Origin of the sequence: Luteimonas suaedae, assembly GCF_008312895.1 — a bacterium.
GTDB lineage: Bacteria > Pseudomonadota > Gammaproteobacteria > Xanthomonadales > Xanthomonadaceae > Luteimonas > Luteimonas suaedae.
The window spans coordinates 739,710-797,380 of sequence record NZ_VSSP01000001.1; the positions used below are offsets into that span (position 1 = coordinate 739,710).

Annotated in this window: 47 protein-coding genes (2 of these 47 cut by a window edge); 21 read left to right on the forward strand and 26 right to left on the reverse strand. The window is 69.4% G+C overall.

Annotation, left to right across the window (positions count from 1 at the left end):
• From lpdA to pilH, 5 genes are all read left to right on the forward strand, one after another.
• Window positions 1–1,186: the 3' portion of a dihydrolipoyl dehydrogenase gene (gene lpdA / locus FXO19_RS03210; protein ID WP_149193590.1), read on the forward strand. It extends 251 nt beyond the left edge of the window; the window shows 1,186 of its 1,437 coding nt (coding positions 252–1,437); its start codon lies off the left edge, out of view; its stop codon occupies window positions 1,184–1,186.
• 141 nt (window positions 1,187–1,327) lie between these two features.
• Window positions 1,328–1,921, forward strand: coding sequence for an LOG family protein (locus tag FXO19_RS03215; RefSeq protein ID WP_149193591.1), 594 nt, complete (start codon window positions 1,328–1,330; stop codon window positions 1,919–1,921).
• A gap of 164 nt (window positions 1,922–2,085) precedes the next feature.
• Window positions 2,086–2,379 (forward strand): GIY-YIG nuclease family protein, encoded by a 294-nt coding sequence (locus FXO19_RS03220; protein ID WP_149193592.1) that lies wholly within the window; start codon window positions 2,086–2,088, stop codon window positions 2,377–2,379.
• A gap of 424 nt (window positions 2,380–2,803) precedes the next feature.
• Complete coding sequence (locus tag FXO19_RS03225; protein ID WP_149193827.1) at window positions 2,804–3,802, forward strand: YhdH/YhfP family quinone oxidoreductase; 999 nt, start codon at window positions 2,804–2,806, stop codon at window positions 3,800–3,802.
• 156 nt (window positions 3,803–3,958) lie between these two features.
• Window positions 3,959–4,366, forward strand: coding sequence for a twitching motility response regulator PilH (gene pilH / locus FXO19_RS03230; RefSeq protein ID WP_149193593.1), 408 nt, complete (start codon window positions 3,959–3,961; stop codon window positions 4,364–4,366).
• Window positions 4,367–4,424: 58 nt separating this feature from the next.
• Here the strand turns inward: pilH and FXO19_RS03235 are convergent, their stop codons facing one another.
• Window positions 4,425–5,333 carry a DnaJ C-terminal domain-containing protein gene (locus FXO19_RS03235; protein ID WP_149193594.1) on the reverse strand — a complete coding sequence of 303 codons (909 nt, stop codon included), beginning with the start codon at window positions 5,331–5,333 and terminating at the stop codon, window positions 4,425–4,427.
• 172 nt (window positions 5,334–5,505) lie between these two features.
• A complete protein-coding gene (locus tag FXO19_RS03240; protein WP_149193595.1) occupies window positions 5,506–5,976 on the reverse strand; it encodes an Hsp20/alpha crystallin family protein in 471 nt (156 codons plus the stop codon).
• Window positions 5,977–6,122: 146 nt separating this feature from the next.
• Between FXO19_RS03240 and FXO19_RS03245 the strand changes: the two genes are divergently transcribed.
• Window positions 6,123–6,602, forward strand: coding sequence for a peroxiredoxin (locus tag FXO19_RS03245; RefSeq protein ID WP_149193596.1), 480 nt, complete (start codon window positions 6,123–6,125; stop codon window positions 6,600–6,602).
• A gap of 29 nt (window positions 6,603–6,631) precedes the next feature.
• On the opposite strand, the gene FXO19_RS03250 is transcribed toward FXO19_RS03245, so the two are convergent.
• Complete coding sequence (locus tag FXO19_RS03250; RefSeq protein WP_149193597.1) at window positions 6,632–9,271, reverse strand: vitamin K epoxide reductase family protein; 2,640 nt, start codon at window positions 9,269–9,271, stop codon at window positions 6,632–6,634.
• Between the two features lie 9 nt (window positions 9,272–9,280).
• Window positions 9,281–9,505, reverse strand: a complete 225-nt coding sequence (locus FXO19_RS03255; protein ID WP_149193598.1) for a hypothetical protein — start codon at window positions 9,503–9,505, stop codon at window positions 9,281–9,283.
• Window positions 9,506–9,785: 280 nt separating this feature from the next.
• Between FXO19_RS03255 and FXO19_RS03260 the strand changes: the two genes are divergently transcribed.
• The 6 genes from FXO19_RS03260 to FXO19_RS03285 all read left to right on the forward strand — a co-directional run bounded on the left by FXO19_RS03260 (window position 9,786) and on the right by FXO19_RS03285 (window position 13,759).
• On the forward strand, window positions 9,786–10,100 hold the full coding sequence (locus FXO19_RS03260) for a BufA1 family periplasmic bufferin-type metallophore (protein WP_149193599.1): 315 nt from the start codon (window positions 9,786–9,788) through the stop codon (window positions 10,098–10,100).
• A gap of 29 nt (window positions 10,101–10,129) precedes the next feature.
• On the forward strand, window positions 10,130–11,032 hold the full coding sequence (gene bufB, locus FXO19_RS03265) for an MNIO family bufferin maturase (protein WP_149193600.1): 903 nt from the start codon (window positions 10,130–10,132) through the stop codon (window positions 11,030–11,032).
• Complete coding sequence (locus FXO19_RS19385) at window positions 11,029–11,868, forward strand: HvfC/BufC N-terminal domain-containing protein (protein ID WP_149193601.1); 840 nt, start codon at window positions 11,029–11,031, stop codon at window positions 11,866–11,868. Before bufB ends, FXO19_RS19385 begins: the two co-directional genes overlap by 4 nt.
• Window position 11,869: 1 nt before the next feature.
• Window positions 11,870–12,400 (forward strand): DoxX family protein, encoded by a 531-nt coding sequence (locus FXO19_RS03275; protein WP_149193602.1) that lies wholly within the window; start codon window positions 11,870–11,872, stop codon window positions 12,398–12,400.
• Window positions 12,401–12,570: 170 nt separating this feature from the next.
• The gene (locus tag FXO19_RS03280) at window positions 12,571–13,107 is read left to right on the forward strand and encodes an RNA polymerase sigma factor (protein ID WP_187775603.1); all 537 of its coding nucleotides are present in this window, start codon (window positions 12,571–12,573) and stop codon (window positions 13,105–13,107) included.
• Window positions 13,100–13,759, forward strand: coding sequence for a DUF1109 domain-containing protein (locus tag FXO19_RS03285; protein WP_149193604.1), 660 nt, complete (start codon window positions 13,100–13,102; stop codon window positions 13,757–13,759). The genes FXO19_RS03280 and FXO19_RS03285 overlap by 8 nt, the downstream gene beginning before the upstream one ends.
• Before the next feature lie 67 nt (window positions 13,760–13,826).
• Here FXO19_RS03285 and FXO19_RS03290 read toward each other — a convergent pair whose 3' ends face one another.
• From FXO19_RS03290 to smc, 13 genes are all read right to left on the reverse strand, one after another.
• Window positions 13,827–16,988, reverse strand: coding sequence for an efflux RND transporter permease subunit (locus FXO19_RS03290; RefSeq protein WP_149193605.1), 3,162 nt, complete (start codon window positions 16,986–16,988; stop codon window positions 13,827–13,829).
• Window positions 16,985–18,490 (reverse strand): efflux RND transporter periplasmic adaptor subunit, encoded by a 1,506-nt coding sequence (locus tag FXO19_RS03295; RefSeq protein WP_149193606.1) that lies wholly within the window; start codon window positions 18,488–18,490, stop codon window positions 16,985–16,987. Before FXO19_RS03295 ends, FXO19_RS03290 begins: the two co-directional genes overlap by 4 nt.
• Window positions 18,487–19,788 carry a TolC family protein gene (locus FXO19_RS03300; RefSeq protein ID WP_255516268.1) on the reverse strand — a complete coding sequence of 434 codons (1,302 nt, stop codon included), beginning with the start codon at window positions 19,786–19,788 and terminating at the stop codon, window positions 18,487–18,489. Before FXO19_RS03300 ends, FXO19_RS03295 begins: the two co-directional genes overlap by 4 nt.
• A 72-nt stretch (window positions 19,789–19,860) precedes the next feature.
• Complete coding sequence (locus tag FXO19_RS03305) at window positions 19,861–20,241, reverse strand: hypothetical protein (protein ID WP_149193607.1); 381 nt, start codon at window positions 20,239–20,241, stop codon at window positions 19,861–19,863.
• Window positions 20,242–20,514: 273 nt separating this feature from the next.
• Complete coding sequence (gene pbpC, locus FXO19_RS03310; protein WP_149193829.1) at window positions 20,515–22,893, reverse strand: penicillin-binding protein 1C; 2,379 nt, start codon at window positions 22,891–22,893, stop codon at window positions 20,515–20,517.
• A gap of 78 nt (window positions 22,894–22,971) precedes the next feature.
• A complete protein-coding gene (locus FXO19_RS03315) occupies window positions 22,972–27,840 on the reverse strand; it encodes an alpha-2-macroglobulin family protein (protein ID WP_425481439.1) in 4,869 nt (1,622 codons plus the stop codon).
• 151 nt (window positions 27,841–27,991) lie between these two features.
• The gene (gyrA, locus tag FXO19_RS03320; RefSeq protein WP_149193609.1) at window positions 27,992–30,598 is read right to left on the reverse strand and encodes a DNA gyrase subunit A; all 2,607 of its coding nucleotides are present in this window, start codon (window positions 30,596–30,598) and stop codon (window positions 27,992–27,994) included.
• Between the two features lie 412 nt (window positions 30,599–31,010).
• Entirely contained in the window at window positions 31,011–32,069 is a 1,059-nt protein-coding gene (gene mtnA / locus FXO19_RS03325) for an S-methyl-5-thioribose-1-phosphate isomerase (RefSeq protein ID WP_149193610.1), read from the reverse strand.
• 311 nt (window positions 32,070–32,380) lie between these two features.
• A complete protein-coding gene (locus FXO19_RS03330; protein WP_187775604.1) occupies window positions 32,381–32,944 on the reverse strand; it encodes a DUF3011 domain-containing protein in 564 nt (187 codons plus the stop codon).
• A 100-nt stretch (window positions 32,945–33,044) separates the two neighbouring features.
• Entirely contained in the window at window positions 33,045–34,031 is a 987-nt protein-coding gene (gene epmA, locus FXO19_RS03335) for an EF-P lysine aminoacylase EpmA (protein WP_149193612.1), read from the reverse strand.
• 16 nt (window positions 34,032–34,047) lie between these two features.
• On the reverse strand, window positions 34,048–36,390 hold the full coding sequence (gene ligA / locus FXO19_RS03340) for an NAD-dependent DNA ligase LigA (RefSeq protein ID WP_149193613.1): 2,343 nt from the start codon (window positions 36,388–36,390) through the stop codon (window positions 34,048–34,050).
• An 855-nt stretch (window positions 36,391–37,245) separates the two neighbouring features.
• Window positions 37,246–37,992: a cell division protein ZipA gene (gene zipA, locus FXO19_RS03345; RefSeq protein ID WP_149193614.1), complete on the reverse strand. Its 747-nt coding sequence runs from the start codon at window positions 37,990–37,992 to the stop codon at window positions 37,246–37,248.
• 64 nt (window positions 37,993–38,056) lie between these two features.
• Entirely contained in the window at window positions 38,057–41,560 is a 3,504-nt protein-coding gene (gene smc / locus FXO19_RS03350; RefSeq protein ID WP_149193615.1) for a chromosome segregation protein SMC, read from the reverse strand.
• A 338-nt stretch (window positions 41,561–41,898) separates the two neighbouring features.
• On the opposite strand from smc, the gene FXO19_RS03355 reads away from it, so the two are divergent.
• From FXO19_RS03355 to FXO19_RS03365, 3 genes are all read left to right on the forward strand, one after another.
• Window positions 41,899–43,776: an ABC transporter ATP-binding protein gene (locus tag FXO19_RS03355; RefSeq protein WP_149193616.1), complete on the forward strand. Its 1,878-nt coding sequence runs from the start codon at window positions 41,899–41,901 to the stop codon at window positions 43,774–43,776.
• Window positions 43,777–43,963: 187 nt separating this feature from the next.
• Window positions 43,964–44,557 (forward strand): TlpA family protein disulfide reductase, encoded by a 594-nt coding sequence (locus FXO19_RS03360; RefSeq protein WP_149193617.1) that lies wholly within the window; start codon window positions 43,964–43,966, stop codon window positions 44,555–44,557.
• Window positions 44,554–44,754, forward strand: a complete 201-nt coding sequence (locus FXO19_RS03365; protein WP_149193618.1) for a hypothetical protein — start codon at window positions 44,554–44,556, stop codon at window positions 44,752–44,754. Before FXO19_RS03360 ends, FXO19_RS03365 begins: the two co-directional genes overlap by 4 nt.
• 45 nt (window positions 44,755–44,799) lie before the next feature.
• On the opposite strand, the gene FXO19_RS03370 is transcribed toward FXO19_RS03365, so the two are convergent.
• Window positions 44,800–45,345, reverse strand: coding sequence for a DUF488 domain-containing protein (locus FXO19_RS03370; RefSeq protein ID WP_149193619.1), 546 nt, complete (start codon window positions 45,343–45,345; stop codon window positions 44,800–44,802).
• A 111-nt stretch (window positions 45,346–45,456) separates the two neighbouring features.
• Here FXO19_RS03370 and FXO19_RS03375 point away from each other — a divergent pair, with 111 nt between their 5' ends.
• Window positions 45,457–46,251, forward strand: a complete 795-nt coding sequence (locus FXO19_RS03375; RefSeq protein WP_149193620.1) for a ferredoxin--NADP reductase — start codon at window positions 45,457–45,459, stop codon at window positions 46,249–46,251.
• Between the two features lie 103 nt (window positions 46,252–46,354).
• Window positions 46,355–46,777 (forward strand): universal stress protein, encoded by a 423-nt coding sequence (locus tag FXO19_RS03380; RefSeq protein ID WP_149193621.1) that lies wholly within the window; start codon window positions 46,355–46,357, stop codon window positions 46,775–46,777.
• Window positions 46,778–46,896: 119 nt separating this feature from the next.
• On the opposite strand, the gene FXO19_RS03385 is transcribed toward FXO19_RS03380, so the two are convergent.
• Window positions 46,897–47,382 carry a glutathione peroxidase gene (locus tag FXO19_RS03385; protein WP_149193622.1) on the reverse strand — a complete coding sequence of 162 codons (486 nt, stop codon included), beginning with the start codon at window positions 47,380–47,382 and terminating at the stop codon, window positions 46,897–46,899.
• A 243-nt stretch (window positions 47,383–47,625) separates the two neighbouring features.
• Between FXO19_RS03385 and FXO19_RS03390 the strand changes: the two genes are divergently transcribed.
• From FXO19_RS03390 to FXO19_RS03400, 3 genes are all read left to right on the forward strand, one after another.
• Window positions 47,626–48,231 (forward strand): hypothetical protein, encoded by a 606-nt coding sequence (locus FXO19_RS03390; protein WP_223115409.1) that lies wholly within the window; start codon window positions 47,626–47,628, stop codon window positions 48,229–48,231.
• A 275-nt stretch (window positions 48,232–48,506) separates the two neighbouring features.
• Window positions 48,507–50,738 (forward strand): M3 family metallopeptidase, encoded by a 2,232-nt coding sequence (locus FXO19_RS03395; protein WP_149193623.1) that lies wholly within the window; start codon window positions 48,507–48,509, stop codon window positions 50,736–50,738.
• A 130-nt stretch (window positions 50,739–50,868) separates the two neighbouring features.
• On the forward strand, window positions 50,869–51,402 hold the full coding sequence (locus tag FXO19_RS03400) for a hypothetical protein (RefSeq protein WP_149193624.1): 534 nt from the start codon (window positions 50,869–50,871) through the stop codon (window positions 51,400–51,402).
• A 91-nt stretch (window positions 51,403–51,493) separates the two neighbouring features.
• On the opposite strand, the gene FXO19_RS03405 is transcribed toward FXO19_RS03400, so the two are convergent.
• The 6 genes from FXO19_RS03405 to FXO19_RS19095 all read right to left on the reverse strand — a co-directional run bounded on the left by FXO19_RS03405 (window position 51,494) and on the right by FXO19_RS19095 (window position 56,897).
• Window positions 51,494–52,807, reverse strand: a complete 1,314-nt coding sequence (locus FXO19_RS03405) for a glycerophosphodiester phosphodiesterase family protein (RefSeq protein ID WP_149193625.1) — start codon at window positions 52,805–52,807, stop codon at window positions 51,494–51,496.
• Window positions 52,808–53,143: 336 nt separating this feature from the next.
• Window positions 53,144–54,265 carry a cyclopropane fatty acyl phospholipid synthase gene (gene cfa / locus FXO19_RS03410; protein ID WP_149193626.1) on the reverse strand — a complete coding sequence of 374 codons (1,122 nt, stop codon included), beginning with the start codon at window positions 54,263–54,265 and terminating at the stop codon, window positions 53,144–53,146.
• Window positions 54,266–54,326: 61 nt separating this feature from the next.
• Window positions 54,327–55,163, reverse strand: coding sequence for a DUF3298 and DUF4163 domain-containing protein (locus FXO19_RS03415; RefSeq protein WP_149193627.1), 837 nt, complete (start codon window positions 55,161–55,163; stop codon window positions 54,327–54,329).
• Window positions 55,164–55,295: 132 nt separating this feature from the next.
• Window positions 55,296–55,505 carry a cold-shock protein gene (locus tag FXO19_RS03420; protein ID WP_149193628.1) on the reverse strand — a complete coding sequence of 70 codons (210 nt, stop codon included), beginning with the start codon at window positions 55,503–55,505 and terminating at the stop codon, window positions 55,296–55,298.
• 264 nt (window positions 55,506–55,769) lie between these two features.
• Entirely contained in the window at window positions 55,770–56,060 is a 291-nt protein-coding gene (locus FXO19_RS03425; protein ID WP_255516269.1) for a GNAT family N-acetyltransferase, read from the reverse strand.
• 3 nt (window positions 56,061–56,063) lie between these two features.
• Entirely contained in the window at window positions 56,064–56,897 is an 834-nt protein-coding gene (locus FXO19_RS19095; protein ID WP_187775605.1) for a hypothetical protein, read from the reverse strand.
• A 221-nt stretch (window positions 56,898–57,118) separates the two neighbouring features.
• On the opposite strand from FXO19_RS19095, the gene FXO19_RS19100 reads away from it, so the two are divergent.
• Window positions 57,119–57,295: a hypothetical protein gene (locus FXO19_RS19100; RefSeq protein ID WP_187775606.1), complete on the forward strand. Its 177-nt coding sequence runs from the start codon at window positions 57,119–57,121 to the stop codon at window positions 57,293–57,295.
• Between the two features lie 28 nt (window positions 57,296–57,323).
• Here the strand turns inward: FXO19_RS19100 and FXO19_RS03440 are convergent, their stop codons facing one another.
• Window positions 57,324–57,671, reverse strand: partial view of a rhomboid family intramembrane serine protease gene (locus FXO19_RS03440; RefSeq protein WP_149193631.1) — the 3' portion only. 276 nt of this gene lie beyond the right edge of the window; only the last 348 of its 624 coding nucleotides appear in the window; its start codon lies off the right edge, out of view — the gene reads right to left on this strand; the stop codon is at window positions 57,324–57,326.

Genomic DNA, 57,671 nt, shown 5'->3' on the forward strand with positions numbered 1-57,671 from the left:
CAAGATCGACGTCGGCGCCATGGTCGGGCGCAAGGACAAGATCGTGAAGCAGTTCACTGGCGGCATCGCGATGCTGTTCAAGGCCAACAAAGTGACGCCGTACTACGGCTTCGCCACGCTGCATCCGGACCGCGTGGTCAAGGTGAAGCAACACGACGACAGCGAGGCCGAGCTCAAGGCGACCAATGTGATCATCGCCGCGGGTTCCGACTCGATCGAACTGCCGTTCGCGAAGTTCGACGGCGAGAACATCGTCGACAACGTCGGCGCGCTCGACTTCACCGAGGTGCCCGCGCGCCTGGGCGTGATCGGCGCCGGCGTGATCGGGCTGGAACTGGGCAGCGTGTGGCGCCGTCTGGGCGCCGAGGTCACCGTGCTCGAGGCCTTGCCCGATTTTCTCGCCGCCGCCGACGCTGATATCGCCAAGATCGCCGCCAAGGAATTCAAGAAGCAGGGCCTGGACATCAAGCTGGGCGCCAAGGTCGGCAAGACCGAGGTCAAGAAGAAGGGCAAGAAGACCGAAGTCCACGTCACCTTCGAGGACAAGGACGGCGAGCAGAGCCTGGTCTTCGACAAGCTGCTGGTCTCGGTGGGCCGCAAGGCCGCGAGCAAGGGCCTGCTGGCCAACGGCACCGGCGTGAAGCTCGACGACCGCGGCCGCATCGAGGTGGACGAACACTGCCACACCGGCGTCGACGGCGTCTGGGCGATCGGCGACTGCGTACGCGGACCGATGCTGGCGCACAAGGGCTTCGAGGAGGGCATCGCCGTGGCCGAGCTGATCGCCGGTCTGCCCGGCCACGTCAACCTCGAGACCGTGCCGTGGGTGATCTACACCGAGCCGGAAGTCGCCTGGGTCGGCCGCACCGAGCAGCAGCTCAAGGACGAGGACGTCCCGTACAAAGTCGGCACCTTCCCGTTCGCGGCGCTTGGCCGCGCGGTGGCGATGGGCGAGCCGGCGGGCATGGTCAAGGTCATCGCGCACGCGGAGACCGACCGCGTGCTCGGCCTGCACCTGGTCGGCGCCAACGTCTCGGAGCTGGTGCACGAGGGCGTGCTGACGATGGAATTCAAGGGCTCGGCCGACGACCTGGCGCGCATCTGCCATGCGCACCCGACCATGTCCGAAGCGATCCACGATGCTGCGATGGCGCTGGACAAGCGGGCGATTCATAAGACGAACTGAAGCCGTGATTCGGGATTGGTGATTCGTGATTCGTGAAAGCGGCGCATCACTCCCGAACGCCTTTGGAGTTGCTGAACGCCGGGCATAAGCTCGGCGTTCGCTTTTGCGAATCACCAATCACGAATCACCAATCACCATCCAATGAAAAGCCTCTGCGTCTACTGTGGTTCCAACGCCGGCAGCGAACCGGTCTACACCGAGCGCGCCATCGCACTGGGGACGCGCCTGGCGGAGGACGGCATCCGTCTGGTCTACGGTGGCGGCAACATCGGCCTGATGGGCACCGTCGCCGATGCCGTGCTCGAGGCCGGCGGTGAGGTGACGGGCGTGATCCCGCAGCAGTTGGTCGACTGGGAGGTCGCGCATCGCGGCGTCACCCAACTGGAGATCGTCGGCTCGATGCACGAGCGCAAGTCGCGCATGTTCGATCTGGCCGACGGCTTCGTCGCCCTGCCCGGCGGCTTCGGCACGCTGGAAGAGATCGTGGAGATGCTGACCTGGCGCCAGCTGGGCATCGGCCGCAAGCCCTGTGCGTTCCTGGACATCGCCGGTTTCTGGTCGCCGCTGATCGCGATGATGGACCGCATGGTCGAGCAGCGTTTCCTGCACCCGGACCAGCGCGCCGACCTGTGGACCGGCGACGATATCGACGCCCTGCTCGCCTGGATGCGCGGCTATGAGCCGGCGCAGGCGTCGAAATGGCTGGACGAGAAGCGCCGCCGGGCGCTGCGCTGAGCGATCCCGCCGCACGGCGGCGGACGTTGCGCCAATCCGCGCTCTGCCCCGTCATCCCGGCGCAGGCCGGGATCCAGGCCCGCGCGTTGTCAGCACCCGCAAGCTGCGCGAGACTCTGCGAACGGCTGGAAGCCGGCTTGTCCCATGGACGATAGGACACCCTCATGGGGGAAAGGACTCCCTGCGTTTACATTCTCGCGAGCCGACGCAACGGCACGCTCTACATCGGTGTAACGTCCGATCTGCCGGCGCGAATCTGGCAGCACAAGCACGATCTCGTTGCGGGTTTCACGCAGCGCCATCGCGTGCACGTACTGGTTTGGTACGAACCCCACCCAACCATGGAGTCGGCGATCCGTAGGGAGAAGGCGCTCAAGGAGTGGAAGCGTGCGTGGAAGCTGCGATTGATCGAGTCGGCGAATCCGCAGTGGCGGGATCTTTATCCGGAGATCGCTTAGGCAACCATCGCAGCTCGTCACGAAGTCTGTCGGGCTCTCGCATGCGCCTCGACTGACGCAGCGTCGGCTCTCTGGATCCCGGCCTTCGCCGGGATGACGGATCTGGAACCATCACGGTTCGTCGTGAAGCCCGTCAGGCTCTCGCATGCGCCTCGACTGACGCAGCGTCGGCTTTCTGGATCCCGGCCTTCGCCGGGATGACGGATCTGGAACCGTCGCGGTTCGTCGTGAAGCCTGTCGGGCTTTCGCGTGCACCTCGACTGACGCAGCATCAGCTTTCTGGATCCCGGCCTTCGCCGGGATGACGGATCTGGAACCATCGCGGTTCGTCGTGAAGCCTGTCGGGCTTTCGCGTGCACCTCGACTGACGCAGAATCGGCTTTCTGGATCCCGGCCTTCGCCGGGATGACGGATTCGAAACATGATGGCCTCTATTCCATCCACCTTCCGCGCCTTTCGCATCCACAATGACGACGCCGGCTATCGCAGCGGCATCGAGGACGTTTCGCTGGACGAGCTCGCACCCGGCGAAGTCGTGATCAAGGCCGCGTATTCCTCGGTCAACTACAAGGATGCCCTCGCCGGCACCGGGCAGGGCAAGATCCTGCGGCGCTTCCCGCTGGTCGGCGGCATCGATGTCGCCGGCCATGTCGTCGCCTCGAGCGACAAGGCGTTCAAGGAAGGCGATGCCGTACTGGTCACCGGCTGCGGCCTGAGCGAGACCCGCGACGGCGGCTACTCCGAATACGTCCGCCTCGAGTCGCGCTGGGTGATTCCACTGCCGGACGGGCTCGACCTGCGCGAGAGCATGATCGTGGGCACCGCCGGCTTCACCGCAGCGCTGGCACTGCTGCGCATGAGCGAGAACCGGCAGACGCCGGACCTCGGCCCGCTGGCGGTGACCGGCGCCACCGGCGGCGTCGGTTCGCTGGCGGTCGACATCTTCAGCAGCGCCGGCTACCAGGTACATGCGATCAGCGGCAAGCCGGAACACGCTGGCTACCTGCGGGCGATTGGCGCCGATGCGGTGCTTGGTCGCGATGCGCTGGCGACCGCGCGGCCGATGGAATCGGTGCGCTTCGGCGGCGGCCTCGACAACGTCGGCGGCCCCATGCTGACCAGCCTGCTCGCGCAGACCGCGCCCTACGGCAACGTCGCCAGCGCCGGGCTCGCGGCCAGCCACGACCTGCCGGCCACGGTGATGCCGTTCATCATCCGCGGCGTCTCGCTGCTCGGCGTCGCCTCGGCCGGCACCGCGCGCGGGATCCGCGACGAGGTCTGGCGCCGGCTCGCGTCCGACTGGAAGCCGTGCCACCTCGACCGCATCTGCACCCGCGAGGCGCCGCTCGAGCAACTGCCCGAGGTGTTCGCGCGCATGCTGGCCGGGGACTCGCTCGGGCGGACGCTGGTCACAATCGGCTGAGACGCGACGGCGCCGTCGCCACGATCCGCTTCAATTCCGTGACGCAGGCGGTTGATTCGTCTGGGCGGGACCCGCACCGTACGGACGCGGGCGGTACTGTCGCTTGCGGGCGCCGGCACCGCAGTTACAATCCTCACGTTGAATCCGGGGAATACCATGGCGCGCATCCTGATCGTCGACGACTCGCCTTCGCAACTGGCCGGCATCCGCCGGATCGTGGAAAAGCTCGGCCATGAAGCGCTGCCGGCCGAAGACGGCCAGGCCGGCGTCGACGCCGCCAAGCGCGAACTCCCGGACCTGATCCTGATGGACGTGGTGATGCCGAACCTCAACGGGTTCCAGGCGACCCGCGCGATCACCCGCGAGCCCAGCACCCGGCACATCCCGGTCGTGCTGGTCACCACCAAGGACCAGGAAACCGACCGCATCTGGGGTATGCGCCAGGGTGCGCGCGGCTATCTCACCAAGCCCTTCAGCGAGAGCGAGCTGTCGGACGTGATCGCCAGCATCCTCACCGCCGGCGACGCCGGTTCCGCCAAGCCGCAAGCGCCCGTCGCGGGCTGAACCACGGCGGTTGGATCGCACCGGCCGATCACGTCGGCGGGACCCCACATCGGTCGAATCACGCCCGTCGCCAACCGGCGCCGAAGGCGTCCTGCAGGTCGCGATAGGCCTTGCGCTGCGCCTCGTTCTCCGCGCGCGGCGCCAGCACCTCGAGTTCCACGATCTGGTCCCCGGCCGCGGCGCCGCGCGCACCAGGCAGGCCGCGGCCGCGCAGGCGCAGTTTGCGCCCGGCCTCGGAATCGGGCGGGATCTTCAGCTCCACCGGCCCACCGAGCGTCGGCACGCTGACGGTCGCTCCGAGCGCCGCCTCCCAGGGCGCCACCGGCAGGACGTGGACGATATTGACGCCGTCGACCTCGAAATTCGGATGCGCGGCATATTCGATCTCCAGCAGCAGATCGCCCTGGCCGCCGGCCCCCTGCCCCTTGAGGCGGATCAGCTGGCCCGGCCGCACGCCTTTCGGGATCCGCACCTCCAGCGCCTTGTCATTGACCGCGATGCGGATGGCGCGGCCTTCGTACACCGCCTCCAGCGGCACTGCCAGACGCGCGCGACTGTCTCCGCGCGGCTGTCCGTGGCCGGCACGCGGACCGCCCCCGCCCCGGCGATGGCCGAACAACTCCTCGAAGAAATCGCTGAAACCGCCGCCGGCGCCGCCACCGGCAAAGATCTCGTCGAAGTCGGCACCGCCGCCGGGCCCGCCCTGGCCGAAGCCGCCCTGCGGCGGCTGCACCTCGTCGCCGGGACGATAGCCGCGGGCGCGCAGCTGATCGTAGGCACTGCGCTTCTGCGGATCGCGCAGTGCCTCGTAAGCCTCGTTGACCGCCTTGAACCGCTCCTCGGCGCCCGGTTCCTTGCTGACGTCGGGATGGTATTTGCGCGCCTGGCGGCGATAGGCGGTCTTGATTTCCGCGTCGCCCGCACTCGGCTCGACGCCGAGGATGTCGTAGTAGTCCTTGAACTGCATGCTTCACCTTGCGCCTGGATCGGGGCCGTGGCCGGAGGGTGCGCCGACCAACGCCGGCGCCCGACGACCTTCGCCGCCGGGCCCGAGGATCCCACAAACGTCACGGCCTGCAAGCACGCCTGCAGGCCGTGACAGGACAAGCGGCCGGATCTGGAGCCGTGCTGCGGCGTCGTTACTGCCGCACGCTGCTGCCCGGCCCGACCTGGATGCGCCGCGGGGTGGTTTCCGGACGCTTGGGAATGCTGATCTCCAGCACCCCGTTGTGGCCGTTGGCGGTGATGCCTTCCGGATCGGCGCTGTCGGGCAGCGCGAAGCGGCGGTGGAAGCTGCCGGTGCGGCGCTCGACCCGCGAGAAGCGAGCGTTTTCCCCGTCGGTTTCGGAGCTGCGCTCACCGCGGATGCTGAGGATGCCCTTGTCCATTAGCACCTCGACCTGCTGCGGATCGACGCCCGGCAGGTCGGCAAAGATCACGAAGCGGCCATCCTCCTCCTTGATGTCCACACGCGGCATCCATTGGCTGGTGACGACGGACGATTCGTCCTGTCCGTCCTCGTTGTTGAAGAACTGGTTGAAAACCTGGCGGATCTCGTCCTGCATCGAGGACTGGATCGGCCACTGCGGGTGGCGGACCGAATGTCTCATCGAAATGTCTCCGTTTGCTGTGATACGGCCGTCGCGGCCGGATGCCCCTCAGCTAGGTCCGCCGGCACCGCCTTTCAAGGGCATTTGCCGCCGCCGTAACGCGGAAACGCTAGACTGCGTTCAGTCAACCCTCACAGGACACCTGCATGCCCATCCAGCCCGGCGATCCGATCCCCGAAGTCGTGCTCAAGCACATCGATGACGGCATCCAGACCATCGACACCCCGACCCTGTTCGACGACAAGAAGGTGGTGCTGTTCGCCGTTCCCGGCGCCTTCACCCCGACCTGCTCGGAGCGGCACCTGCCGGGTTTCGTCAAGCATTTCGACGAATTCCGTGCCCGCGGGATCGACGTCGCCTGCATGGCGGTCAACGACCCGTTCGTGATGAAGGCCTGGGGCGACAGCCTGGACGTGCCCGAAGGCATGCTGATGCTGTCGGACGGCAACGGCGACCTGGCCCGCGCGCTGGGGCTGGAAATGGACGCCAGCGCCTATGGCATGGGCACCCGCGCCAAGCGCTTCGCGCTGTACGCCGAGAGCGGCGTGGTGAAGCAGCTGTTCGTCGAGGCCCCGGGCGAGTTCAAGGTCTCGAGCGCGGAGCACGTGCTGGCGAACCTGGAGTAACGCCGGCAACACCGGGCCGTCCGGGAGCGTCAGACGACATACCGGTCCCATCCGCCGTAGTGCTCCCTGCTGCGCTTGCCGCGCGGCAGGCTCAGGGCGACCACGGCCAGGCCGATGACCACGCCGGCCCACGCCGCGGCCGTGCCGGCGCCCTCCAGCACCCAGGGCGCGATCACCAGCCACAGCCCGAGGGCCACGTTGACGAAGCGCAGCGCGCGCCCGACCTCGGCCATCGCCATCACCGCCACGGTGACGATCAGCGCACCGACCAGGTGGTCGCTGTCGGCCATCGGCGGGCGGGTGTCGAAGATCAACCGGGTGAACATCAGCGCCGCGCCGAGCAGCGCGCTGGCGACCAGCGTCCACGGCACGGTGATGCCGCGGGCGGCCGACGCGTACGACGCCGCCAGCGGCGCATCGAATCCGGGCATGTCGTCGCGGCCGCCGCCGGGTTGCGCGCCACCCCGGAAGAACGTGCGCCAGAACGAGCCGCCGCGACGATGGTCCTGCACCAGGTACTGGCCCATCGCCACCAGTTCGTCGAGGCTGTAGGGAATCATGATGAGCATCGCCAGTGCAGTGACCAGGCACAGCGTGCACCAGGTGCCGATCACGATCGGCTGGATGACGATGAAGTAGATGCTGACCACGCCCAGCGGCACCACCACAAAGCCGAACATCGCCACCATCCACGGCATCGTGCGCCAGCGCCGGCGGTCGCCCATGGCGCCCATCAGGATCTCGAACATGTAGGTCACCGCGCCGAGTCCGGCATCGGCAATCGGCCAGGCCTTGGAGACGTCCGAGGTGATGATGTCCTCGGTGCCGTTGAGCCCGCGGCCGCCGGCGAAGAACGGCTCCCAGGCGGTGTCGATGTGGCCCATCTGGTAGGCGGCCAGGTGGCGCGAGAGCAGCAGCCCGACCACGCCCAGCGCAATGATCGGCACCCGCTGCAGATAGGTCGATGGCGAATAGGTCCAGCCCGGCGGCAGGTCCGAATCGTCCATCATCCCTTCCATGCGCATGCCGGGCATCATCGGCACCAGGATCGCGAACGCGACCACCAGCCCCCCGACCAGGGTGTTGTTGGCATAGCTCGCCGCATCCGGCGCCCAGAACAGCAGCGGTGCGAACAGCAGCCACACGCCGACCGCCGCGCTGCCCCATTGCGCCCAGGAGAAACGCGGCGATAGCGACAGCGTCGCGAACAGCATGATCAACAGGCCGCTGACGATGTCGCTGCGCCCCATCCATGCGCTGCGCAGCGCGGGGTCGGCCAGGCCGCGTTCGGCGGTGACCTGGCGCACGGCGTCGCCGAAGCCACCGGCGTCGAAACTGCCGAACACGAACGGGCTGGCCAGCAGCCACGCACCCAGCATGATGTTCAGGTAATGCGTCCACAACAGGCTGAAATGCATCTTGCGCATGCCGGCCATGTGCGCCGCCATCGCGCCGCCGGCATCGGCGCCGTCCCCATCCGTCGCGTGACCGCATTTGCCCTCGCCGTCTTCTTTCGCAGCCTGCCCGGGAGTGTCCGTTGCGGGCCCGCCCTGCCCGTCGGCGGCGCGATCGCCGTCTTCGCGGGCCTGCGCCTCGACACTTTGCGCGGCGACCTTGGCGGCGTTGAGCTTGTTGCTGCGATACCAGCCGACCGGATCGTCCCGCAGCGCGGCGACGATGGTCGGCAGCGTATCGCGCAGAGAATGCGCGGGCTTCCAGTCGAGCAGCGCGTGCGCACGCGAGGTATCGACTTCGTAGTGATCCGAAGCGGTGTCCACCATCCACGGCCGGATGAACCTGTCCTCGCCCAGCACCTCGCCCTGGACCCATGCGCCGGCCTTGGCCAGCGCCGGCGAAATTTCCCGCGTCTCCCAGTCCTCGGCGTGGATCAGGCGGCCGAGCAGGCGCTGCATCTCGCCCATGCCGATCGCTTCCGGCTCGGCCAGCAGCAAGGGCAGCTCGGGCGGCAGCCGGGCACGGTCCCGGACGATGCGCAGCAGCGCGTCGGTCAGATCGTCCAGGTGCAGCGAGGGCTGCCCGGTGTCGAGTGGACCCGGATAGACATGGCTGACCGTCTGTCGCTCGTGGATGCGCGCGATCTGCTGGACGAGGAACGCCGAATGACCTTGCTCGTCGTACACGCCGGCCGGGCGCAGCAGCACCAGCGGGATGTCGCCGTGCTGTTCGCGCAGCAACCGCTCGGTGCGGATCTTCGAATCGCGATACGGCAACGATGCGGCCTGCAGCGGCGAGTCCTCGTCGATCGGCGCGCCACGCCGTGTCGGCGCATGCACCAGCATCGTGCTGGCGAACACGAACTGCTCGACGTCGAACGACGCCTTCAGCGCCTGCAACAGGCGCTCGGTGCCGCGGACCGTGACCGCTTCATAGCGGGGATCGGGATCGCCGCTGAGGTCGAAGTAGGCGGCCAGGTGGATCACCGACGCGATCCGGGTGCCATGCGCAAGCCGGACGCGTTCCAACGCGACCCGGACGCTCTCGTCGGAGGTGAGGTCGATGCAGACGCACTCGGCCTCCGGTGGCGGGTGCGGTGAAACCTCGCGATCCAGTCCGACCAGGTCGAAACGGCCCGCGAGTTTCCGGATCACAGCGGCGCCGATGAAGCCGCTACTGCCGGTGACGATGACGGTGTCTTTCCGTTCTTCCATCCCGTCGCTTCAAGGCTTGCTGCGCAAGTACTTGATCAGCGCAAGAATGCCGAGGACGAGCGCGACGAGCACCAGGACGCCGAACACGATGCAGACGACCATCATTCCGACACCCATGCCGCCGTAGGGCACGCCGGCGTCCCGCATCATGGCGGGACCGCCTTGGGCGGCCAGCACGAGGCCGCCGAACAGGCTCAGCAGCAGGCCTGTCGAGATCATCGCAAGGGATTTCATGTGATGTCTCCCTGCCGTTCCCGATGGGGAATGCCGAGGCTACAAAGCATGAAGAAAAGACGATGTGACAGCCGAAACCGTGCAATGGACCCTATGCCGTAGCCGTAGTTGCCGTGCCCTCGACGTCGAGGCCAGCCGCGTGCGTCTTCCAGGGGCTCCGCACGCCGCGATGTAACCATTTGCTCCTGCCGGACGAATCCTCCTGATGCGGGGCGATCGGGCGCCGCCACCGATGCCCGACGACACCTCGCCCTTCCATCAACCGATCAGGAGATGCTTCATGACGACCCGCATTCAGTCCGCCGTTCCCGCATTCGCCCTCGCTGCCGCGCTGGGCTCGGCGCTGGCCATGGGCGCCTCGCCTGCACAGGCCCAGGAGAAAGGCGCCGAGAAGGAGAGATGCTACGGCGTCGCCCTCGCCGGCAAGAACGATTGCGCCGCCGGCCCCGGCACGACCTGCGCTGGTACCTCCAGGACCGACCATCAGGCGAACGCCTGGAAGTACGTGCCGGCCGGCACCTGCACGCAGACCGCTTCGGAAACCTCGCCGACCGGCAAAGGCCAGCTCGAGCCGTTCGAACCCAAGCAGTCGTAAACCCCCTTGGCCCTTCCGGAGACAGGTCGGTGAACCTCCCCACACCCCCCTCCATCGCCGAATCTTCTCCGGCCGGCACCGGCCTGCCCGTGCGGGCCGGTGTCGGATTCAAGCCCCGTCATTTCGATGCGCTGCGGTCGGATGTCGCGCCGCCCGGCTTCATCGAGGTGCACGCCGAAAACTATATGGGCACTGGCGGCGCACCGCATGCCCAGCTCGCTGCGCTCCGGGAGCGGCTGCCGCTCTCGCTGCATGGCGTCGGCCTGTCCATCGGCGGCGAGGACCCGCCGGACCCGGCCCATCTCGATCGCCTGGCGACGCTGATCGCCCGCTATCGGCCAGCGGTCTTCTCGGAACATCTCGCCTGGTCGACGCACCACGGCCGGTTCTTCAACGACCTGCTGCCGCTGCGCTACGACAGCCACACCCTGGCCCGCGTCTGCGCGCACATCAACCAGGTGCAGGACCGGCTCGGCGTGCGCATGCTGCTGGAGAACCCGGCCACCTATCTCGAGCTCGACGGCGGCACCTACGACGAGCCCGACTTTCTGTCGGCGATCGTGCGTCGTACCGGCTGCGGGCTGTTGCTGGACGTGAACAACGTCTACGTGTCGTGCCGCAACCACGGCCACGATCCGCTGGCCTACCTGGCGGCGCTGCCGCTGCGCGCGGTGTGCGAGATCCATCTCGCCGGACATGCCGAGGAGCGGGACGCCGGCGGCGACCTGCTGCTGATCGACAATCACGGCTCGCCGGTCGCCGACACCGTGTGGGCGCTGTACGCGCGCACCTTGGCGATGACCGGACCGATCGCGACCCTGATCGAGTGGGACAACCAGGTGCCCGACTACGCGACGCTGCGCGAAGAGGCGCGGCGGGCGGAGGCGATCCTGGACGGGATCGGCGCAACCGCACAGGAGATGGCGGCATGACCGGCGCCGACGCCCGGCAGGCCGTCTCGCAACAGCACTCAGCCGTTGCGCCGCTGCGGCTGGGGGATTTCGCCGCCGCGCTGCTGCAGCCGGACCGCGACGTGCCTGCCGGGGTCGACACCCGCGACCTGCGGCGCGCAGAACGCCGGTTCGCCGTGCATCGCAACAACTTCGTCGTCAACCTGGTCGATACGCTGGCCGAATCGTTTCCGGTCACCCAGGCCCTGGTCGGCCCGGACTTCTTTCGTGCGATGGCGCGCGAACGCGTGCTGGCCGCGCCGCCGCAAAGCCCGGTGCTGACCGACTACGCGATCGGCTTTCCGGACTTCATCGCCGGGTTCCCGCCGGCCGCGGCCGTACCCTACCTAGCGGACGTGGCCAGGATCGAGGCGCTGCGCATCCACGCCTATCACGCGGCCGACGCCACGCCGGTCGCGGACACGGCCTATCGCGAACTGTTCGAAGCGCCCGAACGGCTGGCCGCGACGCGCACGGCGCTCCATCCCGCCTGTGGCTGGTTCCGCGCCCGCCATGCCGCATATTCGATCTGGCGCGCGCACCAGGGGCTGCAGGACATGGCCGAGGCCAGCCTCGCCGGCATCGACGTCGCGCGCGCCGAGGACGTGCTGATCGCCCGACCGGCATTCGACGTCGCCGCCACCGCCCTGCCCGACGGCGCCGTCGCCTGGCTGAAGGCGCTTCGCCACGGGCAGCCCTTCGCCGCCGCGTTCGAGGCCGCGCATGCCGCCGGCGCCGAGGTCGACGACGGCGCGCTGTTCGCGATCCTGATGCGTCATGGCCTGGTCGCCGCGTTCGATCCCACTCCGGAGCATTGACATGGACACTTTCTCGGCAGCCGCCCCCGACACCCAACCCGGCCCTTCGGCCGGCGTAGCGCGCGGCGCATGGAAGGTGATCGCCCTTTTCGAGCGCATTCCCCACAGCGCGATCGCCCTGCTGGCGCGGTTCTCGATCGCGGTCACCTTCTGGCTGTCCGGGCAGACCAAGATCGAAGGGCTGGTGCTGGACCCGATCGGCCGTACCGTCGAACTCGGCCTGCCGCGGATGTCCGGGAATGCGGTGGAACTGTTCCGCAGCGAATACGCGCTGCCGCTGATCCCGCCCGAGCTAGCCGCGGTGACCGCCGCCGTCGCCGAGCACGTGTTCCCGCTGCTGCTGCTGATCGGACTGGCCACGCGTTTCTCCGCGTTCGCGCTGCTGATCATGACGCTGGTGATCCAGGTCTTCGTCTATCCCGGCGCATTCGCGACGCACGGGATGTGGGCCGTGGCGATGCTCTACCTCATGGCCAGGGGGCCTGGACGCGTCTCCCTGGACCACCTGATCGCGCGCCGCGATCGCGCCTGAGCGCGACGTTGCACTTGGTGATCGCATCGGACCGCCGCATCATGGCCACCATCCTTCCGTTCCAGCGACCGGAGTCGACCACGTCGATGCCCCAGCGCAATCCATCCGCCACCCCCGGCGATTCGCCCCGGCCCGGCCGGGACAGCGGCGCGGCATGGGCCGGGCTGATGATGCGTGCGCAGGACGGCGACCGGGTGGCGTACCACGCGCTGCTCAGCGACATCAGCCCCTACCTGCGAGCGATCGCGCATCGCTATCTCGGCCGCGGGGAGGATGCGGAGGATGCGGTGCAGGAGATCCTGCTGGTCGTGCACGACATTCGCCATACCTACGAACGCGGACGGCCGTTCAAGCCCTGGCTGGCCACGATCGCCACGCGCCGCTGCATCGACCTGCTCCGGCGCCGCTCGCGACGCGCCGCGCATGAAATCGACGCCGACGATGCACTGGATCGCCTGCAGGAGGCGTCGCCCGGCCCGTACGAAACGACGACGCACCTTCACGACAGCCGTACGATCCACGAAGCCGTCGACGGACTGTCGCCGAAGCAAAAGGAGGCGATTCGCCTGCTGCACCTCGAAGAAATGTCGCTCGACGAGGCATCGACCCGCAGCCGGCAAAGCGTCGGCGCCCTGAAGGTCGCCTGCCACCGGGCGTTGAAAACGTTGAAGCAAGCCCTGGCGGGAAAGGGAGAACCGCATGACTGACACCAGCCGCCTCATCGACCAGCTGACCGCGCAGGCCAGGCCGGTCCGTCCGCTCGCATCGCCGTTGCGGCGGACGCTGCTGTGGATCGCGATGGCGGCCGCGCTCATCGCGGCGATCGTCGCCGCCTATGGCCTGCGCCCCGGCTTGGCGGAGCTTGCCGCGACGCCGGCGCTGGTCGAATGGATCGCCAGCGTCCTGACCGGCGTGCTCGCCGCGTACGCGGTGTTCCAGATCAGCGTGCCGGGCCGCTCGCCGCGCTGGGCCTGGCTTCCGCTGCCGGCGCTCCTGCTATGGCTGGGCGGCCTGGGCTGGGGCTGCCTGCACGATGCCGCCCGCATGGGCAGCGCAGCCTTCGCACTGGAGATGGCCAGCTCGGAATGCGCCGTCGCGATCGCCATGACCAGCATTCCGCTCGGATTGGTGATGCTGCTGATGGTGCGGCATGCCGGCGTCATCCGCCCCGCTCCCACGGCGATGCTGTCGGCGCTGAGCGCCGCGGCCCTGTCGGCGGCGGGCGTAAGCCTGTTCCATGGCGGAGAGAGCGCGCTGATGGTGCTGCTCTGGCACGTCGGCGCCGTGATCGTGCTGTCGCTGCTGTGCCTGGCGTTCGGGCGCCCGCTGTTCTCGTGGATCGGGTACGTCAAGCGCTGAGGCCGCGCACATCCGGATTCAACCGTCGCAGCCGCCTCGTGCTCCGGTCGATGGGCGAGTGTCCCTGTCATCCCGACGGGATGTGGCGGGCACGATGGCTGGCGCGGGCCAGCCGGCGCCGCTCGAGCAGCAGGTAGGCCGCCGGGATCACCAGCATCGACAGCAATGGCGCGCTGAGCATGCCGCCGACCATCGGCGCGGCGATGCGCTGCATCACTTCCGAGCCGGCGCCGCCGCCGATCATCAGCGGGAACAGGCCGGCCAGGATCACGGCCACGGTCATCGCCTTCGGCCGTACCCGCTGTACCGCGCCTTCGCGAATCGCTTCGTCGAGTTCGGCCGCGCCCGCGTTCGGGTTTGCCTCCAGTTGCCGCTGCCAGGCATTGCGCAGGTACAGCAGCATGATGATGCCGAACTCGGCGGCGACGCCGGCCAGGGCGATGAAGCCGATCAGGGTCGCGACCGAGACCGCATGTCCCATGGCCCAGATCAGCCAGAACCCGCCAACCACGGCCAGCGGCAGGCTGAGCATGATGATGGCCGCATCCGCGGCGCGCCGGAACACCAGGTAGATCAGCCCGAAGATGATCGCCAGCGTCGTCGGCACCACCATCTGCAGCCGCGCGCGTGCGCGTTGCATGAATTCGAACTGCCCCGACCATTGCACCGCGTAACCGGCCGGCAGCTGCACCTGTTCGGCGACCACCTGCTGCAGGTCGGCGACCACCGAGCCCAGGTCGCGCGCGGCCACGTCGACGTAGACATAGCTGGTCAGCCGTGCGTCGTCGCTCTTGAGCATCGGCGGCCCGGAAGTGAGCTCCAGGTCGGCCACTTGTCCCAGGGTCAGCTGCACGCCGCCGGCGGCGACGATCGGCAACTGTTCCAGCGCCGCCACGCTGTCGCGCTGCGAGCGCGGATAGCGCAGCACCACCGGATAGCGCTCGCGGCCTTCGATGGTCTGGGCGATCGGCGCGCCGCCGACCACGGTCGCGATCAGTCGCTGCAACGCGGCCTGGCTGAGACCATAGCGGGCGGCGATTCCGCGGCGGATGGTGACATCGAGATAGCGCCCGCCGGTGATCCGTTCGGCCACCGCCGAGCTGACGCCGGGCACCTCGGGGGCGATCTTCTCGATCCGCTCGGCCAGGCGCGCCAACGCTTCGATGTCCGGCCCGCTGACCTTGATCCCGATCGGGCTCTTGATGCCGGTCGACAGCATGTCGATGCGGTTGCGGATCGGCGGCACCCACAGATTGGTCAGGCCGGGCAGCTGCACCGCCCGGTCCAGTTCCTGGATCAGCTTGTCCATGGTCATGCCCGGACGCCATTCGCTGCGCGGCTTGAACGTCACCGTGGATTCGAACATCACCAGCGGCGCCGGATCGGTGGTGGTCTGCGCGCGCCCGGCCTTGCCGAACACGTGTTCCACCTCGGGCACGGTCTTGATCATGCGGTCGCTTTGCTGCAGCAGCTGCGCCGCCTTGCCGGCCGACAGGCCGGGCAGCGCGGTGGGCATGTAGATCAGGCTGCCTTCGTCCAGCGGCGGCATGAATTCGCTGCCGAGCTTCATATAGGGCAGCGCGGTCAGCAGCAATACCCCGCCGGCCGCGGCCAGGGTCAGCCGCGGGAAGCGCAGCACCCGGTTCAACACCGGCCGGTAACCGGCGAGCAGTGCGCGATTGATCGGGTTTTCCGACTCCGCGCGGAGTTTCCCGCGGACCAGGTAGCCCATCAGCACCGGCACCAGGGTGATCGACAAGCCCGCGGCGGCGGCCATCGCATAGGTCTTGGTGAAGGCAAGCGGCGAGAACAGCCGTCCCTCCTGCGCCTCCAGCGCGAACACCGGCACGAACGAGAGGGTGATCACCAGCAGGCTGACGAACAGCGCCGGCCCGACTTCGCTGACGGCATCGGCGATCATCCCCCAGCGCTCGACGGCCGAGGGTTCATGGCGATCTTCGTGCGCCAGGCGCCAGGCTTCGACGTGCTTGTGCGCGTTCTCGATCATCACCACCGCGGCATCGACCATCGCGCCGATCGCGATCGCGATGCCGCCCAGCGACAGCAGGTTGGCGCTGATCCCCTGGTAGTACATGACGATGAAGGCGGCGAGCACGCCCAGCGGCAGGCTGATGATCACCACCAGCGACGAGCGCAGGTGCCACAGGAACAATGCGCACACCAGCGCGATGATCAGGAACTCCTGGCCGAGCTTCTTCGCCAGGTTGTGCACCGCGTCCAGGATCAGTTCGGAGCGGTCGTACACCGGCACCACCTCGACCCCGTCGGGCAGGCTGGCCTGCAACGCCGCGAGCCGATCCTTGACCGCCCGGATCGCCGTGAGCGCATCCTTGCCGGTCCGCAGCACGATGATGCCGCCGGCGACCTCGCCTTCGCCGTCGAGCTCGGCGATGCCGCGTCGCAGCGTCGGCCCGCGCTGCACCGTCGCGACGTCGCGCAGCAGCACCGGCACCGGGCCGCTGGTCACCGGGATGGTCTCGAAATCCGCTCGGTTCTGCAGGTAGCCCTCGCTGCGCACCATCCACTCGGCCTCGGCCTGCTCGATCACCGAGCCGCCGGTGGCGCCGTTGGCGGCCTGGATCGCCTCCGTCAGCTGGGCGATGGTGATGCCGCGCGCCGCCAGCCCCTGCACGTCCGGCACGATCTGCCAGGCCTGGACCATGCCGCCCAGGCTCGCGACCTCGGCCACGTCGGGCACGGTCTTGAGTTCGTAGCGCAGGAACCAGTCCTGCAGCGATCGCAACTCACCCAGGTCGTATTGCCCGGTACGGTCGACCAGTGCGTACTGGTACACCCAGCCCAGGCCGGTCGCGTCCGGGCCGAGCGACGGATTGACGCCTTCCGGCAAATCACCGCGTACCTGGCTCAGGTACTCGAGCACGCGCGAACGCGCCCAGTACAGATCGGTGTCGTCGTCGAACAGCACGTAGACGTAGGAGTCGCCGAAGAACGAGAAGCCGCGCACCGTCCTGACCCCCGGGACCGACAGCATGGTCGTGGTCAACGGATAGGTGACTTGGTCCTCGACGATGCGCGGCGTCTGCCCCGGCCACTCGGTGCGGATGATGACCTGCACGTCGGACAGGTCCGGCAATGCGTCGAGCGGCGTTCGCGCCAGCGCCCACAGGCCCCACGCTGCCAGCGCCGCAGCGGCCGCAAGCACCAGCACCCGGTTGGCGATCGAGCCGCGGATGATGCGCGCAATCATGGTTGCGCCTCCATCGGCTCAAGCCGTTCCACCGTCAGCCCCTCGTCGTCGGAGCGGACGAAGACGCGTACGCGGTCGCCTGCCTGGAGGTCCTTGGCCACGTCCGCGTTGGCCAGCGCGAAGCCCATCGTCATGCCCGGCATGTTCAGCGTCGGGAACGGCCCGTGCTGGAGCGTCACCTTCCCGTCTTCGATGGACTCGACGGTGGCGTCGGCTTCGTGCAGGTCCGATTCGCGTGCCGTCTCCTTCCCTCCGGTCTTGCCTTCGCTGTCTTGCGCCCTGGTCGATTCGAGACGTTCGAGCAGCCCCGACAGGCTCGCCTCCGAGTCGATCAGGAACTGCCCCGATACCACCACAGGTTCGCCGCCTTTCAGCCCGCTCAGGATTTCGGTGCGGCCTCCGCTGCTGCGCCCGGTCCGGACGGCTATCGGCACGAACCTGTCGTTCTCGTCGCGGACGATCACGTGAGACCGCTCACCGGCGCCGATGACGGCGTCGGTTGGCACCAGCGGCACCTCCTGCTTGCCGCGCTCGGGCTGCAGAGCGATCTCGGCGAACATGCCCGGCGCCAGCAGGCCTTCCGGATTGTCCAGCACGATCCGCGCCTGCTGGGTTCGGCTGTCGGGGTCGACGTCGGGCAGCAAGGCCTCGACCTCGCCCGTGAACTGCCGCCCCGGAAACGCGCTCACGCGGGCCTGCACCGGCGTGCCGGCGCGCAATCCGGCGACATCGGCCTGCGGCACCGCCGCTGTCAGCCACAGCGTGTCGGTACCGTTTACCCGCAACAGCATCGTGCCCGGCATGGCGGCCTCCCCCTCGCGCACGCCGATTACGCTGACCACGCCGGTGACCGGCGAAGTCAGCACGATGCTGCCGTCGCCAGCCGCTCGTGCGCCGCTCGGCAAGCCAAGCGCACGCAGACGTTGCTGCGCCGCCGGACGCAACGCCTGCGCCGAGGCCGAATCGGCCCCGTCGAGCGCGCCGGCCTCCGCCAGCGCCACGCTCCAGCGCGGGGCCAGCACGTTCACCAGCGGCTGGCCCGCGCGCACGGACTCGAACGGCGTTTTGACGTGCAGCCGGCTGACGACGCCGTCGACCGGCATGCTGATCACGTGCTCGGCGCGCAGGTCCCAGCCGAGGGTGCCCGGCACCGTCAGGGAGCTCTCCAGCCGGCCGAGCTCGGCCGGCACAACCCGGATGCCGAGGCTCTGCCGCATGCCGGGCGCAATCGAGATTCCGCCGCCCGCCGCTTCATCGGCGTACTTGGGGACCAGCATCATGTCCATGAAGGGCGACTTGCCCGGCTCGTCGAAGTGCTGGTCCGGGACCATCGGGTCGTACCAGTAGAGGACTTCGCGGTCGTCCGATGTGGCTCCGGTGCTGCCGGTCGCCGGGCTGCCCGATCCCGATTGCGCCCGCCCCCACCAGTACCCGGCGCCCAGGGCCGCCAGCACCACTGCCGCCGCGACGATCACGATCACAATGTGGTTCATCCGGTTCATGGCTGGGTCTCCGAAGTCAGCAGGAAAGCCACTGCCGCCCAGGCGCGGCCGAGCTGCGCCAGGTGCTGGACGTGCATCAGGTGCAATTCGAGTTCGTCTTGATGGGCGTCCAGCCAGGGACGCAGCTCGCCGCCGGCACGGTAGGCGGCCAGTGCGGTGCTGCTGCGGTCGCGTGCGAGCGGGATCTGCGCATCTTCGTGCAGGGCCACCACACGCTTGCTGCCTTCCCACTGCGCAAAGGCGGCGCGGATCCGTGCGACCAGTTGCCGGCGCTGGTCTTCGCGGGTGGCCAGGGCCGCCTGGTAATCCGCCTGGCGCGCGGCGATGCCGCGGTCCTGCCGGTTGCGCGTGAACAGCGGCAGGCCGACGCCGAACTCCAGCATCAGCATGTCGCTGCGGCTGGCCTGGCGTTGCCCGTACGAGGCGGTCACGCTCCAGTCCGGGCGCTTCTCGGCACGTGCCGCGTCAACCGCCGCCGCTGCGGTTTCCAACTGCGCATCGACCGGCTGCAATGCCGGCAGGCGGTCCAGCGCCACCAGCAGTTCGGATTGCGAATGCGGCGTCGTGGTGAAGTCCGGCGTCGTGTCGGCGGCACGGAGGGCGCCGTCCGCGGTTGCGCCGATCCAACGCTGCAGCGCTTCACGGGCCTCGACCTGCGCGGCCTCGGCGGCGGCAATATCGTTGTCCAGTTCCAGCACGGCGGCTTCTGCGGCCAGGGCGTCGTGGAGCGATCCGCCGCTCCGCGCACCCGCCCTGGCCAGCCGCGCAGCCAGCTGCGCCTGCTCCCGCAACGCATGCAGTTTCTGCAGTTCGCGTTGGCGCGCCCACAAGCCGATCCAGGCTTCGGCGCTTGCGCGCTGCACATCCAGCCGCTCGGCCGTCTCCAGCGCTTGCGCCTCGTCGGTCCTGCGCAGGGCCAGCGCGCGTTGCGCCTCGCGCTTGGCCCGGGCCGGAAACGCCTGGCGCAATCCGATCCGCTTCATGGTCATGGGGTCGATGCCGTCATCGAACGCATCGGAGCCCGTCACCGGCAGGTTGCTGATGCCGACGATCAGCGTCGGATCAGGCAATGCCCCGGCGCGATGCGAATCTTGGCGCGCGGCCTCGACCGATGCGCGGCGGGCCTCGAGCATCGGCACGCGTTCGCTGGCGCGGCGGACGGCCTCGGGCAGGGAGATTTCAACGGGCGCGGCGAACGCCGCTGCAGCAGGCGCTGCGAGGGACGCAGCGATCAGGCACGGCATCGCCCCGCGCACGATTGCGGAACGGACGGCGCCGACAAGGGAATGGACAGGCATGAGACCTCCGAAACGGCCACGACACGCGCACGGCGCTCCTGCGCCGGGCACTAGGCAACGTCGTTTCGGGGTCTAGATCAGAAGACTGCAGAATCGCAGTCGTGGCGGCGGATCCAACCCGGTCATCGGCACCTCGGCCGGGACGGCCGCGTGCGAAACCGGTTGCGCCATGAGCAGCGGCATCGCCGGCGCCGGCAGCGCCAACGGGGGCACCGACAGCTTGACGATGTCGGGTGCGGTCGACCGGTCCGGATTGCAGTGCTTGTGGCACAGGGACGGATGGCCTTGCGCCTGCTCCATGCCCTTCTTGGCACATTCCTCGACCATCGCCTCGGCTTCGGCTGGCGGCTGTCCTGTCGGGCAGAAATACACCGCCAGTGCCGCCTGCTGGAACAACAGGCAGAACACCACCACGAGGGCGATCCGCAGGCGATGGCGAGCGCGTCGGGTCACGGGCCGGATGATACACCTCGCGTCGAAACCCAGGCGAAAAGCTCACCAGGCCGGGATCCGGCCACTGGAGCGGGCGCCCGCGTACCGCAGTGCGTCGGATCCAGGCGCTAAGGTTCCCGCTGTTTTCCTGCGATCAATTCAACGGCTTGGCTGCTTCCCCCCTTTGAAAAAGGGGGGGCTGCGAGAAATGTGGGGAAACCTCAGATCCAGGCGGTGATTCGCGCTTGTGCCTGCGCCTGCGAGCCGCTTCGGCAGTGCGTCGGATCCGCCACCTCAGCGCGCGATCCGGAACCCCACCCGCGCCCAGGCGCCGCCTTCGGCCAACGCGGTCAGCACGTGCTCGCCGGGCGTATCGAACTCGCGCAGCAGCGGCCGCGCGCCTTCGGTCTCGGCGATCCAGCGCCCGTTCAACAGCCACTGGATGCGTCCGCCGCTGCCGAGCGCGCGCAGCGACAGCCGTACGCCACGGCTGCTGCCCGGCGGCCGCGCCAGCGTGGCGCCCTCGTTGACGCCGTCGATGCGCAACGTCGCGACCGCGTCGCGCCCGTCCGGCGCGCAGTCCGGCGACAGCGGCGGCAGACGGGAAGCATGGCGGGCGGCCGCCGGCAGCCAGGGCGATGCCAATGCCGGCCAGCGCGCGATCTCGGCCACGCGCGCGACGTGCGCATCGCTGCACGCGCCCGACAGCCGCAGGCCGCTGCGCACGTCGACCCGGAAGCGCTCGCGCCCGGCGCTCCACAGCCGCGCATCGCGCTCGGCGAACGTCGGCGGTACCGCGTCGTCCAGCACCCACGCCTGGCGGCGACGCTGGCACAGCGCGGCCGGCTGCGCAGCGGCGGACGTGCCCAGCGGCCAGCAGATGTCTTCGCGCCGCACATTGTGCGGCGGCGGCAGCGGATTGCCGTCGCCGCGCGCGCGCGGCAGCGTGTCGACCACCTCGAACAGCAGCGGCAACGCGGTGATCGCGCCGTACTGCCCCGGCAGCGGCGTGCCGTCGGGGCGCCCCACCCACACCCCGATGGTGTACCGGCCCGTCGCACCGAGCGCCCAGGCGTCGCGGAAGCCATAGCTGGTGCCGGTCTTCCAGGCCACGCGCGGGCGGCCGCCGGTATCGAAGGTGTCGGCGCGCTCACCGGGGCGCGGGTTGGAGGCGAGGATCTCGCCGACGATCCACGCCGCGCCCGGCGACATCAGCCGCCGTTCGATCAACGGCGCGTCTTCGGTGTTGCGCACGCGGCCGGCGATGCCGCCGCGGCGCAACGCCGCGTGCGCGCCGACCAGGTCCTCCAGGGTCGCGCCGGTACCGCCGAGGATCAGTGACAGGTTGGGCGCGGCGCCGCGCGGGAACCGCAGCCGGATCCCGGCGTTCTCCAGCCGCGCGGCGAAGCGCGCCGGGCCGACGCGGTCGAGCAGGTCCACCGCCGGCACGTTGAGCGACAGCCGCAGCGCGGTGGACGCCGCCACCGGACCGTTGAACGCGGCATCGAAGTTGCCCGGGCGATAGCCGCCGAACGCCTGCGGCGCGTCCACCAGCAGGCTCTCGGAATGGATCAGGCCGTCGTCGAGCGCCATGCCGTACAGGAACGGCTTCAAGGTCGAGCCCGGCGAGCGCCAGGCCCGCACCATGTCGACGTGGCCGAGCCGGGCGCGGTCGCCGAACGCCACCGAGCCGACATAGGCGCGGGCCTGCAGGGTCGCGTTGTCGACCACCAGCAGCGCCGCCGAGGTGCGCTCGGGCAGGTTCGAGAAATACGCGGCCACGCGCTCTTCCAGCATGCGCTGCAGGCCGGGGTCGATGGTCGAGGCGATGCGCGCGCTGCGCGGATCGCCGTCGCGCAGCCGCTGCGCCAGCAGCGCGGCATGCAGCGGCTGCCGCAGCGCACGCGACACCACCGGCTCGATGCGCGCGTCGTCGACCAGGGCGCGCGGCCAGACCTTCTGATCGACCATGCGTTCGAGCAGCTTGTCGCGCGCCGCCTGCGCGCGTTCGGGATGGCGGTCGGGGCGCAGCCGGCTCGGCGCCTGCGGCAGCACCGCCAGCAGCGCCGCCTCGGCGTGCGAGAGGCGCGCGGCGGACTTGCCCAGGTACGCCCAGCTGGCGGCTTCCACGCCCTCGATGGTGCCGCCGAACGGCGCGCGCTCCAGGTACAGGGTCAGGATCTCGCGCTTGGACAGGCGCGCCTCCAGCTGCAGCGCGCGCAGCATCTGCCTGACCTTGCCGGGCAGCGAGCGGGTGTGCCCCGCGGATGGCGGGGCGAGAATACGCGCAACCTGCATCGTCAGCGTGGAGCCGCCGGAGACGATGCGGCCGCCGCGCACCCATTGCGCCGCGGCGCGCAGCAGCGACACCGGGTTGATGCCGGGATGGCGGTGAAACCAGCGGTCCTCGTAGGTCAGCAGCGCCTGCAGGTACAGCGGCGACACCGCGGCGGGATCGGCGGGATGCCGCCACACGCCTTCGGCATCGGCGAACGCGCGCAGCGGCGTGCCGTCGCGCGCGACCACCAGCGTGCTGGTGTCGCGCGCCTTCGGCAACGGCGGCGGGACGGCGAGATCGAGGACCAGCAGCGACAGCAGCAATGCCACCGTGCCCCAGCGCAGCCATGAGAGCCGTGATTGGGGATTCGTGATTGGGGATTCGGCAGGGCGCACGCCGCCGTTCTCACACGAGCCGTCATCGCGCGCCTTGGCTTTCCCAATCTCCAATCCCGAATCCCCAATCCCGTTTCCTCAAGGCTGCACCACCGTGATGCGCTCGACCGGTGCGCGGCCGACGCCGCGCAGCTCCGGACGGTACATGTCCTCCACCAGCGGCGGCGGCACCGTGTAGGTGCCCGGCGTGACCGCCCGCACCAGGTAGAACAGCCGCGCGGTGCGCCCGGCGTCGAGCGATAGCGCGGCGACATAGCGGTCGTCGCGGAATTCCTCGTGCCTGACGTCGGCCGAGCCGGCGCGTTCGGCCAGCTCGATTCCCGCCACGGTCACACCGGCCCACTGTTCGGCATCGCCGAGATTGAAGTTCTCGATCTCGAGCCCCGACGGCAACAGGTCGGTGAGCAGCGCGTCAGGCATCGCGCGGTCGGCGGTGATGGTGACCGCGACGATCAGCGCCTCGCCCTCCTTCAGCGGGCCGGGCGTCCACGGCTTGCCGTCGGTGCGGTACAGCCGGCGCTCGACCTTGAGATCGCTGAAGTCGGGCTCGGGCGCCGTGCGCGGCACCCCGGCGACCTCCAGGCTGGCATACATGGGCGGCTCGCCCTTCGGCTCGAAGCGCACGCCGCGCGACAGCGCCGCGAAATCGAAGCTGCGGCCGAACATCCGCGTCTCGGCGACCGGCTCGTCGCTGTCGCCGGTCCGCAGCACGCCGGACACGCGCCGCTGCTGGCCGCTCGCCAGCGCCTTGCCGAGCCGCGCCAGCGCGATCTGCTCCTGGGTGCTCAGGTACAGCGCGCCGTTGTCGCGGCGCGCGCCGATCTCGCGGCCGATGTCGATCGCGCGTGCGACGTACGCCGGCTTGCCGGCGCCGCGCTCCTCGGTCAGCGCGATCTTCAGCGCCGCGTCGCGCAGCGGACTGCCGTAGTCGCCGAGGTAGCGCGGACGCGCGTCCTCGAAGGCGAACCCCTGCGCGATCGCGCGGTCGCCACGCGCGGCATCGCCCTGCAGGCGCAACGCGAGACCCAGGTGCACCAGCGGCAAACCCGTCAGGGTCCTGCTGCGCTCGTTGTCGTACAGCGCGCGCAGGGTACCCAGCGGCGCGCGTTGCACCCGCGCCAGCACGTAGCCGGCGTGCGCCTGATAGGTGAACTTGAGGTGCTGGCGGTTGTCGCGACCGTAGAACTCCTGGCCGCCCCCCAGCAAGTCTTCGTTGAGGCGTTCCAGCGCCTTCTGCAGCACCGTCTCCGGCACCGCGAAGCCGGCCTCGCGCGCCTCGAGCAGGAACTCGGTGATGTACGGGGTCAGCGTCGGCGCGGTCTCACCGCTGCTGCCCCACATCGCGAAGTGGCCGTTGTCCGCCTGCATCGACGCCAACCGGCCGAACGCGCCCTCGACGATCCTGCGGCGCTGCTGCGCATCGACGTCGCGGATGCCGAGCATCTTCACCGTGGCCGGGTCGAGCATCAGCGCCGCATAGCCACGGCTGGTGGTCTGCTCGGCGCAGCCGTAGGGATAGTGCAGCGCCCCGTGCAGCGCACTGGCGAACGGGATCGGCGGCAGCGCGCTGACACTCATCCGCGCCTGCACCGAGCCGGGCATCAGCCCTTCGGCCAACGACGCGTCCATCGTCACCGGCGCCAGCGGGTCGAGCGCGCGCGTCTGCGCGCGCAGCACCGCCGGCCAGCCGGCGCGCACCGGCAGGTCGTAGCGCCGATCGACCGTGTGACCGTTGCCCTCCACGCGCACCCGCACCCGCGCGGTGGCGTAGTCGTTGCCCGCTGTCAGCGGGAAGCTCAGCGTCGCCTTGCCTTCCAGCTCGATCGCCGCGCTGCGCGTGCCGTCGCCGATCGAGACCGGCCCCTCGCCGTCGACGCGCACCGCGAACTCGCCGGACTTGCCGGTGTAGTTGCTGAGATCGAGGGTGACCGTGCTGCGATCGCCCGGCGCCAGCACGCGCGGCATGCTGGCCTCGGCCACGATCGGCGCACGCACCACGGTCTCGGCATCGCGGTTGCCGTAGGCGCGTTCGGAATACACCAGCGCCGACACCCGCAGGGTGCCGTTGAAGTCCGGCACCGGCAGCTCCACCCGGGCGTTGCCCTTGGCGTCGAGCTTCACCGGACCGGTGAACAGGTCCACGGTCTGCACCCGCGCGGTCGGCCGCCGCGCCTGCGGCAGCGCATCCAGCGCCATGTCGCCGCCAAAGCGGATGCGCGCGACGCCGCCGTCGTAGCTCTCGATCACCCGTCCGTAGACGTCATAGGCATCGACGCCGAAGCGGCGCTGGGCGAAGAAGTGCGCCACCGCGTCCGGCACCGGGAACCGGGTGATGTTGAGGATGCCGACATCCACCGCCGATACCGTGGCATAGGCCTCCTGGCCGGCCAGCTGCGGCGCGCTCACCGTCACCCGCAGCGGCCGCTCCGGCCGCACCAGTTCCTCGACCGACAATCCCACCGCCACGCGCCGGTCGCGCCGGTTCATCGGCACGTGGGCGATGCCGACCGCGCGCGTCGGCGTGACCTTGCTCGCGGCGCTGCCGCCGCGGAACACCAGCGCCGTCACGTAGACGTCGTGCCGCTCCCAGTCCTCGGTGACCGGGATCTCGAAAGTGCTGCCGGGCCCGGCATCGATCGCCTGCACGTACAGCAGCGCGTCGCTTTCCACCAGCAGCAGGCCCTTGCCCGGGTGCGGCGGCGTCACCGTGACCTTCAGCGTGTCGCCGGCGCGGTAGCCGGTCTTGTCGAGGGCGAGCTTGACCTTGTCCGGGCGCGCGTCGAGCCCCCGGTTCTGGTCGTTCCAGCTCCAGCCGGCGCGGAACGGATAGCGCGTGGTCAGGCCGGTCTCCGGATCCTGCACGTCGACGCGATACTCGCCCCACTCCACCGGGAAATCGAAGCGCACCGCGCCGCTGCCGGCGTCGACGGTCCGGGTCTCGACGTTCTGGAAGCGGCGGGTGAAGTCATAGTTCCAGCCGCTATCGTCGTCATGGGTCCAGTGATAATCGCGGTGCTCGCGCACCAGGGTGACCTTCAGTCCCTTCAGCGGCTGCGCATCCCCCGCCGCGTCCACCCGCACCAGCTCGAAGCCGGCACGGGCGTTGGCGTCGGCACCCTCGGCATCGTCGAACAGCGGCCGCACGCCGACCAGGGCGTCGGCCGGCCACATCACCCGCCTGAGCGTGCGGTCGACGCTGCGGCCGCCGCTCTCGTACAGGCTGCCGGTGACGACCGCGGCGATCGGCGTCGATGGCTTGACCTCTTCCGGCAAGGCGATGTCCTGCTGCAGCAGCCCCTTGGCGTCGAGTTCGGCGTCGACGACCTCCTTCGCCTCGCGCGGCAGCTCGACCGTCGGGTCGCCGAAGAAATAGTCGGGCAGCGACTCGACCGGATGCTGCGCCACCGTCACCGCCAGGGTCGCGGTGAAGCGGTTGCCGGCCGCCGGCGCGCCGTAGAGATAGGCGCCGCTCGCACGCAGGCGCAGCGGCCGCCCCGGGGCGAGCACCGGATCGGGGCTGTCGAGCTCGAGCTTCATCCGTTCGGGCAGGAACTCCTCGATCCGCAGGGTCATGCCCTGGACGGCCTCGCGACTGCCCGGATCGGTGCGGAACTCGACCTGCCAGCGCCCGGTCGGGGCATCGACGGGAATCTCGCGTTCGAGGCGGTAATAACCCTGCGGCCCCGCCTGCAGCGGGGTTTCGAACAACGTTTTGCCGTCCGGCTGCTTGAGGCGCACGAACAGCGGCTGCGCCTTGCCGTCCTTGGCCGCCACCGGCGCGCCGTCGCGATCGCGCAGCAGCGCCGACACCCGCACGGTTTCGCCCGGGCGGTACAGGTCGCGGCCCGACCAGGCGAACACGTCGAACCAGGCCTGCTCGCGTCCGCTGACGGCGAACTCCGACAGGTCGAGCGCCGGCTGGTTGAACGGCAGTATCGACACGTCGCTGCCGCGGCTGGCCACCAGCACGTGCGCGGCATCGAGGGTGTAGTCGAGCAGCGCATTGCCGTGGCGGTCGGTCTCGGCCTTGTAGATCTCCTCGCCGTCGGCATCGAGCACGCGCAATCCGACCCCGCCGGTCGCGCCGCCGTCCCGCAGCGACGCGGTGTGCACGAACAGCTTGTCCTTGTAGGCGCGCGCGTGCAGGCCGATGTCGCTGACGCTGAAGAATGCGGTCTCGACCGCGTCCTCGAACGAGCCGGCGCGCTTCATCGCGGCGAAGTACAGGCCGGGCTGCTGCAACTCGGCGATGTCCTGCAGCGGCAGGTGCGTCAGCACGCGCTCGTTGCGCTCGCCGCCGAGGACGAAACGGTTGACGTAGACCGGCTCGGCCAAGCGCGACAGCGGCCGCCGGTCGTTGTAGTCGGCGCTCAGTTCCCAGCTGCCCCTGCGGCCGCCGCGCTGGTACTGCCGGAAGAACTGCGGCAGCGCGCTCTCGCGCACGCGCAGGAACTCGACGTCGACCTCGGGCACGTTGAGCGACACCACCGGCAGGCCGCGGCTCTCGCGCGCCGGCAACACGCTGCCCTGCGAGGCGAACCCGACCGCCGGCTCCAGGTCGCCGGTGTGGATCTTGCGCTCGACGGCCTCGCCCAGGCGGGTGCCGTCGGCGGCGGTCAGGTCGGCGGAGATGCGGACCGTGTAGTCGCGGTTGGCCTCGACGAACGGGAAGCGCAGTGTCCGGCCATCCTCGTCGAGCGACCAGCTGCCCTCCCTGTCGACCTTCTCGGCGAAGGTGACCAGCTTGTCGAAATCCTGGGTGCCGACCAGCGGCCGCGAGAATTCGAGCGCGATCGCCAGTCCATCGCTGCGCTGATCGGGCCAGGCGCGGGCGAGGCCGAAGCCCTCGATCTGCTGCCGTTCGGCATGGATCGCTTCGCCGCTGGCGGCCGGCAACTGGCCGCCGTCGTCGCGTTTGCAGGCAGCGATGCCGAGCAGCACCAGCATCGGAACGAGGACAGCGATCACGGCCCGGCGGCAGACCGGTCCGACGGCATGCTTGCTCATCGTGCGCGCACTCTTTCCCTGGAGTGGGGTCGAGTATAGACCCGCCGGCGATGCGGACGCGCGTCGCCGGCGGGTGCGCATCAGCGATGCATCAGGCGTCCGGGCGCTGCTCGGCCTCGTCGGGCGGTTGCGGTGCGACTGTCTCCGCATCCACGTCCAGCGAAGCGTCGACCCGCTCCACCGCCTGCAGGTTCTCGTCGGCAGCCAGCCGCATCAGGGTCACGCCCTGGGTGTTGCGGCCGACCTGCGAGATCTCCGAGGCGCGCGTGCGCACCAGGGTGCCGCCATCCGAGATCAGCAGCACCTCGTGGTGGTCGCTGAGCTGGATCGCGCCGACCAGTGGACCGTTGCGCTCGCTGGTCTTGATCGCCAGCACGCCCTGGGTGCCGCGACCCTTCTTCGGGTACTCGGCGACCGGGGTGCGCTTGCCGTAGCCACGGGCACTGGCGGTGAGGACGTCGCCGTCGCCGTCGACCACGATCAGGCTGACCACCGACTCGCCCTCGCCCAGGCGGATGCCGCGCACGCCGGCCGCGGTGCGGCCCATCGAGCGCACCGCGCCCTCGTCGAAGCGCACGGCCTTGCCGTTGGAGGCGAACAGCATGATGTCGCGATCGCCGTCGGTCAGCGCCACGTCCACCAGTGCGTCGCCCTCGTCGAGGCGGATCGCGATCTTGCCGCGCTGCAGGCGATAGGCGAACTCGGCCAGCGGGGTCTTCTTCACCGTGCCGCGGCGGGTGGCGAAGAACACGAACCGGTCCCCGGCATACTCGCGCACCGGTACCACCGCCTGCACCTGCTCGCCCTCCTCCAGCGCGATCCAGTTGATGATCGGCCGGCCGCGCGCGTTGGGGCCGGCGTCGGGCAGCTGGTGCACCGGCAGCCAGAACACGCGCCCGGCGCTGGTGAAGGTCAGCAGGGTGTCGTGGGTGTTGACCAGCCACAGGCGGTCGATGAAGTCCTCTTCCTTCGCCACCGCGGCCGAGCGGCCGCGGCCGCCGCGCTTCTGCGCGCGGTAGGCGGTCACCGGCTGGCGCTTGGCGTAGCCGGAGTGCGACAGCGTCACCACCACGTCCTCGGGCGCGATCAGGTCGAGGATGTCGAGGTCCTCCTCGCTGGCGCGGATCTCGCTGCGACGCGCGTCACCGAACTCCTCCTTGAGGTTGCGCAGCTCGGTGCGGATCACCTCCAGCAGCACGTCCGGATCCTCGAGGATCTCGATCAGGCCGCGGATCGCGTCGAGCAGCTGGCGGTACTCCTCGGTCAGCTTCTCCTGTTCCAGGCCGGTGAGGCGATGCAGGCGCATCTCCAGGATCTGCTGCGCCTGGACGTCGGTGAGCTGGTACACGCCTGTGGAAGCGGGGCCGTCGACCAGGCCCACCCCGTCCGGCAGGTCCTCCGGGCGCGAGGCCTCGGCGCCGGTCGCCTCCAGCAGCGCACCGACCAGGCCCGGCGGCCAGGTGCGGCCCAGCATCCGCTCCTTGGCGACCTGCGGATTCTCCGAGGTCTTGATCAGCTCGATCATCTCGTCGATGTTGGCCAGCGCGACGGTCAGGCCTTCGAGGATATGGGCGCGGTTGCGCGCCTTGCGCAGCTCGAAGATCGTCCTGCGCGTGACCACCTCGCGGCGGTGGCGCACGAATGCCTCGAGGATCTGCTTGAGGTTGAGCAGCTGCGGCCGGCCGTCGACCAGCGCCACCATGTTGATGCCGAATACCGACTCCAGCTGGGTCTGCTGATAAAGGTTGTTGAGCACCACCTCGGCCGATTCGCCGCGGCGGATCTCGATGTAGATGCGCATGCCGTCCTTGTCGGACTCGTCGCGCAGCTCGCTGATGCCCTCGATCTTCTTCTCTTTCACCAGCTCGGCGATCTTCTCGATCAGCCGTGCCTTGTTGACCTGGTACGGGATCTCGGTGACGGCGATCGCCTCGCGGCCGTTGTCTGTCACCTCGATCTCGGCGCGCGCGCGCATGCGCACGCGGCCGCGGCCGGTGCGGTACGCCAGGTGGATGCCGCCGACGCCGTTGATGATGCCGGCGGTGGGAAAATCCGGACCGGGGATGTGTTCCATCAGCCCGTCGATGTCGATCTCGGGATCGTCGATCAGGGCGATGGTGGCGTCGACCACCTCCGACAGGTTGTGCGGCGGAACGTTGGTCGCCATGCCCACGGCGATGCCGGCCGAGCCGTTGACCAGCAGGTTGGGCACGCGCGCCGGCAGCACCGACGGCTCCAGTTCCTTCTCGTCGTAGTTGGGCTTGAAATCGACCGTCTCCTTGTCGATGTCGGCCATCAGCTCCTGCGCCAGGCGCGACATGCGCGCCTCGGTGTAGCGCATCGCCGCGGCGGAGTCGCCGTCGACCGAACCGAAGTTGCCCTGCCCATCGATCAGCATGTAGCGCAGCGAGAACGGCTGCGCCATGCGCACCAGGGTGTCGTAGACCGCCGAGTCGCCGTGCGGGTGGTACTTACCGATGACGTCACCGACGATACGCGCCGACTTGTAGTACGGCTTGTTGCTGTGCGCGCCGAGCTCGTTCATCGCGTACAGCACGCGGCGGTGGACCGGTTTGAGGCCGTCGCGCACGTCCGGGAGCGCGCGCCCCACGATCACGCTCATGGCGTAATCGAGATAGCTGCGGCGCATTTCGTCTTCGAGATTGACGGGGATGATTTCTCTGGCGGAATCGACCATCTAGGGTGCTTGCATCCTGGCTGCTCGGACCGTTCGCGGGCGCCTGCCCGGCGGTTCCGGACGGCATTCCGCGCGGCCCATCGGCAACGCGTTGAAAAGACGTGAAATCATACCACGGCGAGCCCGTTCAAGCGAGCTTTTTTTGTCTGGAAAACAAGGGCTTAGACGCGGATCAACGCGGATACGACGGATAAGGCTGGATGCGGTGATGCTTGAACCAGCCGACGCCAAGGCGCCTTCGTCGTCATCCCGGCGCAGGCCGGGATCCATTTTGCTTTCGAGGCAACTTCAAGATGGATCCCGGCCTGCGCCGGGATGACGGTGTGGGCACATTCCGGACCGGCTGATTTCGGTCTTATCCGCGTCATCCGCCTTATCCGCGCGCATCCGCGTCGATCCGCGGCAAAAGCCCTCACCCGCCGAACAGCGCCCGCATCGAATCGGCGCCCGGATGCTCGACGACGCCCTTCTCCGTCACGATCGCGTCGATCAGTGCCGCCGGCGTCACGTCGAACACCGGGTTCCAGGCATGCACGCCCTCGGCCACCGTGCGGCTTCCGTTCATGCCGAGCAGTTCGCCCGGATCGCGCTCCTCGATCTCGATCGCATCGCCGGACGGCGTGGCCATGTCGACGGTCGACGACGGCGCCACCACCATCACCTTCTTGCCGTGGAAGCGCGCCGAGATCGCCAATTGATAGGTGCCGATCTTGTTGGCGACATCGCCGTTGGCGCAGATGCGGTCGGCGCCGACCACCACCCACTCGACCTCGCCGTTCTTCAGCAGGTGCGAGGCGGCGGAATCGGCGATCAGGGTGGCATCGATGCCGTCCTGCTGCAGTTCCCATACGGTCAGGCGCGAGCCCTGCATCCACGGGCGGGTCTCGTCGGCGAACACCTTGCCGATCCGGCCCTGGGCGACGCCGGCGCGAATCACCCCCAGCGCGGTGCCGAACCCTGCGGTCGCCAGCGAGCCGGTGTTGCAATGGGTCAGCACGCCCGAACCCGGCGCGATCAGCGCGGCGCCGAGTTCGCCCATGCGGCGGTTGGCGGCCAGATCCTCGGTCTCGATCGCCTGCGCTTCACGCGCCAGCGCGGAACGCCAGTCGTCGCCGGCGATCAGCAGCGCCGCGCGCATGCGCGCCAATGCCCAGGCCAGGTTGACCGCGGTGGGCCGGGCGGCATTGAGCCGCTGCAGCGCCGGTTCCAGGACCGTCGCGGCCGATGTGCCGTCCGTCGCATCGACGGCGCGGGCCGCCAGCACCACACCCCAGGCAGCGGCGATGCCGATCGCCGGCGCGCCACGCACCACCAGTTCGCGGATCGCGATCGCGACCGCGTCGCTGTCGTCGCAACGCACGTACTCCTCGGCGAACGGCAACTTGCGCTGATCGAGCAGTTCCAGTGACTCGCCGTTCCAGCGGATCGGGCGAATGCGGTCGTAGCGGGCGTAGTCGATGGGATCGGTCATCGTGAAAGTTTAGAGCTTGTCGACATGGTGCGGATAGGTGTGTGGAGCGCGCCATCGGGGATTTCGACCCGTGCCGGTGCCAACGTCCATGGATCCCCGCCTGCGCGGGATGACGGCGGCGGAATGACGCCGGCGCGCGCGTCCACACCCTCGTTCCCGCGAAGGCGGAAGCGCCTTTCAACAGCGCGAAGCGCTGGTCAACCCAAAGACGTTGGTCGACGCTCTCGGTACAGGTCACCGCCGCGTTTCTGTCGGGAAGCCCGGATGCCGCTGCGGGAAAGCAATGCCCTCAGCCGCTGCACCATAGGCTGTCAGCGCACTAGGAACTCGGCGCGACAACCGCCATCGACCCAGATGCCGCCGCGGTCCCAGCCCCAGTTCTGGCGCTGCACACAGCGGGTGCTGGACAGCTGGCGCACCAGTTGCACGTCGCGGCCGACCGCGGCGTTGCAGCGGCGGTGGCGGTCGTTCTCGGACTCGCAACGCACGATCTGGCCGCCGTCCGCGTCCGACCCGTGCCCAGGACGTCCGGGGCGCCCTGGGCGCGATCCACCCGCCCCGGTGACGAACTCCGCACGGCACCCCTGTGACACCCAGACGCCGCGTCCGTCGTAACCCCAGCTGCTGCCCTGGATGCACTGCGCCGACGACAGCTGGCGGCCGATGCGGACGCCGCCGCGGGTATCCGCCGGGCAATACTGGCGACGATTGTCGCGCGACTCGCAGCGCAGCGCGCCACCCTGCCCGTAGCCGGGACCGTGCCCGTAGCCGGGGCCCTGACCGTTACCCGGGTATCCATAGCCACCGCCGTAGGCCATGCAGCCGGTGCCACCGAATGCCAATGCGAGTGTCGCAATCCGCAAGGTGCTGTTCATGGCGCCTCCTCCTGTCCGATGTCCCGAATGTAATCTAATCGGTGTTCGTGAACGGAAACATGCACGGGCCGCGCACGCCGGCATGCGCGGCCGTTGCCGTTCAGGCGCGTGAGAACTCGAACGACAGCGTCTCGGCAATGCGGCCGGTGCCCAGCAACGCCATCAACAGCCGATCGACACCGAGCGCCACGCCCGCGCAGTCCGGCAGTCCGTGCTGCAGTGCAGCGAGCATCCGCGCATCGAGGGCGGGCTGTGGCAATCCGCGTGCCGCGCGCGCTGCCAGTTCGTGTTCGAACCTGCGCCGCTGTTCGCCCGCATCGACGAGCTCGTGATAGCCGTTGGCCAGTTCCAGCGGCCCCAGGTACAGCTCGAAACGCTCGGCAACCGGCGCCGGATCGGCATCGCCGTCGTCCTCGCGCACCCGCGCCAGCATGCACTGCGAGGCGGGATAGTCGTGCACGACGAGGATCGCGTCCGTCGGCAGCTGCGGCTGAATCCGGTGCGTCATCAGCAGATCGAGCCAGTCGTCGCGCCGCAGTCCGGCGGGGTCGACCTCCACCCCACCGAGCGCGGCACGCAGCTCGCGCTCGTCGGCCCGCATCGGATCGATGCCCAGGCGCGTGCGGTACAACGCGCGATAGCTCGTGCGTTCGACCGCCGCCTGTCGTTCCGCGAGCGCGAGCGCCGCCTGCACCAGCGCCACCGCCTCGTCGATCAGCCGCAGATGGTCCCAGCCGACGCGGTACCACTCGATCATGGTGAACTCGGGATTGTGGCGGCCACCGGCCTCGCCGTCGCGGAACACGCGGCCGAGCTCGTAGCAGTCGCCGATCCCCGCCGCCAGCAGGCGCTTGAGCGGATACTCCGGCGAGGTGCGCAGCCAGCGCCGGCGCGAACCGGCATCGACATGGCCGCTGAAATCGAGCGCAAACGTGGCGATGTTCGGCTCGCTGTTGCCGGCCTGCGACAGGATCGGCGTCTCCACTTCGAGTACGTCGCGTGCGGCGAAGAACGCGCGGATCGCGGCATTGAGGCGGGCGCGCAGGCGTAGGGCTCCGGGCGTCGCCGAGGGGCGCCAGTCGTTCACGCCACGCTCCTTAATGTCACGCGTGCGCTTCCAGGAACGCCACCAGCCGCGCCTCGTCCCAGACCTCGATGTCGAGCTCCTCGGCCTTCGCCAGCTTGGAGCCGGCCGACTCGCCGGCGACGACGAAGCTGGTCTTCTTCGACACGCTGCCGGCGGCCTTGGCGCCGAGCGCTTCCAGCCGTTCCTTCGCCTCGTCGCGGGTCATCGACTCCAGCGTGCCGGTGAGCACGACGGTCTGCCCGTCGAGCGGGCCGGCCACCGCGGAGGCGCGCTCCGGCAATCGCTTCGCCAGCGTCTGCTGTGCCTTCGCGGATGCCAGGAACAGCGCCGCATTGGCGTCGTCGGCGAACCACGTCGCCAGCGAATCGGCCGCCTCGGCGGGCAACCCCGCCGCCACGTGGTTGTGCGCCGCCGCCTTGCGCAGCGCGGCAGCCGACGCGAATCCGGACGCGAGCTGCGCGGCGCGCACCGGGGTGATCTTCGGGATCTCGAGGTCGACCAGCAGCGTCGCCAGGTCGAGCCCGTCGCGCAGCTTCGGCGAAGGCGGATGCGTATCGCCGATGCGTACGCCGCGCGCGAGCAGTTCGTCGATCACCCGCTGGTTGCCGGGCTGGTCGAGAAAATGCCCGAGGGCGCGTGCGACTTCGCCGCCGATGTCGGGCACGCGCTTGAACAGCGGCCACGGCGTGTGCCGGATGAGTTTCAGATCCCCGAACCACGCCGCCAGCGCCTTGGCGGTGCTCTCGCCGACGTGCTGAATGCCGAGCGCGAACAGGAACCGCGCCAGCGTGGTGTCACGGCTGCGGTCGATCGCGGCGATCAGGTTCTCGGCCCACTTGGTCGCCACCTTGCCGGCCTTCACCGTCTCCGGCGTGGTGCCACTGCGCTCGTCGGAGCGCCGCTTCATCTCCAGCAGGTCGTCGAGCGTGAGGCGGTAGAGGTCGGCCACTGACGCCAGGTAGCCGAAGTCCGACAGGTCCTCGATGTAGCGCTCGCCCAGGCCGTCGATGTCCATCGCCCGGCGCGAGGCGAAATGACGGATCGCCTCCTTGCGCTGCGCCGGGCAGCTGAGCTCGCCGGAGCAGCGCCAGACCACCCCACCCTCCTCGCGCACGATCTCGGAGCCGCATTCCGGACAGGTGGCGGGCATCGTCCACGGCTGCGCCGAGGGCGGGCGATGCTCCGGGATCACGCTCAGCACCTCCGGGATCACGTCGCCGGCGCGGCGCACGATGACGGTGTCGCCGACGCGCACGTCCAGGCGCGCGATCTGGTCGGCGTTGTGCAGGGTGGCGTTGGTGACGTTGACCCCGGCCACCTGCACTTCGCGCAGGCGCGCGACCGGCGTGACCGCGCCGGTGCGGCCGATCTGCACGTCGATCGCCTCGACCACGGTCGACTGTTCCTGCGCCGGGTACTTGTGCGCCAGCGCCCAGCGCGGCGCGCGCGAGACGAAGCCCATCTCGCGCTGGCCGCGGGCGTCGTCCAACTTGTAGACCACGCCGTCGATGTCGAACGGCAGCGCATCGCGGCGTTCGCCGACCCGATGGTAGTAGTCCAGCAGCCCATCGGCGCCGCGCACCACTTCGGCCAGCGTGCTGACCGGAAATCCCCACCGGCGCAGCTGCTCCAGCACCTGCGAGTGGGTATCGGGCAGCGCTTCGCCGTCCACCACGCCGGCGCCGTAGGCGAAGAAGCTGAGCGGGCGCTGCGCGGTGATGCGCGGGTCGAGCTGGCGCAACGAGCCGGCGGCGCCGTTGCGCGGATTGGCCAGCACCTTGCCGCCGCCCTCGCGGGCGCGGGCGTTGTAGGCCTCGAAGTCGGCGCGCGGCATGTAGACCTCGCCGCGCACCTCGAGCACCTTCGGCCAGCCCTTGCCGCGCAGCTTCAGCGGGATGGCGCGCACGGTGCGCAGATTGGCGGTGACGTCCTCGCCGGTGGCGCCGTCGCCGCGGGTCGCGCCCTGCACGAATGCGCCGTCCTCGTAGCGCAGGCTGATCGCCAGGCCGTCGAGCTTGGGCTCGGCCGAGAACACCGGCTCGTCGCGGTCCAGGCGCTCGGCGATGCGCCGCACGAAATCGCGCACCTCCTGCGCCTCGAAGGCGTTGCCCAGCGACAGCATCGGCACCGCATGCCTGACCTCGGCGAACTTCGACGACGGCGCGGCGCCGACGCGGCGGGTCGGCGAGTCGTCGCTGGCCAGTTCCGGATGTTCGGCCTCCAGCGCCTCGAGTTCGCGCATCAACGCGTCGTACTCGGCGTCCGGAATGCGCGGCTCGTCGAGCACGTGGTAGCGGTAGTTGGCGTCGTCGATCAGGCGGCGCAGTTCGGCGGCGCGGGCGGCGGGCTTGCTGGGCATCGGCGAATTCTAACCGCCCCCGCGCGGGCCAGGCCGCATGAATCCCGGCTCCGGGATGAGCCGCGATCAGAACCGTTCCGATCCATCCATCCGTAGGAGCGCGCCATGCGCGCGATACCGCGGGTGCCGGCAGGATCCGGTGGATGCCGCGATTCCTGACCGGCAGGCGCGCGCCGGTCACCGGAATTTGCGGGCGGCGCCATGCCCGCGGCATCGCGCGCATGGCGCGCTCCTACGGTGGGTACCGGTTTCGACTTCTCCGTCCGAAGCCGGCGACAACCGGGCGGGGACCGGCCCGGGGAATGCTCCCCGGCCCAGTCGGGCCATCCATGGCCCGATTCACCGCCGCAAGTCATCCATGGCTTGCCGTCCGCTTCCCCCGGTCCGGGCACCGCGTCGGCAACTCACTTTCGGATGTTCGATAGCCCGTTCCTCCGAAGCCCGCCAACGCATCAACGGGAGCCGTGCCGGGGTGTTGCGGAGAGCTGCACATGGATGTGCAGCGGCCCTGAGTCCGGCCATGGATGGCCGGACCGAAGGGCGAAGCAATACCCCGGCGCGGCTCCCGCCCCGCGCCGCCAATCGAAGCCGCCCTTCGAAAGGACCAACTGCCGAGAGCGGCTATTCAGAGCGGCTATTCATGCCGCTGCTCCGTGGCGACGGTGGATAGATCCTCCCGTCGGATGGGACTGCATGGCGCGGGCGGAGCAATCCCCCCGGCGCGGCTCACGCGCCGCGCAGTCAACCGAAGGCGTTCGTCGAGAGGACCAACTGCCGAAGTGGCTATTCGTTCGCGCCGCCCCGTGGCGACGGTGATGCCTCGTCGCGACGGACAGAGCTGCTTGGCGCGGCGCGCTACCAGCGCGGGCTGCGGGTGATCGGCGGGGCTTCGTGCTGGCGGTCGTAGGCGCGCAGTTCGTCGCGCAGGTGGGCGATGCGCTGGCGGCCGAGCGCGTTGCGCTGTTCGTCCAGCAGCACGCCGTCTAGCAGCTCGGCCATGCGCTGCGCGATCGGCTGCATCGCGTCCCAGGCGTCGAGCGCGCTGACCGGCGCCGGCAGTGTCAGGAAGAACGCGATCGCCGGCGTTTCCAGCGACTGGATCTCCGACATCTCGAAGCTGCCCGGCTTGCGGATGTTGGCGACGCTGAAGATCGGGCCGCGCTCGGGGTGCCCTTCCACCAGCCGGTGGAACACGTTCATGTGGCCGTAGGTCAGCCCGGCCTTTTCCGCCGCGACCACGATGTCCGGGCCGCGCAGCACCTGGCCGGCACGCGCGGCGATGTACAGGGTCACGATCTTGTCGAAATCCTCGCTCACCCGGCGGCCGAGATCGGCATTCGGGGTGGCGGCGTCGCCGACCGCGTCGTCGAACAGCTCCATCTCGGCCTGCACGGCCTCGTCGTCGCCGGGCTCCGCGGATCCCGCCAGCTCCTCCTCGATCTGCGCGCCCAGGGTCGGCTCGGTGCGCTCGCCGCGCGACTCGGTCTTCAGTCGGCGCCCCTGCGAGTTCTGCCGCGGACGGGTGCCGAAGTACCAGATGGCGGCCAGCAGGAACACGCCCGCCACCAGGATCCCGATCCGTATCAGCCAGTCGTCCGACATCGTCCTCTCCTCGCGGTGGATGGGCGGCCGGTCACCGCATGTCCGAAAGTGCGGCCGGCACGGCTCAAGCGGCCCCCGCCAGCCGCGCCGCCTCGGCCAGGTCGACCGATACCAGGCGGCTGACACCGGGCTCGCGCATGGTAACGCCCGACAGCTGCTGTGCGGCCTCCATGGTCGCCTTGTTGTGGGTGACGAACAGGAACTGCACCTGCTCGCTCATCTCCAGCACCATCGTGGTGAAGCGGCCGACGTTGGCCTCGTCCAGCGGCGCGTCGACCTCGTCGAGCAGGCAGAACGGCGCCGGGTTGAGGCGGAAGATCGCGAACACCAGCGCCACCGCGGTCATCGCTTTCTCGCCGCCGGACAGCAGCGAGATGCTGGACACGCGCTTGCCGGGCGGGCGCGCCATGATCGTCACGCCGGTGTCGAGCAGGTCCTCGCCGGTGAGCTCGAGATAGGCGTGGCCGCCGCCGAACAGGCGCGGATAGAGCTCCTGCACGCCGGAGTTGACCCGGTCGAAGGTGTCCTTGAAGCGGCCGCGGGTCTCGCGATCGATCTTGCGGATCGCGTCCTCCAGGGTGTCCAGCGCGGCGGTCAGGTCGGCGTCCTGGCGGTCCAGGTATTCCTTGCGCTCGGCGGCCTCGGCATGCTCCTGGATCGCGGCCAGGTTGACCGGCTCCAGCCGCCGCAACTTGGCGTCGAAGTCGGTGACGGTCTTTTCCCAGTCCGCGACATCGGCATCGGCCGGCAGGCCGTTCAGCACGTCCTCGAGCACGAAACCGCCCTCGGCCACTGCGGCGGCGAGCTGTTCGGTATGGATCACCAGCGCCTGCTGGTCTAGCCGGCGTTGCGAGATCGCCTCGCGCTGCACCAACGCCTGCTCGTCGCGCTGCTGCCGGATCTGCTCGAAACCGCGCAGTTCGTTCTCCACGCCTTCCAGCGCCGCGCGCGCCGCGTTGAGCGCGTTGTCGGCCAGCACGCGCTGCTCCAGCGCGGCCTGGCGTTCGGCCTCGAGCCCGTGCACCGGGGCGTCGCCCTCGGCGAGCTGGGCGTTGATCTGTTCGAGCCGGCTGTCGAGCTGGCCGCGCTGCCCGCCCATGCGCTCCAGCGCCTGGGTCAGCGCCGCGGCCTGGGTACGCTGCGACTCCAGGGTCAGCGCCAGCGCGTGCGCGGCATCGCGCGACGCACGCGCGGCGTCGCGCGCGGCGTCGCGGGCCTCGGCCAGGCGGCGACGCTCGGCCTCCAGCGCCTGGCGCGTGTTCTCCAGCTCCGCCATGGCGGTGACGGCGTCCTCCAGCCGCGTGCGCGATTCGCGCGCCTGCTGGCCGCTGCCGTCGATGGTCTCGTGCAGTTGCGCGAGCTCGGCGTTGATCTTCTCGATGCGGTTGCGGGCCGACTCCAGTCGGCCCTGCTGGCTCTGCAGCTGCCCGGCGAGCTCCGACACGCCGCGGTGCGCCATGTACAGGGCGCGCTGCGCGTCCTCGCGCTGCTGCTCGGCCGCCAACAGGCGGTCGCGGCGCGTGGTCGTCGCCTCCTCCAGCTCGGCCTCGCGTTCCTGCAGGGTCGCGATCTCGGCGCGCAGCGCCTGGATCTCGCGCTCGCGCAGCAGCGCGCCCTGCTTGGCCGCGCCCGAGCGCAGCACCCGCACCCAGCCGGCGCCGAGGCGCTCGCCGCTGCGGGTGATGACCGAATCGCCATCGTCCAGCCGCGGCTGCAACGCGCGCGCTTCCTCCAGCGACTCGGCAACGTGCAGCCGTGCCAGCAAACGGCGGATCGCCAGCGGCCCCTGCACCTTCGCCGCCAGCGAAGTCGGCGCGAACGCGGCTTCGCCCGCCTGCGCCGACACCAGCGCCAGCCGGCCCTCGCCGAGATCGCCGAGCGCCGCCACCAGCTCCTGCGGCTCGTCGACCAGCACGCCCTCGATCAGCTGGCCGAGCGCGCCCTCGACCGCATTCTCCCAGCCGGATTCGACCTGCAGCCGCTCGCCCACGCGCGCGGCCGAATCCAGGCCCTGGCGGCGCAGCCATTCGACCGCGGCGCCCTGCTCCTGGCCGAGCGCGGCGTGCTGCAGCGCCTCCAGCGAGGACAACCGCCCGCGCGCCTCCTGGGCGCGCTTGCGGACTTCGGAGATCTCGTTCTGCGCGCTGCGTTGCTCGTCCTGCAGCGCCAGCGCCGCCTGCTTGCGCGCTTCCAGGCCCTCGGCGAGGGTCTCCAGCCCGGCCTTCTGCTCGTCGTGCTGTGCCTGCACGCCCTCGAACGCCGCCGCCAGCGCGTCCAGGTCGAGGCCGGCGCGCTCGGCGGTCAGCTGCTCGCGGCGACGATCCGCCTCCAGCGACTGCCGGTCGAGATAGTCGACGCGGGTGCGCTCGACATCGGCGGCGCGCGCCGCCTCGGCGCTCTCGCGGCTGTGCGCGTCCCAGCGCTGCTGCCAGTCGGCCAGCGCGGCTTCGGCGTCGCGCAAGGCCTCCTGCCGCGCCTCGTCCTCGGCGCGCAGCTGTTCCAGCCGCGGCTCGTCCTCGACGATCGCCGCCTGCAGCGATTCCAGGCGCGCCTGGTCGCCGCTGATGTGCTCGCCGATCTCCGACAGCGCGCTCTGCGCCTCCTCGTGCGCCCTGCGCAGGCGCTCGCCGAGGTCGCGCTGGTGCGCGATCTGCTGCTCGATGCGCGCCAGGGTACCGCCGACCTCGTAGACGCCGGCCTGCGCCTTGTTCAGGGCCTCGCCGGCCTCCTGCTGGCGCACCCGGCCGGTCTCGATCTCGCGCTCGGCCTCACGCTGCTCGGCGATCAGCTGCTGCAGCCGGGTCTCCTCCTGCGACAGGCCCTCGCGCAGCGCCTGCAGCTGCGCGTCGACGCCGCGGTACTCCAGCGCCTTCCACTCGGCATCGCGGACCTTGCGCTCGGCCTGGATCGCGGTGTACTGCTCGGCCTGCCGCGCCTGGCGCCGCAGGTGCTCGAGCTGCTTGCCGACCTCTTCGCGCAGGTCGTTGAGGCGGTCGAGGTTCTCGCGGGTGTGGCGGATGCGGGTCTCGGTCTCCTTGCGCCGCTCCTTGTACTTGGAGATGCCGGCGGCCTCCTCCAGGTAGATGCGCAGGTCCTCGGGCCGGGCGTCGATGATCTGGCTGATCATGCCCTGCTCGATGATCGAGTAGCTGCGCGGGCCCAGGCCAGTGCCGAGGAACAGGTCGGTGATGTCGCGGCGGCGGCAGCGGGTGCCGTTGAGGTAGTAGGTGCTCTGGCCGTCGCGGCTGACCGTGCGCTTGACCGAGATCTCGTTGAACGCCGCGTACTCGCCGCTGATGGTGTGGTCGGAGTTGTCGAAGATCAGCTCGACCGTCGCCTGCGACACCGGCTTGCGCGCCGAGGAGCCGGAGAAGATCACGTCGGTCAACGAGTCGCCGCGCAGCCGGCTGGCGGTGCTCTCGCCCATCACCCAGCGCACCGCGTCGATGATGTTGGACTTGCCGCAGCCGTTCGGGCCGACCACGCCGGTCATGTTGGTCGGCAGGTGCAGCGTGGTGGGATCGACGAAGGACTTGAATCCGGAGAGCTTGATCGTGGACAGGCGCATGCGGCGGTGGGATGCCTCGGCGGGCCACGGCAGTCCGCGGCGGCGCATATGAGAAAAAGGATTAGAAGCGTCGTTTAACCGACTGAATCATTAATAGGAACCGCGGCGAAGTGCCGCGGCCATCGGCGAGTATACCGGCCCACCGCCGGCCCACGTAAGCCGCGGGCGCGGGCCGGCATCGGTTCGCCCGCCCGTAGAGCGGAACTAGCTCCGCTGCTCCTGGGCTTCGGCGTCCACGCAGCCGAGCAAGCTCGGCTCTATGGGTATCAGGCAGACGCAGCGGAGCGAGCTCCGCTCTACGTGGGGTTGTCGCGCCTGCCAGCAGGCACAATCCGTCGATGCCCAGTTCTCCACCGCCCGCTGCCGCACCCGCCAAGCGCCCCAACCCCAGCCTGCGCGAGCGCTTCCACGCGATGCGCAACCTGCCGCCGTTCCTGCGGCAGATCTGGGCCACCAGCCCGGCGCTGACCCTGACCAGCCTGGGCCTGCGCCTGGTACGGGCTTTCCTGCCGATCCTGATGCTCTACGTCGGCAAGCTGATCATCGACGAGGCGGTGCGCCTGGTCGGGCTCGGGCTGGCGTTCGAGTCGATGGAGGCCGCCTGGCGTAGCGGCCAGCTGGACCACCTGCTGTGGCTGCTGGCGCTCGAGTTCGGCCTGGCGATCGTCTCCGACCTGCTCGGGCGCCTGGTGAGCTACGCCGATGCGCTGCTGTCGGAGTTGTTCACCAACGCCACCAGCGTGCGCCTGATGGAGCATGCGGCGACGCTGGACCTGGAGGATTTCGAGGATCCCGAGCTGCAGGACAAGCTCGACCGCGCCCGCCGCCAGACCATGGGCCGGATGAACCTGATGGGCCAGCTGTTCGGCCAGCTGCAGGACGCGATCACCGTGGCCAGCTTCGCCATCGGCCTGCTGGTGTACGCGCCATGGCTGATCCTGCTGCTGGCGGTGGCGCTGATCCCGGCCTTCGTCGGCGAGGCGCACTTCAACGCGATGAACTATTCGCTGAATTTCCAGTGGACGCCGGAGCGGCGGCAGCTGGAATACGTGCGCCAGACCGGCGCCAGCGTGGAGACGGCGAAAGAGGTCAAGATCTTCGACCTGCACCGGTTTCTGATCGGCCGCTACCGCGCCCTGGCCGACGGCTTCTACCGCGCCAATCGCGCGCTGGCGCGACGGCGCGCCTTGTGGGGCACGCTGCTGGCGACGCTGGGCACGCTCGGCTACTACGTCGCCTACGCCTACATCGCCTGGCGCACGGTGCGCGGCGATTTCAGCATCGGCGACCTGACCTTCCTCGCCGGCAGCTTCCGGCGCCTGCGGCAGCTGCTGGAAGGGCTGCTGATCGGCTTCTCGCAGGTCGCCGGGCAGGCGCTGTACCTGGAGGACCTGTTCTCGTTCTTCGCGATCGAGCCGGAGATCCGGTCGCCGGAGCATCCGCTCCCGTTCCCGCAGCCGGTCGCGCAGGGCTTCGTGTTCGAGAACGTCGGCTTCCGCTATCCCGACGCCGAGCGCTGGGCGGTGCGCCACCTCGACTTCGAGCTGCGCGCCGGCGAGGTGCTGGCGCTGGTCGGCGAGAACGGCGCCGGCAAGACCACGCTGGTCAAGCTGCTGGCGCGGCTGTACGACCCCGACGAGGGCCGGATCCTGCTCGACGGCCACGACCTGCGCGCGTACGACCTCGACGAGCTGCGCGCCAACATCGGCGTGATCTTCCAGGACTTCGTGCGCTATCACCTCACCGCCGCCGAGAACATCGGCGTTGGCCGCATCGACGCCATGGACGACGCCGCCCGCATCCGCGATGCCGCGCGTCGGGCGATGGCCGACGAGGTGATCGAGGCGCTGCCGCAGGGCTACGCGCAGCTGATCGGCCGCCGCTTCCGCACCGGCGTCGACCTGTCCGGCGGGCAATGGCAGAAGATCGCCATCGCCCGCGCCTACATGCGAGACGCCCAGGTGATGATCCTCGACGAGCCGACCGCCGCGCTCGACGCACGCAGCGAGTTCGAGGTGTTCAAGCGCTTCAAGGAACTGTCGGAGCGACGCACCGCGGTGCTGATCTCGCACCGGTTCTCCAGCGTGCGCATGGCCGACCGCATCCTGGTGCTGGAGGGCGGCATGATCGAGGCCAGCGGCACCCACGGCGAACTGATGGCGCAGGGCGGCCGCTACGCGGAACTGTTCGAGCTGCAGGCCGCCGGCTATCGCTGACCCGGCCATGCCGCAGCGCGGCAACGACTGTGAAGCGGCGCACAGCCCGGTGATCGCGGGCGCACCCGCGCGGTGCGTCCGTGCGGAACTGCGCAGCCGGTCATCCTTGCCGCATTGACGCGTCGGTTGGCCGGTCGCTAGCTTCGCGACATGGCGGCGCCGCTGCCGCGAATGGACGCTCGCCACCGTGCGCAAGCTCCCCCTCCTGCCGATCGCCCTGCTGCTCTCGCTCGCGCTGGTCGCGGTGCTGGCCTGGCAGAACCGCGAGCTGCGCACCCAGCGCGACTGGCTCGCCGAACGCGCCACGCGCCCCTACTACGGCATGTACGTCCCGGCCGTGCCGGCCCAAGGGCTGCGCGGCGAGGCGCTCACCCTGGGCGGCGTCTCCGGCGATTTCCAGGTGCTGTACTTCTTCACCCCGCAATGCCGCTACTGCCTGGCGTCGGTGCCGATGGTGCGCGCCCTGGCCGGGCGCCTCGACGATGCCTTCGGCCAACGCGTGCAGATGATCGGGGTCGGCGACGCGGAGGCCGGCGCACTGGCCGGCTACGTGCGCGAGCACGGCTTCGATTTCCCGGTCGCCGCGGTCGCCGACCGCCGCACGCTGATGCTGTTTCGCGGCAGCAGCGTGCCGCTGGTGCTGGTGATCGGCGCCGACGGCCGCGTGCTGCATTCGCATCTGGGCACCATCGACACCATGGACCAGGTCGGTTCGATCCTGGCCGCAATGCGTACGGACACGCCCCCTGCGGCCGCCACGCAAACGAGGAGCACACCATGAAGCGTTCGAAAGTTTCGTTGCGCAAGCTGCTGGTCGCGGCCGCCTTCGCCGGGGTCATGGGATTCGGCGCGATGCAGGCGGTCGCCAGCGGCACCGCGGAGAAGGCGCAGGCCAACTCCTGCAGCTGGGTCTGCGAGTCCGAATGCCCCGGCTTCGGCGGCAGCTACATCGCCGGCGTCTGCTACTGCTGCGGCTGATCGGCCAGGCGTCCGGAGGCCCGCCATCGGCGGGCCTCCATCGCCTCAGAACAGCGGGTGCTGGTCGTCCGCGGGCGCGGAGTAATCCAGGCGCCCGTCGACGATCCGGGCCGCGGACGTGTACGGGTGCGGCTGCGTGCGCCCGGCCGCCAGCAGGTGGATCACCTCCCAGCCACGCGCCTTGAAGTCGTCGGCGATCAGCCCGCGATGGCATTGCCACCAGACCGCCTCCGCGCACAGCATCGCCGTGCGCGACGCCAGCGCCAGATCACCCAGGCGATCGCGGGCGGCGGCGTATTCCGGCGTGGCCATGTAGTCGGCGTAGCCACGGAAGCCGGCGTTGCGCCAGGCGGTGTTCGGCGAGTCCGGCCGTGGCGGCCTGCGCCCGCCGAGCCCGGGCATCGGCACATAGGCCAGCCCGGCCTGCGGCAGCGCCCGGGCCATCGCCGCTCCGGAGAACTGAGGATGTCGCCGGGAACCGGCGAAGCGACGCACGTCGGCCACGGTTTCGATGCCGGCCGCCGTCAGCAGCGCGACGAACGCGTCCCAGTCGCGGGTCGAATGGCCGACGGTCCAAAGCGTGCGGGGCATGCCGGCAGTGTGCCGTAGCCCGCCTGTCGCGGATGTGGAGGGCACAAAGATGAGAACCGGTCTCATCAATCCGGTACAATCTACGACAGTCCGCTTTACGCCATCCCCCGCATGTCCGCTGCCTTTGGCACCGAAACGGTGCTGGACGTCCGTCACTGGACGGACGACTACTTCAGCTTCACCACCACCCGCGACGACGGTTTTCGCTTCGACAACGGCCAGTTCGTGATGATCGGGCTGGAAGTCGACGACAGGCCGCTGCTGCGTGCGTACTCGATCGCCAGCGCCAACTGGGAGGAGCAGTTGGAGTTCCTCAGCATCAAGGTGCCCGACGGCGCCCTGACCTCGCGCCTGCGCGCCGTCCGTCCCGGCGACCGGGTGCTGGTCGGGCGCAAGCCCACCGGCACCCTGCTGATCCACGACCTGCACCCGGGCCGCAACCTGTACCTGCTGGGCACCGGCACCGGGCTGGCGCCGTTCCTGGCGGTGCTCAAGGACCCCGAGACCTACGAACGCTTCGAGCGGGTCATCCTGTGCCACGGCGTGCGCCGCCCCGGCGACCTGGCCTACCGTGACTACATCGTCAACGAGCTGCCGCGGCACGAATTGCTGGGCGAACAGATCGCGGCACGGCTGCGCTACTACCCCGCCGTCACCCGCGAGGACTTCGTCTTCGACGGCCAGGACCATCGCGGCCGCCTGACCGCGCTGATGGCCGACGGGCGGATGATGCGGCAGCTCGGCATCGAGCCGCTCGACCCGGCGCACGACCGCGCCATGATCTGCGGCGGCCCGCAGATGCTGGCCGATTTCCGCGCCCTGCTCGACGCCCGTGGCTTCGCTGCCGCACCACGCATCGGCACCCCGGGGCAGTACGTGTTCGAGCGTGCGTTCGTCGAGAAGTAGCGCGGCGAGCAGGACCGGCTGGAAGCCGAGCCCATAACCCCGATCAAGACGGCCAGGCGCGGCTGCTCGTAGAATCCCGGGAACACGTCCGTGGAGTCGAACGATGAAGATCCTGGTCGCCGTCGACGGCAGCGACATCAGCCTGCGTGCGGTCAAGTTCGCGATCCGGCTCGGCCGGCAGCTGACCGCGCCGGCGCAGCTCATCCTGCTCGCGGTCGACCTGCCGCTGTTCCCCGGCGTCGAACGGAAGATCGGCGCGGCCGCCGCGCAGCGGCATCACGCCGAGAATCACGCCACCATGCTGGCCCCTGCCCGGCGGGCGCTGGCGCGGGCGAAAGTCGAGGTGCGCGAATGCCTGGAGATCGGCGAGATCGCCGAGACCGTGCTCAAGGTGGCGCACAAGCCGCGCGTCGACCTGATCGTGATGGGTTCGCACGGCCGCAGCGCGGTCCAGGGCGTGCTGCTCGGTTCCGTCTCGAGCAAGGTGATCGCGCAGACCGACATTCCGGTGACGATCGTGCGCTGACGCGCATCGCACAGGCGCTCTGCCGCGGATCGACGGTCACAGGGAAGCGGCGGCTCGTTCCAGAGCGCCTGATCCGTGCACATCCGCGTTGATCCGTGGCCATCGATCCTTTCGGCGGGCTATCGGCCCAGGGCCGCCTCGATGTCGGCGCGCAGCGACTCGGGCGTATCGTTCGGCGCGTAGCGCGCGATCACCGCGCCGTCGCGCCCGACCAGGAACTTGCTGAAGTTCCACTTGATCGCGCCGATGCCGAGGAATCCGCCCTTCTGCGCCTTCAGCCATGTCCATAGCGGATGCGCGCCGCCGCCGTTGACCTCGACCTTGGCGAACAGCGGAAAGCTCACGTCGTATTCGAGCGAGCAGAAGTTGCGGATCTCCGCCTCGTCGCCGGGTTCCTGGTGCCCGAACTGGTCGCAGGGAAAGCCCAGCACCACCAGCCCGCGATCGCGATACTCGCGCCACAGGGCCTCCAGCCCGGCGTACTGCGGGGTGAATCCGCATTTCGAGGCGACGTTCACGATCAGCAACACCTTGCCCGCGTACTGCGACAGGGACTGCTCGACGCCTTCGATGTCGGTGGCGCTGAAGTCGTAGGCGGTTTGCATGGTGCGACTCCTTCGATTGCATGCGCTGGATCGCAAGCGCTTCGGCTCGGCGCACATGCGCCATGACGGCAGTCTAAGCGGTTCGATGCGATCCCGTTCTTCATCGTCCGGTCCGGAACACGATATCGAGCCGCCGCGCCTGCGCCGGCGGCGACCCCGGCCCGGCGCCTGCCCGGTGGCGTCTGGGCATCGGCCCCGAGCAGGCGCTAATCTGGCGCCGACCGGTCCACCCAGGTAACCGCGATGCCGCAAACCCTATCGAGTCCGGACGGCGCGTCCCTGGTGACCCTGTACGTGCACGTCCGCGTGCTGCTGGGCATGATCATCGGCCTCGGCCTGACCCATCTGCTGCGCAACTTCGCCAACATCATCGAGAACCCGCGGCGCAGGCGCGTGTACTGGGTGCACCTGCTATGGGCGCTGTCGGTGTTCCTGTACCTGATCCACTTCTGGTGGTGGGAGTTCCGGCTCTCGCACCTGGTGGCGTGGACCTTCAACCTCTACCTGTTCGTCACCTTGTATGCGCTGCTGCTGTACCTGCTGTGCGCCTTCGTGTTTTCCGACAGCGCGGCGGAGTACCGTGACTATCGCGAGTACTTCTACGCCCGCCGGCACTGGTTCTTCGGCCTGCTGGCGCTGGTGTACGTGGTGGATCTCGCCGATACCTGGATCAAGGGCCCGGAGTATTTCCGCCACTTCGGCCCCGAATACCTGGTGCGCAATGGCGCCTACGTCGTCCTCAGCCTGATCGCCATCGCCACCCGCAATCCCTGGTACCACGGCGTCTTCGTGGTCGCCGGGCTGCTCTACCAGCTGTCCTGGATCGCACGCCAGTTCGAGACGCTCTAGGGGCGATACCGACGTTACGCCTGTAGGAGGGGCTTCAGCCCCGACCCGCCGAAGATCGCAGCGAGCAAACAGGGCGCGTGCGGTGCCGGGTGGGAAGCTGGGTGAATGGATCTTTCTGGCTCGTGCCGGGTTCGGGGCTGAAGCCCGTCCTACAAGGACAGTGGGGCATGGAAGGGGAATGTCGGTACGCTCTGGTGCCTGTGCCAATGGTCATGGGTCCCCGGTCGGGGGCTTCAGCTATGCTTGGAAATTCCGTACTGCCCAGGATTTCCACGATGAAGCACCCGCTCAGTCTCGCGCTGGCCGTCGCCCTCGCCGGGCTCGCCGCCGCGCCCGTCCTCGCCCAGTCCGCGACCCCGGAGTCCGCCTTGTCCAGCGCCGACGCCCAGCAGGCCAATCCGTTCTTCGAGCAGAGCCCGCTGCCGCTGCAGTACCCGCAGTTCGACAAGATCCGCGACGAGCACTTCGCCCCGGCCTTCGATGCGGGAATGAAGCAGAACCTCGAAGAAATCGACGCGATCGCCGGCAACCCGGAGGCCCCGACGTTCGAGAACACCATCCTCGAACTGGAGAAATCGGGTCAGCTGCTGGGCCGCGCGACGCGCGTGTTCTTCAACCTGGTCGGCACCGACACCAACGACACGCGCAAGCAGCTGCAGGCCGACTACTCGGCGAAGTTCGCCGCGCACCGCGACGCGATCTCGCTCAACCCCGAGCTGTTCGAGCGGGTGAAGACCCTGTACGAAAACCGCGCTTCCCTTGGCCTGGACGCAGAGGGCACGCGCCTGGTCGAGCGCTACTACACCGATTTCGTGCGCGCCGGCGCCGACCTGGACGAGGCGCAGAAGGTGCGCCTGAAGCAGATCAACGCCGAACTCGCCGACCTGGGCACCAAGTTCAGCCAGAACGTGCTGGCCGAGGTGAACGATTCGGCCGTGGTGGTCGATACCCGCGAGGAACTGGACGGCCTCACCGACGCGCAGATCTCCGCCGCCGCCGAGGCGGCGAAGTCGCGCGGCCACGAAGGCAAGTACGTCATCACCCTGCTCAACACCACCGGCCAGCCGCCGCTGTCGCAGCTGACCAACCGTGCGCTGCGCGAGCGCATCTTCAAGGCCTCGGTGGCGCGCGGCGCGCGCGGCAACGAGTGGGACAACACCGGCATCATCGCGCAGGTGGTCAAGCTGCGCGACGAGCGCGCCGAGATGCTCGGCTATCCCAACCACGCCACCTACGTGCTCGAGGACGAGACCGCCAAGACCCCGCAGGCGGTCAACGCCATGCTCGGCCAGCTGGCGCCGGCGGCGGTCGCCAACGCCAGGCGCGAGGCGGCCGACCTGCAGGCGATGATCGACCAGGAGCAGGCCGCCAAGGGCGAAGAGAGCTTCCAGCTCGAGCCGTGGGACTGGGCCTTCTACACCGAGAAGGTGCGCCAGGCGAAGTACGACTTCGACGAATCGCAGCTCAAGCCCTACTTCGAGATGATGAACGTGCTGGAGAACGGCATCTTCCACGCCGCCACCGAGGTCTACGGCATCACCTTCAAGCCGCGCACCGACCTGCCCAAGTATCACCCGGACACCTGGGTCTATGACGTGTTCAACGCCGACGGCAGCCAGTTGGCGATCTTCATCTTCGACCCGTACGCGCGCGATTCCAAGCGCGGCGGCGCCTGGATGAACTCCTACGTCGAGCAGTCGGAGCTGGAGAGCACCAAGCCGGTGGTCGCCAACCACCTCAACGTGCCCAAGCCGCAGGCGGGCCAGCCGACGCTGCTGACCTGGGACGAGGTCACCACCGGGTTCCACGAGTTCGGCCATGCGCTGCACGGCATGTTCTCGGACGTGAAGTATCCCTACTTCAGCGGCACCAGCGTGCCGCGCGACTTCGTCGAGTTCCCGTCGCAGGTCAACGAGATGTGGGCCGACTGGCCCTCGATCCTGGCCAACTACGCCAAGCATCATGAGACCGGCGAGGCGATGCCGCAGGCGCTGCTGGACAAGGTGCTGGAGACGGCCAAGTTCAATCAGGGCTTCGCCACCACCGAGTACCTGGCCGCGGCCATGCTCGACCAACGCCTGCACCAGGCCGAGGGCGGCGACATCCCGGCCGCGGACGAGATCGTGCAGTTCGAGGCCGCTGCGCTCGCCGCCGACGGCATCGACTTCGCCGCGGTGCCGCCGCGCTACAAGCTGCCCTACTTCAGCCACATCATGGGCGGCTACTCGGCCGGCTACTACGCCTACATCTGGTCCGAGGTGCTCGACGCCAACACCGTCAAGTGGATCGAGGAGAACGGCGGCCTGACCCGCGCCAACGGCGATCGCTTCCGCGCCACCCTGCTGTCGCAGGGCGGCAGCAAGGACGCGCTGCAGCTGTTCCGCGATTTCTCCGGCGCCGATCCCGATATCGGCCCGCTGCTGGAGAAGCGCGGCCTGTCGCCGACGCCCGACGACAGCGCGCCTCCCGAATCCGGAGCCGAGGACGTCACACCCGGGGAGGAGTAAACACTAGGCCCTGGGGCTCACCCCAGGTAGCCGCCCCCTTGGAAGGCGGCTAGCCTGCCGCCTTCAAGATCTGCTCCGTTGGGCAGATCGTGCCAATACCGCGCCTTTCAACCTTCAAGGAGAGCCTCTCATGACGGATTCCGCATCGGGCGTATCAGGTGGTGGCGGTGGTTCAGACACGTCAGGCGCTTCAGGCGCAGAAGCTTCCAGCGCCGCCAATGACTCCTACGGCAGCCAGGCCGAAGCCGAGGCAGCGGCCCAGCAGGCGTCAGAGGACGCGAAAGCTTCCGCAGCGGAGGCAGCACACGCTGCGGCCGCCGCAGAGGTAGCCTGCGATCCGACGGCCGCTCAGGCGTTGGCGGATGCGGCGAAGCAGGCGGCCGAAGACGCACAGCAAGCTGCGGAGACTGCCGCAAAGGCGGCTGCAGCGGCACAGTCACCGGATCAGTTTGCGGACGTGGCAGCGGACATCGCTGCTCGTGCGGCAGAGCATGCCGCCAGTGCGGCCGAAGCAGCACAACGGGCCGCCGATAACGTCGCGTCGGATCCGAACACGAGAGCGCAGAACTGTGAGTCGTTTCCGATGGCACAGTCGCAGCCTCCTGGTCCTACGCAGGGGTTGTCACTGGGCACCCTCAGCCAGCTCGGCGCCATGTGGTCGTAACGGCACGCCCGGCCGCTACGTATCATTTGACGAGAAACGAGTGCAGGTGCTTCGACTCGTTTCTCGTTCCTCTCCCTTCGTTCCTCGGTTTCTAGAGCGGTTCGGCCAGATCCAGAAAGATCTCGCGCGCCGCCACGCCTAGATCCGGCTGGTCGATGAAGAAGCCGTCCACGCCCAGCGCATACCACTGCACCGCCTCGCCGACCACCGATTGCGGCACGCCGTTGGGGGCCAGGGTGAGAAACGGCTCCTCGGCCCGCAGCGTATAAGGGTGCACCTTCAACCCCAGGTCCAGCGCATGCCCGAGCATCGGATGCACGTGGCCGGTGTTGCGCGTGGCCAGCTGGTTGCGGCCGTCGCCGTCGACGTCGACCGGCGAATCGAGCGGCATGCGCAGCAGCAGGTCGTTCTTCCACGGCCCGACGCCGCTGGCGTAGTGCGTCTTCATCCACGCCAGCACCGGCTGCGTGGCCAGCGCGCCGTAGCGCGTGTCGGCACCGATGCCATCCTCCACCAGCGCAGCCAGATCGCCGTACACCGCCGCCGTGTCGTTGCCCTGCGCAGCGTTGTAGGCCATATCGTAAGGCGTGGCATCCTCGAAATCGCTGTACAGCTGCACCAGCGGCAGTTCGACCCCGGCCGCGGGCATGATCTGCGTCTTCAACTGCAGCAGGTTCTCGACCTCGAAGCTCTGGATGTAGACCCGCTTGGGGTCGGTGAAGCCTTCCGCCACCAGCGTCTCGATCAGCTTCGCGCCCAGCGAAACCCCGATCGGCTCGCCGTCCAGGCGCCGCCCCTCGTGCGCGAAATACGTCGGGTGCTTGGTTTCCGGATACACGCCGATGATGCGGCCGGGCCGGCTTTCCCGCTTCGCAAGCCGCACCACCTCGGCGAAGGTCGGCACCTGGTAGCGGCCGTCATGGCGGGCGTTGCGCGGGCGGATTTCGGGGATCCGCTCGCGCGCACGCAGGGTCCGGATCTCGGCGAGGGTGAAGTCCTCGGTGAACCAGCCGGTGACCGGCACGCCGTCGACGCTCTTGGTGGCGCGGCGCGCGGCGAATTCCGTACGTTCGGCGACATCGGTGGTGCCGGAGATCTCGTTCTCATGGCGGGCGATCAGCACGCCGTCGCGGGTGGCGACCAGGTCCGGCTCGATGAAATCGGCGCCCTGGCGGATCGCCAGGCGGTAGGCCTCGAGCGTGTGCTCCGGGCGATAGCCGCTCGCCCCGCGATGGGCGATGACGATCAGGCCGTGGCGGTCGCGGTGCGGCCGCGCGTGCTCGGCCCCGGCGCTCACCTCGGCCTCCTGCGCGTAGGCGCCAAGGCTGCAGGCGGAAACCAGCAGTGCGGCGATTGCGGGGGCGAATCCTTGCCGAACGAAACGATGCAGAAACTGCGGGTACATGGCGTCGTGCCTCCTGAATGGGGGATGCGCCGGCGCCCCCTGCCACGCCCGGCACCCACAGCGTCACCGCTCCAGGTTGCGGCGCGTTGACGATCGCGGGACGAAAGCGGACGGTCGCCGCACCCGCGATACAACGCACGTCGCAGATCGTCGCATGCCGCCGATGGCCACGAGGCGGCGGTGGGCCCTTGAATGTGCCGTCGAGGCGGCCGTCCGGCCGGGTTTCGAGTCGCTTCCCGATACTCGCTTGCCCGCGATCCGGCCGGAAGGCCGCCGAAGACCGCGCGGGCGAATGCCGATCGCCTCATTCGCGGCAAACCGGGGATTCGCAGGAATTCAGCGCGGCGCCACGTAGCCGCCGGGCACGCCCTCGGGCGAGAGCACGATCTGCCACAGCTGGATGCGCCGGGCGCGGAAGCTGGCCATCGATCCGGCCAGGTAGAACCGCCACATGCGCCGGAAGCGCTCGTCGTAGCGCGACGGCAGCCGCGGCCAGGCCGACTCGACGTTCTCGCGCCAGGCCTGCAGGGTGCGGTCGTAGTCGGTGCCGAAGTTGTGCCAGTCCTCGACCACGAAGCGCCGCTCCGATGCCTGCGTGATCTGCGCCGCCGACGGCAGCATCGAGTTCGGGAAGATGTAGCGCGCGATCCACGGATCGGTGCGGCGGCGCGAGACGTTGCTGCCGATGGTGTGCAGCAGGAACAGCCCGTCGGCATCCAGGCAGCGCCGCGCGATGTCGAAATAGGCGCGGTAGTTCTTCGCGCCGACATGCTCGAACATCCCGATCGAGACGATCCGGTCGAAGCGCTCGTCGATCTCCCGGTAGTCCTGCAACCGGATCTCGACCGGCAGGCCGGCACACAGTTGCCGGGCGTAGTCCGCCTGCTCGCGCGAGATCGTCACCCCGACGCCGGACACGCCGTAGCGTTCGGCCGCGTACTTGAGCATCTCGCCCCAGCCGCAGCCGATATCGAGCAGCCGCATGCCCGGTCGCAGGCCGAGCTTGCGGCAGCACAGGTCGAGCTTGGCCTCCTGCGCCGCGTCCAGGTCGTCGGCTCGGCGCCAGTAGCCGCAGCTGTAGACCAGGCGCCGGCCCAGCATGGCGGCGTAGAGATCGTTGCCGAGATCGTAATGGCGTTCGCCGACGACGTAGCTGCGGCGGCCGCGCTGCAGGTTGAACAGGTGCGCGCGCAGGCCGTCGAGCAGTTCGCCGATGCCGTGGACACGCTCGTCCAGACGTGCCTGGATCAGGCGCAGCAGCAGTCCGTCGAGCGACGCGGTGTCCCACCAGCCGTCCATGTAGCTCTCGCCGAGACCGAGCGATCCCTGTGCGAGCGCTCGCGCGTGGAAGCGCTCGTCGTGTACCTGCAGGTCCCATTCGCGCGTGCCGTCGATGCGGATGTCGGCGCTCGCGAGCAGCGTCTGCATCCGCCGCCGAAGTCGATCGCTGCTGAACATGTCGCCTGAGCCGGACCCTTCTGCCGTCGTGCCGGCAGTCTAACGCCGGAGAGCCGCGCATTCAGCTGCTGGCGAACAGCTCCCGCAACGGCGGCGCCAGGTGCGGCGCCAGCACGTCGGCCGGCACCACGACGCGGCGCGTGCCGTCGGCATATGGGCCGACCTGGTAGGGCGGAAACACGAAGCGCAGCGCGCGAATGCGGCCGTCGACGCCCATCACCGGCTCGAACTGCTCGAAGTTGTCCGGCGCCGGGCCGGAGCCCTCGTCGATCATCTGCCCCGCCGCGCGGATCGCCTGCGAACGCTCGGCGGGTTCCAGGTCTTCGGCATCCACCCGGGTCGACAACTCCGCGTGCAGCTGCTCGCGCACGTAGTCCGACACCGCCTGCCAGCCCGCCTGGTCGCCGAACAGGTCCGGTGCGCGCAGCAGCCGCTCCTGCTGCGGCAGCCACACGAAACGCGCGACCAGCGGATTGCCGTGGGCGCCGCCGGTATAGCTGCTGCCATCGGCCGCGATCGCGACCACCCGCGGCGTGTTCGCGACCACGCTGAACTCCAGCGACAGGTCGTAGGGCGCCGACGGGGTTCCCTGGCCGAGGTTCGCCACCGCCTCGAGCAGCTCCTCCCGTGCGGCCTGGGCATAGCGGTGGAGCTCGACCGCCAGGCCGGGGTACTGCTTCGCCTCGGGCGGATAGCTGATGCCGATGACGTAGCGCGGATCGTGCTCGATCACGTCCTCCAGGTTCGGTACCGCATCGCCGGACGGGTCCACCGTGTCCGGCGAATCCGTGTCCGCCTGCGGGGCCTTCGGGTCCTGCGGCGACTGCGGCGCCTCGGCCTCGCGCTGGCAGGCGGCCACGGCCAGCACCAGCAGCACACAGATCAAGCCTCGTTTCATCGGCAGCTCCTTTCCCCGGACACTTCGTACCAGATTCAGCATAGCGCCGGCCGCGTGACGGAAAAATGCAAGCGGGCAAAGAAAAACCCGGCCGAAGCCGGGTTTCTCGATAGATCCGGTACGGGCCGGAAGTTACATCGGCTCGACGTTGTCGGCCTGCAGGCCCTTCTGGCCCTGGACGACCTCGAAGGACACCTTCTGGCCTTCCTGCAGCGACTTGAAGCCCGAGCCCACGATCGAACGGAAATGGACGAACACGTCCTGGCCGCTCTCGGGGGTGATGAAGCCGAAGCCCTTTGCATCGTTGAACCACTTGACGGTACCGGTTTGACGCTCAGCCATTGCTGTTACTCCTTGAAACACAGTTTTTTGGATTGGGACACGACCCGCACACTGCGGCGCCGAGACTGTCGAGCAAGGGGTAACGCGAAAGCGATGGAGCGGATCGTCCCGACCGGGCAACGCCGACCGTACAGCCTTTGATCTACCGCATCGGAGCCACGATGTACCGTGATCCCGGCTTTGAACAGTCCGCGCACCATACCTTACTTCCGGGCGCAAGTGTGAACAAGGTTGCATGGCGGTGCGATCCGGGCTACCGCCGGGCTAGACCCGCAGCCCGGCATGCTCGGGATGGCGGTCGATGTAGGCCGCGGCGTAGGCGCAGCGCGGGTCGACCCTGAGCGCTTCCGCCCGCGCATGCTGCAGCGCCGCATCGACCAGGCGGCCGGCGATCCCGCGGCCGCCCACCGGCGGCGGCACCCGGGTACCCGTGATCGCCATGACCCCGTCCTCCAGGCGGTAGGCCAGCTGCGCCGCGTACCCCTCGACTTCGACTTCGAACAGTCCGCGCCGGCGGTCATGGCGGATCGCGGCTGCCGCGCTGGACTCGGCCACGATTCAATCCTCCGTGGACCCCCGATGGTCGCGCTTGCCCTGGTTGAGCCGGTCGCGCGTGCTGATGCTGCCCTGGATCGCCGGCAGGCGGCTCTCCCCGGCGTGCAGGTCCTCGGCGCGCCGCGCGGCGTCGGACGACTGGAAACCGGTATCCGCGGCCCGCTCGCCCTGCCCGTCCGTCGACTGCCATGGCTTCGGCTGCCGGGCCTGCTCCTGCTTGGCTTCCAGCAACGCGCGGGTGTTGGCGAGCGCCTGCTGCGGCGTGATTCCGCGCTTGCGCGCCGACTTCTTCGCAGGCTTGCCGGTAGCCGCCTTCTTAGCGGGCTTGGTCGTACCCTTCGTTGCCTTTCCGGCGGCCTTTTTCGTGGCGGTCTTTTTCGCGGCGGTCTTTTTCGTGGCGGTCTTCTTCGCGGCGGTCTTCTTCGCGGCCGGCCTCGTCGGCGCCCGCTTCGCCGGCGCCTTCGCCGGCGTCTTCTTCCCGGCGGCACGCTTGGCTGGCGTCTTGCCGGCCCGGGCCGCTGCCGCCCCGGCTGTCCGCGCCTGCTTCAGCTGCGCCTCGAAGCGCTTCAGGATGTCCGCCAGCAACTCGGCCTTGTCCTTGCTGCGCTGGTTGTCGGCGGCGCCCGGGCTGCGCTTGCCGCCAGTGCGTCCGCGCGCGGCCAGCTTCTGCCGCTGCACGAGGTCACGGGCGCGATCGCGCGCCTTGCGCGTGCGCTCGATACGCCTGCCGAGCTCGGCCTCGCCGAGTCGCCGCAGGGCATTGGCGCGGCTGTCGTCGTACAGGCCCATCTCGGTCTTGTTGAGCAGGCCGGTCGCCTTGGCGCGGGTGATTGCCATCGTGTCTCCCTCGAGTGTTCGGATCTTCGCCGCCGGGAATAGCACAACGGGGATTCATTCACGGTGAGGGCAGCGCCGCTGTCGTGTCAGCTGCCGCCGGAGAATGTCGGGCGGATGACGCAGAACGTCAGCGACTCTGCGAAGACGCCCGCAGATTTCCTGGCACGCTTGATGCTTCGTATTCCAGGTACCACACCATCGAGCCGACACGGGAGCCGGCGATGTCCACGTCCGAACACGCAGCCGAACGCGAAGCCGTCGACCGCCTCTACCAGCTCGCCCGCGAGGGAAAGACGGGCGGCGGCGAATACCTCCGGCTCGACCAGCTGATCTATGGCGGCCTGATCCGGACCTACGGCCGGGAAGCCGACGACTCGCGCCACGCCACAGCCGCCTGAGATGCCGGGAGACGGGATGGCGGACCGCTCACGAGCCGAACGAAGGCTGGGCCAGCCGTTGCAGGAACGTGGTCGCCACGCGCGGCTCCATCATTACCGTGAACAACATGCCATAGGCGGCGCCCCACAGGTGCGCGCTGTGGTTGACGTTGCCGCCGCCGCGGCGATCCATCCAGATGCTGTAGCCGAGGTAGAACAGCGCGAACACGAACGCCGGGATGCCGATCGGGATCAGGAACAGGTAGATCGGCGCCCATGGCGCCAGCAGGATGAAGGCGAACAACACCGCCGACACGGCGCCGGAGGCCCCAAGGCTGCGGTAGTGCGCATCGCGCTGGTGGCGCATGTAGGTCGGCAGGATCGCCACCACGATCGC

Bases quoted from the DNA above. Each gene is read 5' to 3' on its own strand.
- FXO19_RS03215 (WP_149193591.1), top strand. From the start codon at position 1,328: ATGAAAAGCCTCTGCGTCTACTGTGGTTCCAACGCCGGCAGCGAACCG.
- FXO19_RS03220 (WP_149193592.1), top strand. From the start codon at position 2,086: ATGGGGGAAAGGACTCCCTGCGTTTACATTCTCGCGAGCCGACGCAAC.
- FXO19_RS03225 (WP_149193827.1), top strand. From the start codon at position 2,804: ATGGCCTCTATTCCATCCACCTTCCGCGCCTTTCGCATCCACAATGAC.
- pilH (WP_149193593.1), top strand. From the start codon at position 3,959: ATGGCGCGCATCCTGATCGTCGACGACTCGCCTTCGCAACTGGCCGGC.
- FXO19_RS03235 (WP_149193594.1), bottom strand. From the start codon at position 5,333: ATGCAGTTCAAGGACTACTACGACATCCTCGGCGTCGAGCCGAGTGCG.
- FXO19_RS03240 (WP_149193595.1), bottom strand. From the start codon at position 5,976: ATGAGACATTCGGTCCGCCACCCGCAGTGGCCGATCCAGTCCTCGATG.
- FXO19_RS03245 (WP_149193596.1), top strand. From the start codon at position 6,123: ATGCCCATCCAGCCCGGCGATCCGATCCCCGAAGTCGTGCTCAAGCAC.
- FXO19_RS03250 (WP_149193597.1), bottom strand. From the start codon at position 9,271: ATGGAAGAACGGAAAGACACCGTCATCGTCACCGGCAGTAGCGGCTTC.
- FXO19_RS03255 (WP_149193598.1), bottom strand. From the start codon at position 9,505: ATGAAATCCCTTGCGATGATCTCGACAGGCCTGCTGCTGAGCCTGTTC.
- FXO19_RS03260 (WP_149193599.1), top strand. From the start codon at position 9,786: ATGACGACCCGCATTCAGTCCGCCGTTCCCGCATTCGCCCTCGCTGCC.
- FXO19_RS19385 (WP_149193601.1), top strand. From the start codon at position 11,029: ATGACCGGCGCCGACGCCCGGCAGGCCGTCTCGCAACAGCACTCAGCC.
- FXO19_RS03275 (WP_149193602.1), top strand. From the start codon at position 11,870: ATGGACACTTTCTCGGCAGCCGCCCCCGACACCCAACCCGGCCCTTCG.
- FXO19_RS03280 (WP_187775603.1), top strand. From the start codon at position 12,571: ATGCGTGCGCAGGACGGCGACCGGGTGGCGTACCACGCGCTGCTCAGC.
- FXO19_RS03285 (WP_149193604.1), top strand. From the start codon at position 13,100: ATGACTGACACCAGCCGCCTCATCGACCAGCTGACCGCGCAGGCCAGG.
- FXO19_RS03290 (WP_149193605.1), bottom strand. From the start codon at position 16,988: ATGATTGCGCGCATCATCCGCGGCTCGATCGCCAACCGGGTGCTGGTG.
- FXO19_RS03295 (WP_149193606.1), bottom strand. From the start codon at position 18,490: ATGAACCGGATGAACCACATTGTGATCGTGATCGTCGCGGCGGCAGTG.
- FXO19_RS03300 (WP_255516268.1), bottom strand. From the start codon at position 19,788: ATGCCTGTCCATTCCCTTGTCGGCGCCGTCCGTTCCGCAATCGTGCGC.
- FXO19_RS03315 (WP_425481439.1), bottom strand. From the start codon at position 27,840: ATGCTGGTGCTGCTCGGCATCGCTGCCTGCAAACGCGACGACGGCGGC.
- gyrA (WP_149193609.1), bottom strand. From the start codon at position 30,598: ATGGTCGATTCCGCCAGAGAAATCATCCCCGTCAATCTCGAAGACGAA.
- mtnA (WP_149193610.1), bottom strand. From the start codon at position 32,069: ATGACCGATCCCATCGACTACGCCCGCTACGACCGCATTCGCCCGATC.
- FXO19_RS03330 (WP_187775604.1), bottom strand. From the start codon at position 32,944: ATGAACAGCACCTTGCGGATTGCGACACTCGCATTGGCATTCGGTGGC.
- ligA (WP_149193613.1), bottom strand. From the start codon at position 36,390: ATGCCCAGCAAGCCCGCCGCCCGCGCCGCCGAACTGCGCCGCCTGATC.
- zipA (WP_149193614.1), bottom strand. From the start codon at position 37,992: ATGTCGGACGACTGGCTGATACGGATCGGGATCCTGGTGGCGGGCGTG.
- smc (WP_149193615.1), bottom strand. From the start codon at position 41,560: ATGCGCCTGTCCACGATCAAGCTCTCCGGATTCAAGTCCTTCGTCGAT.
- FXO19_RS03355 (WP_149193616.1), top strand. From the start codon at position 41,899: ATGCCCAGTTCTCCACCGCCCGCTGCCGCACCCGCCAAGCGCCCCAAC.
- FXO19_RS03365 (WP_149193618.1), top strand. From the start codon at position 44,554: ATGAAGCGTTCGAAAGTTTCGTTGCGCAAGCTGCTGGTCGCGGCCGCC.
- FXO19_RS03370 (WP_149193619.1), bottom strand. From the start codon at position 45,345: ATGCCCCGCACGCTTTGGACCGTCGGCCATTCGACCCGCGACTGGGAC.
- FXO19_RS03375 (WP_149193620.1), top strand. From the start codon at position 45,457: ATGTCCGCTGCCTTTGGCACCGAAACGGTGCTGGACGTCCGTCACTGG.
- FXO19_RS03380 (WP_149193621.1), top strand. From the start codon at position 46,355: ATGAAGATCCTGGTCGCCGTCGACGGCAGCGACATCAGCCTGCGTGCG.
- FXO19_RS03385 (WP_149193622.1), bottom strand. From the start codon at position 47,382: ATGCAAACCGCCTACGACTTCAGCGCCACCGACATCGAAGGCGTCGAG.
- FXO19_RS03390 (WP_223115409.1), top strand. From the start codon at position 47,626: ATGCCGCAAACCCTATCGAGTCCGGACGGCGCGTCCCTGGTGACCCTG.
- FXO19_RS03395 (WP_149193623.1), top strand. From the start codon at position 48,507: ATGAAGCACCCGCTCAGTCTCGCGCTGGCCGTCGCCCTCGCCGGGCTC.
- FXO19_RS03400 (WP_149193624.1), top strand. From the start codon at position 50,869: ATGACGGATTCCGCATCGGGCGTATCAGGTGGTGGCGGTGGTTCAGAC.
- FXO19_RS03405 (WP_149193625.1), bottom strand. From the start codon at position 52,807: ATGTACCCGCAGTTTCTGCATCGTTTCGTTCGGCAAGGATTCGCCCCC.
- cfa (WP_149193626.1), bottom strand. From the start codon at position 54,265: ATGTTCAGCAGCGATCGACTTCGGCGGCGGATGCAGACGCTGCTCGCG.
- FXO19_RS03415 (WP_149193627.1), bottom strand. From the start codon at position 55,163: ATGAAACGAGGCTTGATCTGTGTGCTGCTGGTGCTGGCCGTGGCCGCC.
- FXO19_RS03420 (WP_149193628.1), bottom strand. From the start codon at position 55,505: ATGGCTGAGCGTCAAACCGGTACCGTCAAGTGGTTCAACGATGCAAAG.
- FXO19_RS19095 (WP_187775605.1), bottom strand. From the start codon at position 56,897: ATGGCAATCACCCGCGCCAAGGCGACCGGCCTGCTCAACAAGACCGAG.
- FXO19_RS19100 (WP_187775606.1), top strand. From the start codon at position 57,119: ATGTCCACGTCCGAACACGCAGCCGAACGCGAAGCCGTCGACCGCCTC.